Raw genomic sequence first — 56,344 nt, 5'->3', positions numbered from 1 at the left:
CATCGCCTGATTCGGGTGTGTCGCGCCAAGGCTCTTTCGGCACGCGACGGTCAGGACGCGGACGAGGCCGTCCGACAATGGGCCGGACGTCGCGCACTCGTACATCCGCCTGCGGAACCATCCCCCGAACCTCTCGTGGCTGAGACCGAGTTCGAGGGCCGCCACGGCTCGCGGGTCGCAGGTCGCACCGGTCGCGCTGTTCGCCCAGCGGACCACAAGGTCGAAGAGGTGGTCGGGCCGCCCGACGGCCAGGGACCGCTCGCCGAATCGGACGACGACGTTCACCCGGTCGTCGGCGGTCAGACCGCGGAGCCCGGCGACATGGCCGATCCAGTCCCTGAGGTCGTCGCGCGTCCCGGGGAAGTTCGCCCAGAAGTACGTCCGTACCGCGTCGGCGTAGGCCAGCCGCTCGAAGCGGAGCCGTCCGTCCGGATCTCGCTCGATCCCGAGCGCCGCCAATCGCTCCCCGAAATCCGTTCGTGCGAGCTCGGTCGTCGTTTCTTCCTCGTGCCTCACCGTCCTCATCAGGCCGTGCCACGCCTCGTAGACGGTGTCGGCGTGAGCCTCCTCGAACACCGCCGTCGCGAGCAGCAGGGCCCGCTCGGGCGCGGTGCGGACCGTGGCCACCTGTCGGCCCGCCTCACCGGCACGGTCGGTCACCGCGTGCAGCGCCTGGTCGAGCCATCCCGCGAAGTCGGCACCGAACCGGCCGCTGTCGCGAGCGGCCCTCACCAGCCCCGCGAGCCGCGCCAGTTCCCGCATGGGGGAGCGGTCGTACAGGCGCTGGAGGTCGGCGCTCCCCAGGTCCGCGGGGCGGAAGGTCATCCGGTCCATGCGGAGGTACCGGGTGACGACGGCGACGCCCCGGGGGCGCCCCAGCGTCACCGTGTGCGGTTCGAGGTCCGGCGTGTGGGCGTGCTCCATGCCCGACGGCAGGACGACGACCATGTGGGCCCCCGCCTCCTGGACCTGCGACCGGCGCACGGCCAGGTGATGCTGAACCTTGGCGTACGCCTCCTCGTCGGCGGTCCCGGAGAGGTCGAGGAGGAAGCGGTCCCCCTCACCTGGGGCGAGAGGGGCCTCGTCCTTGTCCGCGACGGCGGGAAGCTCCTCGAACCGGACCCCCTCATCGTTGGCGCCCCCGTCCTCACCGAGCTCGTGCAGCAGCATGATCGCCGCGGCGCGGCGGCCGCTGCCGGGCGGCGCCTCCAGCAGCACCACCGATCCGGGCTTCTCCAGGCGGTCGGCGGCGACGCGGTAGCCCACCGGCGGAACGAACCGGTCGGCCAGGCGCATCCGGTCCTCGCGGACGATCCGGAGAGACTCGACCCCTTTGCGGATCATCCAATCCGAGCCGGCGCCGTAAAAGATGTACTGGGGCCCCGTGCCGTTGTTCACCGGGCCACACGGATCGTTGACGGTGACGCGGTCCTGCTCGGTCATCGTTCGTCGTCCGAGCGCCGGGGCTCGCGCTCGAAGCGCTGGTGGACCGTACCGCTGTTGTCACCCGCGGTGAATTGGACCCCGGTGTTGTCGCCCTGGAAGTGGGGGGCGTTGTACTGGTGGCCCCGACCGGTGTTCACGGGCCCCTGCGGCTCGTTGACGAAGGTGCCGGACAGGTCTCCGTTGAGGTTTCCGATGCCGCCGCGCACGTGCTGCTCGACGTCGCGTGTCCGCATCCGGGTGTGCCCGTCATTCTGGGCCGACTTCTTGCGGGACTTCGCCTCCGCCCGCTCCCGCGCCGCACGGGCGTCGCGGTCCACTGCGCCCAGGTCGGGCAGCAGCCGGGCGAGGGCGTCGCCGAGCGCCGTCAGGTCCGACTCGGCGTTGCGGTGGTCGAACCGCCTGTACTGGCAGTCCGCCAGCTCCCGCAGGTCGTCCGGGAGGACGGCGCGGTCGATCCGCGTGGCCTTTCCGACGAGCACGGGGATCACCAGGATCCCGCGGTCGAGCGCGGTCTGGATCTCACGTCGGGTCCAGTCCTGCTCGGCTTCGAGGGCGGGGCGGCCGTCGGCCCCCCGCACCTCCGCCCAGCGTGGGCCGATCACGGCGAGGAGTGCCTCGCACTCCTCCACCGCCCTGACCAGTTCCACCGGGAAGCGGTGTCCGAGCTCGATCGAGTTGCTGGCGAAGAAGATCCGCTCGGCGCCGAACCGCCGGGCGAGCTCCCGAGCGATCATGGTCGCGGCGGATTCCTCGTCGCCTGTGCGGTAGTTGACGAAGACGTCGGGCATGAAGGTTCCCTTCGTGAGAGGAAGACGGAAGACGGGGGTGAATGGGTGCGAGCGCGGGGGACTGCGGGCCTGGGCTCCGAGGCCCCGGGCCATGAGGTCCCGACCGTGTGACGGCATGGCACGTCCACGGGAGGGCGTACGGATGGAGGTGCGCCGCCCGGCGCGTCACTGGTCGCGGGCAGCCCGAAGAAGCCGGGGGCGCGGTGCGACGCATCGGACGGGGATCAGAGAGTTCCGCCGGGGATCGTGGGATCCGGAGGGCTGGAGGGACCGGGTGGCCCGGCGAGCCGGGCGGCTCGAGCCGGTGCCGGTCGTGGAGCCGGTGTCAGTCGTGCGCGGGGGCGAGTACCCCTGCCAGCGCCGGCTGCAGATCGCGTACGGCCCGGCTGCTCCGGAACCGGGAGAGTTCCCGCGCGAGACGCCGGACGTCGCTGTTCACCGTCGCCGAGGGCACGGTCGGCATCACCGCCAGGAGCTCCCCGGCGATCGTGCACGCGTGCTCGACTTCTCCGGAGGCGGCGTGGGCCAAGGACCTGCGGAAGCCGTACCGAGCACGGGTGCGCAGCGCGTGCGGCGGGAGGCGGCGGTACTCCCGGTCGAGGACCTCGGCGGCGGCCTTGGGACGACCGAGGTCGTGCAGGCACCAGCCGGTCGTCATCGCCGCCGGATCGCTCACGTGGGTGGTGCCGATCACGGGCTCGGCGCCGCTGCGGGCGTCATCGCTGTCGAGCAGCTCCCGCGCCCTGTCGAGACTGCGGAGACAGTCGCGTTCGTCGCCGACGAGCGCGTGTCCCTGCGCCTCCCGCTGGGCCGCGAGTCCCCGGATGCGCGGCGGGAGCTCGTCGCTCTGGGCCCGGCGGGCCAGGGCGACGGTGCCCGCGGCGTCCCCGCCGTAGAGCGTGACCAGGGCGCGTCGCACGAGCGCGTAGGAACCGAGGTACGGATCGCCCCCGGCACGCGCCAGTTCGGCGGCCTCACCGGTCCAGCTGAGCGCCGCGCCGCTGTCCCCGGCCTCCTGGGCCATCCAGCCGGTGAACTCCGCGAACCGCGACGCGAGCAGGAGCGCGGGGGCCCGAGTGGCGGACGGGGTGTCGGCGGCCAGCCCGGCGACGGTGCGCGTTTGCGTCTCCAGCAGGGGAAGCAGGACCTTCGGCGCGGTGGACTGGCCGAGCTGTCGTAGCTGGTCGAACTGCATGCGGAAGGAGGGAAGGAGGGGATCGGCGGTAGAGGGCGCCTGACCGCCGAGTTTCAGGCCTAGCTTGATCAGCGACCCCGTCCCCGCCGCAAGGACCGCCCGACGTCCGACGAGCCAGAGGCTCGGGGTGGCGGGGGTTTCGGTGGTGTCCGAGTCGGCCTCGGGGCGGACTACCAGGCGCTGCAGCTCACCGTTCGCGCCGAGGAAGGCGTCGCACCGCCGGGCCAGTTCGGGGGACGCGGAACGCTCCCCGCGCTCGACCTTGCTGAGATGCCCCTTGTCGTAGTTGAGCGCCACGGAGAACTCGGTCAGAGTAAGCCCCGCTTCCTGTCGCAGACGGCGAAGTTCCGGGCCGAAACGTAATGTTGTACTCATCATTAACCTCCCCTTGAACAGCGACCGTGAGAGCCGTGCGCCCTCACGGGGAACTTTCGTTCGACGTTCACTGGCCGACACGAAGACCGACGCGAGCACTTATCGTGACGGTGTCGTTTCGCTTCGCATCCGAGAGTGAGTTTGGCACGAGGTGTGCCTCGAGAATCGGGGTTCGACGGGGTTGCCCGTTGCCTCTTCTGTTCTCCGTTGTTCTCCGTCCGATCCTTGCCGTGACCGGAGTCGACCATGATCGGGGCCAAGCGATCGAGAATGGCAGGGTCGACGGCCTCCGGCTGACTGGCGAGGGCGGGCCGCTTCAGCGGTTGATCGAGCGGCTGCTGGAGTCCGCGCTCCAGGGCGAGATCGCCGACCACCGCCTCGGCATCCACCTGGGCACCGAATGCGTGAATTTCCCCCAAGGCGCCGGCGTGGCCTTCGGTGGCGTCGCTTTCGTCTGGGATGCCGGCCTTCGCCCCCGCTTTGCGCGACCGGCCCGGTGCCGCGCGGTCCTTGAAGCGCAGGTCCATGACTCGTGATCGTGAGCGATAGCCGGCGAGGCTATTGACTAACGCCAATGTTAGTAACATCGCCGTTAGTGTCACGCGTGGAGGTCGGTGGACATGGCGGACTTTGTAGGCCGTCGCCAGGAGCTGGCGACGTTGGAGCGAGAGCTGCAGAAGGTGGCGGCGGGGGTTGGCGGGGAGCGGCCCGGTCGGTGCGTGATGTTGCGTGGGCGGCGCCGGGTGGGCAAGTCGCGACTGGTCGAGCGGTTTGCGGAGCGCTCCGGAGCCCCGTTCTTGTTCTACGCGGCGACCGGTGCGTCCCCCAGGGATGATCTGGCACGGCTGGCTCGGGACGCCCGAGCATCGACGCTGCCGTTGGCGGGGCTGGTGGCCGCCGCACGGCCGGAGAGCTGGGACGCCGCGTTCGACGTGCTGGCTGCGGCGCTGCCCGCCGACCGGGCGAGCGTGCTGATCATCGACGAGGTGCCGTACCTGATGGATGCCGATGGCGCCTTTGAGGGGATGCTGCAACGGGCCTGGGACCGGGTGCTGGAGACCAAGCCAGTGCTGCTGGTCCTCATCGGCTCCGATCTGTCGATGATGGAGGCTCTGAACAGCTACGGACGCCCCTTCCATCAGCGAGGCCGGGAGATGGTGCTGGGACCGCTGAACCCCGCCGAGGTGGGGCGGATGCTCGGGCTGGATCCGGCAGAAGCCTTCGACGCCTCGCTGGTCACCGGCGGGCTGCCGCTGATCTGCGCGGAGTGGCCGCGGGGTGCAGGGCTGTGGGATTTCCTCGGCGAGGTGCTGAGCGACCCGGTCTCGGCCCTGCTGGTGTCGGCCGAGCGCTCGCTGGCTGCCGAATTTCCACCGCAGGCTCAGGCGCGTACGGTGCTGGCGGCTATCGGCAGTGGCGAGCGGACCTTCACCAACATCGCCCGTGCAGCTGGCGGAATCGGGGCCACGCCGCTGCAGCGAGCGCTGGAGCTGCTCACGGACAAGCGGATCGTCGCTGCGGAGCTCCCCGTATCGCTGCGTCCGTCGAAGGATCGCCGCTACCGGGTGACAGATCCCTACCTGCGGTTTTGGCTGCACCTGCTCGGCCCGTCAATGGAGGAGATCGAGCGGGGGCGGGGCGATCTGACCTTGGCGCGGATCCGGGAGAACTGGACCAGCTGGCGCGGCCGTGCCGTCGAGCCCCTCGTCCGTGAGGCCCTGGCGCGGATACTGCCCGACGACCGGCTGCCCGCGGCCCCCGCAGTGGGCGGCTACTGGACCCGTACCAACGACGTCGAGATCGACATCGTCGGGGCGGACCGCGCCCCCATTGCCAAGGAGCTGCTCTTCGTAGGCTCCATCAAGTGGCTGGAGCAGTCGCCCTTCGACCGGCACGACCTGGCAGCTCTCCATCGACACCGGGCCGCCCTCACCCACGAGCCTGTTCCGATCGTGGCGGTCTCGCGCAGCGGAGTCGACTGCCCGGGGCTCGATGCTGCCTACGGCCCCGATGATTTGCTGACCGCTTGGCCGCTGTGAGTCGCGGGTTGCAGGCGAGGTATGGGAAATGGTGAGCGCGATCAGGCTGCAGACGTTGCCGTGAATTCCCTCAGACTTCGGCCGGTAGCCGGCGCTGCTGTGTAGCGCCGGCGATCCTGATCGCTCTCGTGCTTTGTAGCGGATCCCGTGCTGGGATGGCACTGGGATGCGCCTGTATTTCCGCAGGTCACGGCCTATGGTGGAGTTCCGGTTCAACGTGTAGCGCTCGCCGGGGCCTTATCCGGCCGGTTTGTGCAGAAGTAGTTAGGACAAGCGGGGTCGCGCCTTTCGGGGCGCGGCCCCGCTTCCGTGTTGTGTGGCGTTCTTGCTTTGGTGTGCCGTCCTCGATGGCCCGGCTCATTCATGTCGGCGAGCAAACGGGTGACCGCGCATCGGCTCCCGTGACCCTGCCGGGGGGAATTCTCGTTGCTCTCCGGGAGGGAGCAGCGAACGGGCCCGCGGTGGCCGCGCCCTCGGTGCTCCCTGAGGGAGTGTCGGATGAGTCTTCGGTGGACTGTGCCGGGATCGGGCGGCCTGTGCGGGCTGTTCGGCAGTCGCCCGCGCCTCGTCGGTAACGGCCGGCCGGGACCCTGCCCCGCCTCGGCCGGCGTCATGCGGCTCGCGCCGAGCGGGCCGCATCGCCGACCGCTTCCTTGCTCCATTTGGCCGTCGCGGGCTTGCGAAAGGCTTCCGTTGTGGTCCGACACGGGCGCAAAGGCGGCTAAATCCCAGAATGACTACTTTTAGTGTGTATATGCTCACATTAAGTAGTCGTCAGGGCTCCATGCACATGTAATGAAGGGTCAACGGTTCCATGCGCAAACTTCAGCAACTCGCGATCGTCGTCGGGGCGGTCGCAGGTCTGTCCAGCCTCGGTGCAGGCGTCGGCTTCGCCGACGCTCCCCTCCAGTACCAGGGTGCTTCGTACCATGGTCCGCAGGCCACTGCATGGGCTACTTCGCAGTCCGCTGCCGGAGCCTCTTCGCAGGGCGGCGACTCGTACGCCCCGCACGCCGCTCCGCAGGTCATGGCCCCGCAGCCGGCCCCGCAGGTGATGGCCCCGCAGCCCGCTCCCCAGCCGGCCCCGCAGGTCATGGCCCCGCAGCCGGCCCCGCAGGCCATCGCCCCCCAGCCGGCCCCGCAGGCCATTGCCCCGCAGCCCGCTCCCCAGCCGGCTCCGCAGGCCATCGCCCCGCAGCCGGCCCCGCAGGCCGCCGGCTCGTACGGACACGGGGGCGAGCGCAAGCGCATCGACCTCCGGCAGAACACCTCCTGCAAGTCGCACGACCTGAACGTCAACATCCTCGGCACGGTCGGGATCCTCAACGGCGCCCTGGGCAACGCGCTCAACGGCGAGGGCCACCCGGGCAAGCAGGGCACCCGTCAGGGCTCGAGCATGGGCTGCAACAACGCCGCCCTCAGCAAGTAACCAACGGAAATGGGGTCCCGGTGTCCTGGCCATGAGCCCGGCACCGGGGCCCGTTTTCGCCCTTCGCAAGGGCCCGGGCGCGCGCCGGTTCGCGGTGCATCGCGCCCGGGCATCGATCACAAAGGAACGCACCACATGTTCAGTCGGAAGAAGATCGCGGCCCTCTCGGGGCTTCTGGGCGGCCTCGCCATGACCTACGCCGGCGCCACCCAGGCGTACGCCGGAGGATCCGAGGGCGACTGCCACCGCTCAGCCCTGGGCAACCGCATCTGCGTCTACAAGGGCCAGAGCCTCTACAAGAGCAAGCACGGCAGGATCGTCATCAGGCAGGCGAAGGACTGCTCGGCGGCCTCCCGGCAGCGCGTGTTCTGGCCCGAGAGCGGTCTGCTGAACAGTGGGTTCGGGATCACCAGGATCGGGCCCGCCATGGAGTGCTCCAACAAGGTTCACCTGCCCAAGAAGTTCAAGCTCTCCCACCTGGGGGACTGAGGACCGCGAACCCAGACCCGCATCGTGGTGGCCGGACCGGGGTGTTCCCGAGTCCGGCTTCACGGTTTCCTGGGCCGTGGATCCCCCGCGCGCGCACCGGAAGCGGCATCGCGCCGGGCGGTGCGACGTAGCGATACCGCGCGCGACCTGGGGGGTGCGTCCCCACTCGTCACTCGGTGAAGGACATGTGGGACGTCAGGGGGACCGATCCCCGTCCCGTACCGGAGGTCGTCCCGTACGGGAGGTCGTCCCGTCATGGCGGACAGTCCCGTCATGGCGGACAGTCCCGTCATGGTGGCCCGTCGCAGGTCATCCGTGCGCGCTCGTCACTCTCCGAAGACCTTCGGCTCGTGTCCGAGGTCTCCCAACGCATCCCCGATCGGGGCGAGTTGGGGACCGGCGCGCCGTCCAGGTGTCATACCGCGCGGGCCCGCACATGCCGACGGGGCGACGGCGTGTGTCTCGCCGTCGCCCCGGAGATGGCAGTTCTCCCGTGCCCGTACCGTCCGGCCGGGCCGGCCTTTCAGCGCTGAACGGGCCTCCCCGAAAGGCCCGTTCAGCGGTCCTTCACCCCGGCTGCGGAGCGGGCGGATGCTCGCGCCGGCTCGCCGGAGGCCGGAAGGGCGGGCCCCGGTGCCCGAGTCTGTGGCGCGGGCACCGGGGCCGGTTTCCGTTACTTGTCGAAGGCGCTGTTGTTGCAGCCCATGCTCGAGCCCAGCGTGGTGGACTGGGCGCCCGGGGAGCCCTCGCCGCCGAGCAGGTTGCCGCCCAGGCCGTTCGCGATCCCGACCTCGCCGAGGATGTCGACGTTCGTGTCGTGCGAGCGGCAGGAGCTGCCCTGCTTGATGTCGAACTGGATGCCGCTCTTCCAGCTTTCCTTCCCGCCGTCGGCGTGGGCGGTGCCGGCACCGAGGAGGGCGACGCTGCCGAGGGCGGCGAGCACTACGGCAGCCTTGCGAAGCTTGCGCATTTCATCTCCGGTAGATTGAGCGGATGCGATCAGTCATCGATCGACTTCGTTCAGTTACTAAGGCTAATGCGAAATATCCTGCAATCACACGGTGACGCGCCGAATTCCCATGACTGTTGTGAATTGGCGCGCCAGTATGAGGAATCCCGCGCACCCGAACCGGTACGGAACGTCGACCGGCCGCGGTGGGCGCCGGCCTTCCGCCCCAACTCCCTTGTGCCGTACCGGCGAAAGGCCCCAGGTGCGGGTAACTGAGGCCCCAGGGCCCATGGGTGGCGAGCGGGTCGGCCGGCCCGTGTGTGCGCCGTAGGAATTCCGCATGGCGTCGCGGGCCGCACATGTCGGCCGCGGTCCGGAGGGGGCGGACGGCAGCTGAAGGCCGTCCCGCGACGAATAGATTCATCTCCACCGAATTCCGGTCTGATTTTCGTTTTGTGAGACATCGGACGCTCATTCGGAATGCGCAATTCTTGTTCGCCTCGCGGGCGCGGCCGACGCTTCCCGTGGTGTTGCGCCCCGCGGTGCTTCTGCGACTTTCCCCCGCCCTCCCGGTGCCTCCCGAATGAGGCCGGTTCCCCTCCCTGCACCCTTTGCCGCGACAAAAGCCCCGAGGCGGTCCCGTACGTCGTCCGGCGCAGCGGCGGACCGTGGTGCGCGCACGGGGGCTGTCGCTGCCGAGCCTGCGCACTTCGCCGGAGAGGGTGCTCGCCGGTCCGCTGCGAGGGGTCGCGGTCGGCGTCGACGGGCCGGGTGGTCGACCTCGATGGGCCGGGTGGTCGGCCTCGATGGGTCGGCGGCCGGAAGGGCTGTGACGGAACCTCGGGGGTGCCGGTGCCGCCGTCACGTCAACTGCTGAGCGGTCGCTGTCCCCTGCGTTCGTCACTCGGCGTCGGCACCGGAGGCGGAAGCGGGGCCATGGTCGGGAACGCGAATGGGTCCCGGCACCGAGCTTTGTGCTCGGTGCCGGGACCCATTGCGGCGACCTACATGCTGACGGGCGCTCAGAAGGCGCTGTTGTTGCAGCCCATGGACGAGCCCATCTTGGTGTCCTGCGCGCCCGGGGAGCCCTCGCCGTTGAGCGCGTTGCCCAGCAGGCCGTTGAGGATCCCGACCTCGCCGAGGACGTCGACGTTCAGGTCGTGCGAGCGGCAGGAGCTGCCCTGCTTGATGTCGAACTGGCCACCGTCCTTACCGCCGCCGTACTTGCCGCCTTCGGCGTGGGCGGTGCTGGCGCCGAGGAAGCCGACGCTGCCGAGGAGGGCGGCCACTACGGCAGCCTTGTGAAGCTTGCGCATTTCATCTCCGGTGGATTGAGCGGATGCGATCGGTGAGCGATCGACTTCGTACAGTTACAGGAGGTTAATAGGAAATTCCGGGCAACTCGCTCAGCGACGCGCGGATTTCTGTGATCGTCACGAACCCGCGCCTGCCCGGACTCCCCGCCCGAGCGGGGCGCTGCGCCGGCGGGCCGAGGACAGGCGCAGACGCTCCGTGGGGAGCCGTTCCTCCGGCCGCACCGCGCACGAACGGGCCCTTCGAGGAATCACCCTCGAAGGGCCCGCTGCGAGCATCGCGTGTGGCCGTCCCGGCGGTCCTACCTGGCGGTGGCGAAGGCGTTGGCCTGGGTGTTGGCCTGGGTGCAGGTGGTGCCACGGGTCTCGGCGGCGGCGAGCACGGCGACCGGGAGGTTGGCGTCGAGCAGGTTCTGCGGACTGCACTCCTGGTACGGACGGAAGAGGTTGTTCTGATCCTGCGGGGCGCCGCCCTGCGGGGCGGCCTGCGGGGTGATCTGCGGGGAGAGTTGTGGGTTGATCTGCGGGTTGAGCTGCGGATTGACCTGCGGAACGGTCTGCTGCGGGGCAGCGGCCTGCGGGCCGGCGGCCTGCTGCGGACCGTTCCCCGAACCGGCGGCGTGCGAAGTGGCCTGCGAAGCGGACCAGGCGGCGGTCTGGGGGGTGTCCGGCTGCGGAGCAGCGGGCGGGACGGCGCCGTTGTACCCGACGGGAGCGTCGGCATTGCCGATGCCGGCACCGATGGCGGACAGGCCGCCGGCCGCCGCGAAGATGAGCGCGACCTGGTGAAGCTTGCGCATGGAACCCTCGGCCCTTCATTACCTGTGCATGGAAATCTGAATTACTTGGTGCAGTCTTGTGCGCGCTGACAGTGGCAATCCCGGGGCTTCGTGCCCTGAGCACCCCCGAGTCGGGCCACGGTGCCCCAGCGCCGGACCACGACGGAAGCCCCTCGCGGAGCCCGCAACGGCATCCGCCGCGCCGTACTCCCGCGCCCCGCGAAGCCGACGGCGGATTCCATCGTCTCTCCTCTGCATTCGCGTCGGACAGTAATTCCGGTGTGGCCGCCGCGGGCCGCCCCTGGCGCCAGGGAGGAGGATTTCCCCGGCGGCACCCGACGGGCCCCTTCACTGTTCTCTCCCAGCGGGCAACGAGATTTCTCCTGGCCCGGTCACGGGAGATGCGGCGTCGTCACCCATTTGCCAGCTGGCGTAAATCATTTGGGGTGTTGGTGGACCGCGGTCCGTGCGCGGATGACGCCCACGATTTCGGCTGCGCCGGGCGGCCGGCGGAGATACCGAAACGGCTGGCGGCGGTGATCGTGCGACGGATTTCGGTGACCATGTCAAGGAAATCCGACGGGTCTTGAGAGAGCGTCAGAATGCCATGATCCGATGCCCGATCCCGATGTCCAATGCCCGATACCGATGGCGGCGTCTGCGGCGCGATGTGTGGCGTCGCGCGGTGAGCCTCGCCTACGTCGCCAGGATGCGTCGTCGGACGGGTAGTTGAGGGTCGGCGTCTCCTGCGGCGCCACCGAAGCCGGGGCCGGGGCAATCCGGGAGGGCGCATGAGTGTGGGGCCCGATCACCACCGGGCCCCACACTCATTCATGACGGAGCGACAGCCTCAGCCGGCCGTCGCCATCCGCGTTCAGTCGCGGGCGGCGGCGCGGCGGCCCCGGCGGTAGAGCAGGACGCCACCGAGCATCAGCCCGGCGCTGGCCGCGGACGCGAGGCCGAGCTTCTCCGCGGCACCGGTCTTTGCCAGCTCGGGGCGAACGGGCGACGCGACGTGGTGGCTACGGTGATGCCCGACGGCGGGCGTGATGACCGGAGCCGCCGGGTGGTGGACCGGAGCCGTCGACGGGCGGTGCTGGGGCGCCGGCCTGTCGCGGTGCTGCTGCGGCTTGTGGTGCATCTGCGAGTGGTGCCGGCCGTGGACCGGACGCTCGACGTTGGCGCAGCGGTTGCCGAAGGCGCCGTTGAGTACTCCGAGCACACTCGCGGTGTTGCCGCACACGTTCAACGGCAGGTCCACCGGGAGCTGCACCAGGTTCCCCGACAGCACTCCCGGGGAGTGCGCGGCCACGCCCTTGGCGCGGGACCCGCCGCCGTGGCCGTGGCGGGAGCCGCGGTTGACGCAGGTGTTGTCGAGGGAGGGGCTGAACAGTCCGACGGCGTCGACCGTGTTGCCGCAGACGTTGGTCGGGATGTGGACGGGTGCCTGGACCAGGTTGCCGGACAGGACGCCGGGAGAGCCGACGGCGGCCCCCCGGGCACCGCTGTCGGCGAGGGTCGTGCCCGCGCTCGCGAGCAGCAGGCCGCCGGCAGCGGCCGAAGCGGCGATGACCTTCTTGATCACGTTTCTCCTTCGTGGCAGTGCGGTCACGCCCGCGGACCGCGCAAGACACAACGAGCCCGAAGTAGGTAGGCCACGAATCCGGCATTTCGATCACTCTTTCAGCCTGGTGTGTACACCCACTTGGCCGAGGAGTGGCATCAATACCGATTTCATGAAGAGGTTTTCAGCGGTGATCGCTCCAGGCCCGGCCGAGGACGAGCCCTGCCCTGACGGTCCGGTCCCCGGCGCCCGCCCGACGCGACGGCCGCACCACCGCCCCGCCTCCCCCCCTCACCGGACGGCGTGCCGTCACGAACCGCTGTCCGGCACGGGAGTTGGAGGTGGGTGACGATCGGCGGCTCGCGTCCGGCGGATCAAATACGGCCTGGGGAAGGGGGCTTGGTCGGGATTCCGGTTGGCCCGAAGGCCGCCGGACGGCTGCCGCCGACCGGGCGGAGGAGCGCCCGCCGCGGGCCAGGGCCCGTCCGTCCTCGCTTTTGCGCCGCGGCCGGTGCGCGGCCGCGCTCAGTTGAACCGGGGGAGATCGAGCAGCGGCAGCTGCCCGACGTGCAGCGGACCGATGGTGGAGTTGGCCTTGAGGGGGATGCCGAGGACGCCGGCGACGGGGTCCGAGGTGGGACCGTCGGCGTGGGCGGGGAGCGAGAGGGTCCCGGTGAGAGCCAGGGCTCCCAGAAGGGTGGCGAGTACGCGGCGCATGGCGGCTCCTGCTTCCTGAGTGTCGTTGGCGCGTTGCTTGCACGCGCCACCCTTCCATCCGTGCGGTACAGGCCCCGGAGTCCACGCCAAGCGATCACCTGAACGCACGCCCCGGTTGCTACGCGTGGTGAAACGGATTCACCGGATTCACGACAAGCGCCTTCGCCGACACCGTCGAAGAATTCCTGCTCCATCGATCGGATCATATGGACAACGGCTGGGGAGAGGATTCTTCGCGCCTTTTTCGGCGGCGCCGCCACCGATATCCCGATAATCCGCACAACGGCAAATGGGTGACGGCGTCCCGGCTCCCGTGACCGGACCAGGGGAAATCTCGTTGCCCGCTGGGAGAGAACAGCGAATGGGCCCGTGGGCCGCCGCCGGGAAATGCTCCTCCCTGGTGCCGGGTGCGGCCCGTGGCGGCCACTGCGGCGACGTTGTCCGACGCGAATCGGAGGAGAGGCGATGGGATCCGCCGTCGGCTTCAAGGGGCGTATCAGGGCAGCGCCGCGGGTGCCGTCGCGGGTTTTCGGGGGGATTCCGCCGTGGTCCGACGCGGGGTACGCCGGGTGTGAGACCCCAGATTCCCACTGTTAGCGCGCACCAGACCGCAATAAGTATTCAGATTTCCATGTACAGGTAATGAAGGGCCGAGGGTTCCATGCGCAAGCTTCACCAGGCCATGCTCGTCGTCGCGGCGGCCGGCGGTCTGTCCGCCATCGGGGCCGGCGTCAGCCATGCCGACGCTCCCGTCGGCTACAACGGCGCCGCCCCGCCCGTTGCTCCGCAGCCGGTGGCCGCTCCGGTCGCGGCTCCCGCTCCTGCCCCGCAGCCGGTCGCGGCCCCGGCGCCGGCTCCACAGCCCGTGTACGCGCCGGCCCCGGCTCCGCAGCCCGTGTACGCTCCGGCGCCCGCGCCGCAGCCGGTGGCCCCGCAGGCCGCTCCGGCCCCCGCCCCGCAGCCGGTCGCCGCCCCGGCGCCCGCGCCGCAGCCCGTGTACGCTCCGGCACCGGCCCCCCAGCCGGTGGCCCCGCAGGCCGCGCCTCCTGCCCCGGCTCCGCAGCCCGTGTACGCTCCGGCGCCCGCGCCGCAGCCGGTGGCCCCGCAGGCCGCCGCTCCGCAGCAGCAGTCCGGCCCGCAGACCACCGCATGGGCCTCTTCGTCGGGCGCCGCGCACGCTTCCGCCTCGCAGGCCGGTCCGCAGCAGTCGGCTCCTCAGCAGGCGCCTGCCCCGCAGGTCTTCGCGCCGCAGCAGCCGGCGCCGGCGCCGGCCGCTCAGGTCGTCCCGCAGGTCGCCCCCCAGGCGGCCCCGGAGGTCACCCCGCGGGTCGCCCCGGAGGTCGTCGTCCCGCAGGTCGTCCAGCCGCAGTCCGTCCCGCAGGTCGGCCCCCAGGTGAACCCGCAGGTCAACCCGCAGGTGAACCCGCTGGTCAACCCGCTGGTCGCCCCGGGCGTCCCGCCGGTCTCCCCGCTCGGTCTCGGGCGGCTCGCGGCGGCTCCGGTGGGGCAGCTCGATCTGCCCCGACTTTCCTGACCGTTCACGGACGGTCAGGAGTGGCCCGGCCTCCTGGAGTGCACGAACGCGGGAGGCGGGGCCACTCCTGGCCGCCATCGAGACCGGCGTCCCGATCGGAATGCGCGGCGTCCCCGAGGCCCGGGGTGTCGCCTGTACCGGCCGCGGGGCGTCTTCGCAGGTATCGGCCGGTCGAAGCCGTGCCGAGCGGTGCAAGGCAGGTCCCGTCGGTTCCTGCCGGCCTCTCGTAACTGTAAGAACTCGATCTTCAACGGAGAAGAAATGCGCAAGCTTCAGAAGGCCGCCGTCCTGGGCGCCGTCCTCGGCAGCGTCGGCTCCCTCGCGGCCGGTACCGCCTACGCCCACGGTGAGGCGGGCGCCCACGACATCGGCGTCACGCAGAACACCTCGTGCCGGACGCACGACATGAACATCGACGTCCTCGGGAACGTGGGGGCGGTCAACGGCCTGGCGGGCAACCTGCTCAACGGCGAGGGCTCCCCGGGCTCGCAGCCCACCCGCATGGGCTCGAGCCTGGGCTGCAACAACGGGGCTCACTGAGCGCCGGGCAGCCGTGTAGGCAACGGAAAGGGGTCCCGGCACTTGGCCACAGGCCAGGTGCCGGGACCCCTTTCGACGTTCTTCAGGGTCCGGTCCCGGCGCCCGGCCCGTGGCCAGGACGCCGGGACCCATTTCCCTTACTTGCCGCCGCCACCGCCGACGCTGTCGTTGCAGCCCATGCTCGAGCCGATCGGGGTCGACTGCGCGCCCGCGGCGCCCTCGCCGTTGAGCGCGTTGCCCAGCACGCCGTTGAGGATCCCGACCTCGCCGAGGACGTCAACGTTCAGGTCGTGCGACCGGCACGAGTTGCCCTGCTTGACGTTCCACGAATCGCCGCCCTTCCCGCCGCCGTACTTGCCGCCATCGGCGGAGGCGGTGCCGGCGCCGAGGAGGCCGACGCTGCCGAGGACGGCCACCACAACGGCAGCCTTGCGAAGCTTGCGCATTTCATCTCCGGTAGATTGAGCGGATGCGATCTGTGACAGATCAACTTCGTACAGTTACGAAAGGTATTACGTACTATCCCGCAACCGCTGAGCGACGCGCCGGATCTCCCGGCCGTCGTGACCGGGGTGCCGGTCCGGAGTAGCCCTGCACCCTGATCGCCCTCCGCATCGATCCGTTCGCGTGGCGCCGCCGCGCGCGGCGGGTCAGGTGGTGCGCCGGATCTGCGGGAAGGTGGCGGCCGCAGCGAGGAACAGCCACGTGGTGATGATGAACGGCCAGCTGAGGGTGCGTCCGCCGAACGGCGCGAAGTAGGCGTTCAGGGCGGCCGTCAGCACCGTCGCGACCGCCGCGCCCACCAGGGTGTAGAGCGCGGCCGGCACCGTCCTGACCAGGAAGAGGGTGCCCAGGGCGATGCCCACGAGGACCGCGTTGTAGCCGTAGACACCGGTGGCGACCACCCCCGGCGGGGCGCCCAGGGCCCAGGCCAGAAGCACCGCAACGGCGCTGCCCAGGACGGCGGCCAGCCCGTGGCGGATCCCGCCGACGAAGAGCCCCACCAGCATGATCAGGCCGACGTACCAGTGTGCCGAGAGGCCGACCTGGGCGATGTTGGCGAAGAACCCGTGCCACAGGTCGGTCCAGGTGTACTCGACGCCGGGGACGGCCGCGACCGGCAGCGCCGAGGGACTGCCGCCGGGCCAGACCCGGGTGAAGGCCGGGGCCGCCGCCAGTACCACCCCGACGACCACACAGAACGGCGCCGTCAGCACCGGCAGTTCCCAGGGCGCCAGCATCCTCGTCAGCGCCGAGACGGCCAGTACGCAGACGACGGCGCCGCCGATGGTCAGCAGGTACGTCGAGGGGTGGGGGCCCAGGAAGATGTACAGGGCGATACCGGTCAGGCAACCGCTGAAGCCTTCCACTCCCAGGTCGATGGTGTTCCTGTCGACGCCCATGGCGTACGCGGTCGCGGTGGAGACCGCGGCGCCCAGCAGCCCGAAGACGCCCGTCTGCCAGTTGCCGACGAAGAGCGCGAGCATGAACAGGATGCCGGTCCAGACATTCGTCAGCAGGCTGAGCTGGCCGAAGCTGCGGACCAACTGCGCCGTGAGGCGGACCGGGCCGGGAAGCCCGGTGGCGACCTCGGTATCGGCCGTGGCCGACTTCGAGTTCAGTGTGTCGGGGGTGATCACGGTGTCTCCTAGGTGGTCCGGGTGCGCCGCTGCCCCGCCCGCTGCGGGAGGGGCAGCAGCGCACGGACGCGGCGCACAACCGTGTCCGGCCCTACGGCAGGACGCCTTGCGGCAGGCCGTGTGCGGGCGGCGGGCCGTTTGTCGGCAGCGGGGCGTGCAGCGGCAGGGCGTGCCGTGGCACCGGATGCGGTGACATCGAGGCGCGCGGCGGCGCCGAGGCGTCGGGGGCGATCTGCCACCGCCCTCCTTCCTCGCGGATGGCGAGGACGCGTCCGCTGCCCGTGTGCCCACCGGGCCCCGAGAACCAGCGGGCGTCGCTCGGGTCCCACCAGCGGTTCCCGACCCGGAGCACCTCGTGATGGACCGCCATCCGCCCGATCCACGCGTCGGCGACCTGCGCCTCGTTCCAGACGGCCCGCCAGTGCGCGGGGGCCAGCGGCGGGGTCAGCACGGCGGCGCGGGCACGCGAGTGCGGTACGGACTTCCGGGCCAGGAGCGTCGCCGCCACATCGGCGTGCACCCCGCAGTCGCCGATGAGGTCACCGTGGTCGACCAGGTCGCACCAGTGCGCCGGCCACTGCACGGGCCCCCATTGGAAGAGCCCGGGAATGGCGGCGAGCGCGGTCCCGGTGTCCCCGAAGTGTGTGAGCCGGGCGAACACGCCGTGTCTGACCATCCGGCAGCACGCCTTCGGGTGACTGGCCACCCGGGACAGGCCGATCCGGTCGAACCGCTTCAGATCGGTGATCAGGCCGCTCATGACTGCCCCAATTCCCGCGGCGCGGACCCGCGCCCGAAGTCGTAGGCCATCGAGGTGTCGTACCCGCCGCACATGCCGAAGGCGAGATGGTCGCCCTCCCGGACGTCGGCCAGGTCCAGCCGGACCGAGAGCACGTCGTGCTCCATGCAGGACCTGCCCAGAATCCAGTTCGGGCCGGGCCGCAGCGGCACCCAGCGGGAGCCGTCGAAGCGGGCCACGGGGTGCGGATGGAACGGCGCTTCGGGCATGTCGCCCTCGGCCGCGTCGACGACGATGTCGATGCCGCGGTGGGATTCCCGGCGCGCCAGGACCTGCGTCACGACGGCGGCCGACGGCTGGGTGAGGAGCTTGCCCGGCTCCATCACCAGCAGGGGATCCCCCTCGAGTGCGGCGGCGGGGCCCTGCGCGAGCACGTGCTCCACCGAGGCGCGCAGATACGGCAGGTCGTCGACGTGCCAGCCGCCGCCGATGTCCAGTACGTCCGGGGGCCCGCCCAGCTGGTCCGCCAGCGGGTCGGCCGCGCTGAGCGCCGTCACGCATTCGCGCTCCCAGCGCGCCGAGCCCAGGATGCTCTGCGCGAAGTGGAAGTGCAGCCCCCACCCGGCCCCGAGCCGCTCGGCGAGAGTGCGCAGCAGCCGGGCGGTGTCCGCCATGGTGTCGCGCTCGTGCAACGGGATGCCGAAGCGGCTGACGAGCCCGGCGGGCGCCACACGGACGCCGACGACCTCGGCCTCCAGCTGGAAGCCGTCGTCCAGCAGGGTGTGGAGTCTGCGCAGTTCCGCCACCGAGTCGACGAAGAAGGCGAAGCAGCGTACGCGGTCGGTGGCGGGCCACCACTTCGCCGGCCCGTTGAGGATCGCCCGTTCGGCCGCCAGGCCGTGACGGTCGGCCGCTTCGAGTTCGCCCAGGCTGATCGCCTCGGCGGCCAGGCCCAGCCGGGCGGCCTCGCGCAGCACGGCGGGCTGGGGGCAGGTTTTCACGCTGTGCGCGAGGAGTACCCGGCCGAGCCCCTCGACCTCCCGCTGCAGGGCCAGGACCTGGTCGGTGAACAGGGGCAGGAGGAGTTGTCTGCGGGGCGTGGCCGCGCTCCCGGGGGGATCGAGCAGTTCCTCGAAGCCGCTGGTGGCGGCGGCCGAACTCGTCGCGTGGGCGGTCGTTTCCGCCATGGGCGCGGCCGCTCCGCCCATGCGCGCGGCGGATGCCGGGCGGCTCACGACCGGCTCCTCGGTCACCTCGGCGTCGTCGGGCGGGACCAGACACCGCTGGCCCAGCGACGGCATCCCCGAATGCCGTTTGTCGCCCGGACGGGAGACCCCGCCCGCGACCCAGGCGATGGGGGTGATGCCCAGGTCCGGGTGGACCGGGATCTCCTCGACCACGCGGGTGAAGCCCGGCGTCAGGAGTCTGCCGGGGTCGGCGGCCCGTCCCGTCACCAGAGCGGCGGGCAGGTTGGCGCCGCACACCGAGGCGCCGTGGATCCAGGCCGGAAAGCGCGGGTTGATCTCCATGAGGGTGAGTTCGCCGCTCCAGCTGCGGATGAGTTCCAGCTCACCGCCACCGGTCCACTGGGCGTCGGCGACCAGGTCGGCCAGACGGGCGCGCAGCGCACCGTCCAGCTCGGAGACTTCGCCGGCCCAGGTCTTGCCCTCGGTCGTGACCATCGCCTTCGCGATGTACACCGCGTCGAGGAGCCGGCCGTCCAGGGCGCAGAACGTGATGCTGCACTCCTGGCCGGCCACGTGCGCCTCCATGTGCCAGGCGCCGCCCCACGTCCGCTGGACGACATCGCCCAGCGCCAGCGCGGCCCCGGCGGTGTAGGCCCGGTACGCGTCGTAGTGCTGGCCCTTCACCCACGCCCCGTAAGGGGACCGGCGGATGAACTGGTCGACGGCCGGCCAGCTGGTGTCCGTCTCGTACTCCGCGGTGCGCAGGCCGAGCCGTTCCGCCGCCTCGGCGGGGGGTTTGCACACCAGCTCCAGCGCCGTCTTCGGGGGCCCCAGGATCCGGTCGTGGGACCCGAGCTCACGCGCCAGCAGCCGCACTTCCAGATCCAGGCAGGGGATCAGGACCGCGTCGTCGGGCTCCAGAAGGCGGCCCATCTGGTCGATCCACGTGGCCAGATGCGCCTCACGCCACGCGGGGAGACAGACCAGGTCGTCGAGAAGGTCCGAGTGCAGTCCCGAACTCTCCCGCGAATAGTCCAGGCCGACGATCCGGAGATCGGGCCGGGCGAGACGCAGCGAACGGGCCACGCTCAACCCCGGCGAGGGGTTCGGGCCACTGTGCATACCGCTGACGAAGACCGTGCCGACCTCGGCCGCGGTACCGCGGGGGACCACCGCGTCCTCCGGGCACGGGGTCATCACCTGCGCTTCCTCGGGTCTGGTGCCGTCCCGGCCTGCGCCTACCGGCTCGCGTCTGGTGCGTGCTTGAAGCCCCATGCCGACATCATCAGCAGAGCTTCTCGCCGCGCGCACCCGGTGGGACCCGGCAGGGTGAGGCGCCGCGACGGGCCGCCGAAGCCGCGGCCGCGGCGCCCGGGCCGGCCGAAGGCCCGTGTCCCGCCGCCCAGGGGCGACCGGGGCCGGCCCGTGGTGGCGCGCCCATCGCCGTACGGACCGGGGCGGCGGCGTCGGTGTTCGCCGGACCTTCCTGCCGCCCGCCGCGCAGGGTGGCGACGCGCCTGGCCGTCGGCCGGGGAATGACGGGGGGAGGGCAACGCGCGCGAGGAGCCGGGCGTGGCGCCGGGCGGCACCGGGGCCGGCTGTGCGACGCCCCGATGGCTACCTGTCAGATATCACCCGTGGTGGCGCCGACGGGCCCGCTGCCGCCCCCGTGCCGCGCTCGTGCGGGCATGCAAACGGTGGATGGCCGGGCCGGAATCGATCCCGGCCCGGCCATCCACCGCTGGGGACGACCTTCTCTGCGCCTTCAGCCCTTTGCGGAGGAAGGGGGAAACGGCCGGCGATGCGGCCCGCTCGGCGCGAGCGGCATCACGCCGCCCCGGGCGCGGCGGGGCCTCGGCCGGCCGCGGCCGGCGGGCCGCCGCGGGAGTCCGCCGGGCCGGCCGCGCGGGCCGCCCGGCCCGGACGCCACCCGTGGCGGATCCCTCTCACCGGGTCTGGGGCTCGGCCGCCAGCGCGGGCGGCTCGAAGGCATCGGTCGACGGCGCCGCGTTGGAGCAGTTCACGGCGGGCCCGATGCGCGTCGACCCCTTGTTCAGCAGGCCGTCCGCGGGCCACGACAGGGGCTTCGTCGCCAGGCAGTCCTGCGCCTGGTGGACGACGTATTTGCCGTCGTCGCTGGTGTAGCCGTTGTTCCTCTGCATGCAGGTGATGTTGCCCTGGGTGTCGCGGATGCAGGTGCCCGCGGACCCTCCGGCGTACGCCTGGGTGGCGCCGGCGCAGATCATGACGAGGCCGCCCAGGAGCCCCGAGGCGGCTGCGATCTTCTTCCGACTGAACATGTGCTGTGTGTTCCTTTGCGATCGATGCCCGGGCGGCGTGCACCGCCAACCGGCCCGCGCCCAGGGCTCTGAGAAGGTCGAAAAACGGGCCCCGGCGCCCGGCCCGTGGCCAGGACGCCGGGACCCGCTGCCCCTTACTTGCCGAAGGCGCTGTTGTTGCAGCCCATGCTCGAGCCGATCGGGGTGGACTGCGCGCCCGCAGCGCCCTCGCCGTTGAGCGCGTTGCCCAGCACGCCGTTGAGGACACCGACCTCGCCGAGGACGTCGACGTTGAGGTCGTGCGACCGGCACGAGCTGCCCTGCCCGATGCCGAACTGACCGCCGCCGCCGCCGGCGAAGGCGGTGCCGGCGCCGAAGAAGCCGATACTGCCGAGGGCGACTGCCACGACCGCAGCCTTGTGAAGCTTGCGCATTTCATCTCCGGTGGATTGAGCGGATTCGATCTCTTAGCGATCGATTTCGTACAGTGAGGGCAAGTTAATACGAAATACCCGCAACCCCTCGGCGACGCGCCGGATTTCATTTGCGTCGCGGACGGGCCCGGCCCGAGGGCCGAACCGCGCGTTCGCCCGCACCGCTCGCGCCCTTTCGCTCGCGCCACATGCGAACGGGCCCTTCGGGGGAGATTCCCGAAGGGCCCGCGACGAGCGGCGCGTGCGGCTGCCCTCGCCGGTCTTATCCGTGGAAGGCGTGGTTGAACTGGCCGCAGGTGGTGTCCAGGGTCTCCGCGAAGCCGAGCGCGCTGATCGGGAAGTCGGTCGCGGCCACGGTCTGCGGGCTGCACTCCTGGTACGGACGGAAGACGTCTTTCACCCGCGGGGCGTGCCCGCCGTCGGCGAAGGCGGTGCCTGCGCCGGCACCGATGGCTGACAGACCGCCGGCTGCTGCGGCGACGATCACGACCTGCTGAAGCTTGCGCATGGAACCCTCGGTCCTTCATTGCCTGTACATAGAGGCCTGATTGCCTACTGTGACCGTATGCACACTAGCAGTAGTGATCCTGGGGGTTCCACACCGTTTTGCGCCCCGTGTCCGGCCGCGGCGGGTGAGGGCGGTGGGCGGATCGTCGCGGCCGGCCCGCTCCGCTGCACACGGCGGGAGAGGCCCGGGGGCTGTCGGCGCGCGCCCCGGATGCCGGATGTCCGGGGGTTTGCGGGGCCGTATCCCCGGACAAGAAATAGCCGGACATTATCCGGACACGCATTTCCCCTTTCCGGAATCACCGTCGAAATCATCTCCCGAACATTTCAACTGGCCCAGCGATCAGTAATTCCGAGTTGAAATCCGGATGCGTAAAAGGAAGGATCTGGTCACGAGGAAAACGCGTGGCCGCATCGGGTCATGCTTTCGCGGGTGAAGGGGAAATCGAATTGTCCAGGTCGCGTATGGCGGTCGTCGGTGGTGCGGTGCTCGCGGCCGGGCTGGTGGTCAGTGGCTGTAGTGCGGACGGGGACGGGGGCGGCGGGAAGGGCGATGCCGGGGCGGAGTCCGCGGCCGCCCAGGGGGCATTGCTCAACCAGGTGCCGATGGCCAAGGTCGGCGAGCTGACCGGCGCCATGGGGATGTGGACGACGAAGAAGAATTTCGTCAAGGCGGATCTGAAAAAGATTGTGGGTTATCCGCTGGACGGCGGAAAGGCTCGGTGGACGGTCCCGCTCGGCGGCGAGGTCTGCTGGTCGTCGCCGCGCCCCACCGACGACGGGCTGGTCGCCGTCGTGTTCAAGAACGACAAGGACGACCCCGCGGTCTGCACCGAGATAGGCCTGGTCGATCTGAACAAGGGCGCGATGCGCTGGCACAAGCAGGCGCTCGAGGACGGCAGCGCGCAGATGTTCGACGAGGTCGCCATCGGCGGGGGCACCGTCGCCGCGGGCGGTACCAGCGGTTCCGCGGCCTGGACGGTCGACGGCAAGCCGCTGTGGAAGTCCGACTCGGGCGAGAAGTGCCAGGACGACGGGTATGCGGGCAGCGGCGACAAGCTGATTGCCGTGCGGGACTGCAGCAGCGACCCCGAGCACCCCGAGCTCGCCGTCCAGACGGTCGACCCCAAGACGCGGGCGGTGACATCGAGTTACGCGCTGCCCGTCGGCACCGAGAACGCCCATGTGGTGTCCGTCGATCCGCTGGTCGTCGGGATCGACGACGGGACGGCGCAGGGCGGCTCCGCCGTCTCGCAGTTCCTGTCGATCGACGACAGCGCGGCGCGCGGCAAGCTGCTCACCACGATCGACACATCGGGCGGGAAGTACGGCAAGTACGAGATCGACTGCCCGGCCACCGAGGTCGACGGGTGCAGCCAGTTCGCGGTGAGCAAGAAGGCCGGCGCGCTGTATCTGGGGACGCGGGACCCGCTCGATGCGAGCTCCGACGCCGAGAACGACGTCGTGGCGCTCAGCCTGAAGACGGGGAAGCGGATCGGCACGGTCGCGGGGGCCGAAGAGGGCCGGCTGCTGCCGATCGGGCTGGACGAGGGCGGCCAGGTGATCGCCTACCAGGAGGCCGACGCGATCTCGGAGGACGCCGGCGCGGTCTGGCGGATCGACCCTGCCTCGTACAAGAAGACCAAGGTCCTGCAGAACCCCGCCGCCGAGGCCGAGGCCGAGGGGCGGTTCACCTCGGCCCGCGAGCTCCGCTACGCCGACGGCCGGCTCTATGTGGGGTCCGGCGAGGTCAGCGCGCCCGACTCCGCCGACAAGGACAGGCAGCCGCTGGTCATGGTCTTCGGGCCGAAGAAGTAGCCGATCCGGGCGCCCCTGGCGCCCCGCCGACCGGGCCGTGCCTCTCCTCCGGGGCACGGTCCTCGGCATTCTCGGGACCGTGGACGGCCGGGCAAGAAGCCGTACGGGAAAGGGGGTTGATTCATCATAGGCCGGAAAAGGCGGCGATTGCATCGGCTATGGAGACGAATTCGACGGCTTTTCGCGGGCCTAGCGTGGGCGCATGACCGAGAAATGGACAGAGGGCACGTGTGTGACGGGCGACGGTGCGGCATTGGCCGTACGGGATTTCGGGGGTGAGGGGCCCGCCGTCCTGCTGTTGCACGGGGCGGGGCGGACGCTGGTGGACTGGGAGTCGATCGCGCCGCTGCTGGCCGCGGGGCACCGGGTCGTGGCGATGGATCTGCGGGGGCACGGGCGGTCGGAGGACGGCGCCGTGCCGTGGACGTTCGAGGTGGCCGTCGAGGACGTGGCGACGGTGCTGCGCGCGTACGGAATACCGGATGCCGTGGTCGTGGGGCATTCGATGGGCGGGATGATCGCGGCGCTGTGCCTGGAGCGGGGGACTCCGGCGGCGGTGAATCTCGACGGTCACGGGATGGGGCGGGCCGAGCAGTACGCGGGGCTGGACGCCGGGTATGTGACGGAACGGCTCGCCGAGGCGCGGAAGTTCGCCGACGAGGCCGGCGGGCGGCCGTTCCCGGCCGAGGCATTGGCGGGGATGCTTGACCATCAGGCCACCATGGCAGGGGAGTTGGGGATTCCGTACGCGCTGCTGGAGGCGGGGGTGCGGCGGTCGCTGGGGGAGACCGCGGACGGGCAGCTGTTCCTGCGGCCGGGCCGCGAGCGGGCCCGGCAGGCGCAGGAGGCGATGGCGGGGCTCGATCTGTTCGCGCTGTACCGCAGGGTGACGCGGCCGCTGCTGATCGCCCGCGGGCTGCGGCCGAATCCGCCGGTACCGGGCGTACCGCCCTGGTTCGACGTGCTGATGGAGGCGTACCAGGAGGGGCTGCGGCGGGATCTCGACGAGCTGGCGGAGGCGTGCGAGCGGGTGACCGTCGCCGGGGTCGACGGCACGCACGCCATGCTGCTCGAACGGCCCGCGGAGATCGCCGGTCTGGTGTCGGGGTGGCTGGCGGCCGTGCACGGCGCCCGCTAGCCCCTGATCCACCAGGCCTAGTGCGGGAAGAGCTGGAAGAGGGTCGCCGGATGGCCCCGGTAGCGTTCGCCGCCCGCCCGGACCATCTGCTCGATGAAGGTGCGGGCGTAGGCGGCCGGGTCCTGGTCGGGGCCGCTCAGGCCCTTGATGTACGCCTCGTGGGCGGCCAGTGAGGCGATCGCCCGCTCGATGCCGGGGCCGACCTCCGCGGCATGTGTGGGGTAGGGGGAGCCCGCCACGGCCACCCAGCGGACGCCCGTCCAGGGGGCGAGCCCCTGGGCGTCCTTGAGCTCGGGAAAGATCCAGCGGTTGCCGGCGTCGCCCGCCGCGTCCAGGACGGCGCGGCCGACGGCCCGGTGGTCGGGGGAGTTCCACTGGACGCCGCCCCAGGTGTCGTGGTGGTTGAGGGTGAGCAGCAGCTCGGGGCGGTGGCGGCGGATGGCCGCGGACAGATCGCGGCGCAGTGCCGTACCGGCCTCGATGACGCCGTCGCGGTGGCCGTCGAGGAATTCGACGGTGTGGACGCCGACGAGCGCGGCCCCGGCCCGCTGTTCGGCCTCCCGGATCACGGCGCACTCCCTCGGGGGCAGCCCGTCGATACCGGCCTCGCCGCGGGTGACCAGGACATAGGTGACCTCGCGCCCGGCGGCGGTCCATTCGGCGACGGCGGCCGCGGCCCCGTACTCGAGGTCGTCGGGGTGGGCGGCGATGGCGAGCGCGCGCTGCCAGGTGTCGGGGAGGGGGGAGAGGCGGCGCTCGTCGCCCGTACGGGAGGGAGTCGACGTCGGCGAGGGCGGTGAGCCGGGCTCGTCGGGCATGGGCTTCCCTTTGTTCTCTTTGTCTGGATTCGTGCGGTTCGATGGTGTCACGCCGTGGCCAGGAGCGCCGGGTGGTCGGGTTGCGTGGTGGGGGTGCGGGGGCGGGGGCGCATGGGGGCGCGTACGGGGCGTGTGGGGTGTGTGGAACGCGGGGGGCGCGGCGTGGCGCGGCCCGATTTCCCGGCGGTGCGGGCGCGCGTATGCCGGTTGAGCTGGGACGCCTCGCTTCCGGTCAAGCTTTGGCCCAAGGTTGCGGTCATGAACGCGTGGTTGCCACGCTGTTGCTGACTGTCAAGCTGTTGGGAGGGGCACGTGCCTTTCGGTGAGCAGCCCGCGTACCTCCGCGTCGCAGGCGACCTGCGCCAGAAGATCGTCGACGGATTGCTGCCGCCGCATACCCGCCTCCCCTCCCAGGCCAGGATCCGCGAGGAGTACGGCGTCTCGGACACCGTCGCCCTGGAGGCGCGCAAGGTCCTGATGGCCGAGGGGCTGGTCGAGGGCCGTTCGGGGTCGGGCACCTATGTGCGCGAGCAGCCCGTACCGCGCCGTATCGCCCGCGCCGGCTATCGGTCGGGCACGTGCTCCACCCCGTTCCGGCAGGAGCAGACCGACGAGCGGGTGAAGGGGACCTGGGAGTCCAGCAGCCGCCAGGAAGGGGCCGGTGCGGTGGTCGCGGCGCGGCTGCGCATCCCGGCCGGCGCGAGGGTGATGCGCACGCGCTATCTCTTCCGGGCGGAGGGCGAGCCCGCGATGCTCTCCACCTCCTGGGAGCCGCTCGAGGTGACCGGGCGGACGCCCGTGATGCTGCCGGAGGAGGGGCCGCTGGCCGGGCGCGGCGTGGTCGAGCGGATGGCGGCCATCGACGTGGTGGTCGACAACGTCGTGGAGGAGGTCGGGGCGCGGCCCGGGCTGGCCGAGGAGGCGATGGCGCTGGGCGGGGTGCCGGGGCATGCCGTGCTGGTCATCTCGCGGACGTACTTCGCGGGCGGCCGCCCGGTGGAGACGGCCGATGTCGTCACGCTCGCCGACCGCCACCGGGTCAGTTACCACCTGCCGGTCAAATAGCCGGCGGGGCCGCCCCGCCGTCTCCTGCGGTGCGGCCCCCGGCGGGTCCCGTAGGTCCGCACAACGGATCCCGCACGGCCCGCAATCCGATATCCACGTGTCCCATTTGCTCGCATTTTTCCGCGAATGGGGTCCGTATATCGGTGTTGGAAACGTCACACCGCCTCAACTGGGCGGGTCTTTTTCCTGCGTTCGGGAACCCGATCTTCGGATTCGCTCTTACGATGGCGAAGTTTGTGCACGGACCGGGGAAGACCAGGAGACCAGCACGTGAGCACGACGAAAACGCAGGGTGCGGAGCAGGGATCGCATTCGAATTACCGTCGGTCCCTCGGGACCATCGCCCTGACCGCCACTGGTCTCGGGTCCATCATCGGTTCCGGCTGGCTCTTCGGGGCCGAGCGGGCCGCCGCCATCGCCGGACCGGCCGCGATCGTGGCCTGGATCATCGGGGCGCTGGTCGCCCTCACGATCGCGCTCACCTACTCCGAGCTCGGCGCGATGTTCCCGAAGGCCGGCGGCATGGTCCGCTACGGCCAGTACTCGCACGGCTCGCTCGCCGGATACCTCGCGGCCTGGGCGAACTGGATCGCCATCGTCTCGGTCATCCCGGGCGAGGCGACCGCCTCCGTCCAGTACATGAGCTCGTGGGACTTCGGCTGGGCGCACGCCCTGTACGACGGCAAGGAGCTGACCGGCACCGGCGTCGGGCTCGCCAGCATCCTGCTGGTCTTCTACTTCTTCATGAACTGGTTCGCGATCTCGCTGTTCGCCAAGACCAACACCGCCATCACGGTGTTCAAGGTCGTGGTGCCGGTGCTGACCGCGAGCGCGCTGATGGCCGCGCACTTCGACACGGGCAACATCGCCCAGCACGGCGGCTTCACCCCCAACGGCTGGAGCTCGGTCTTCACCGCCGTCGCCGTCTCCGGCATCGTCTGGGCCTACAACGGCTTCCAGTCCCCGCTCAACCTCGCCGGTGAGGCCCGCAACCCGGGCAAGTCCCTGCCCAAGGCCGTCATCTCCTCGATCATCATCGCGCTGGTCATCTACGTCGCCCTCCAGGTGGCGTTCCTGATGGCGGTGCCGGGCGACAAGCTGGCCTCCGGTGGCGGCTGGGCCGGGCTGAACTTCAACTCCCCGCTCGCCGACCTCGCCGTGGCCTGGGGCCTGAACTGGCTGGCGCTGCTGCTGTACGCGGACGCGTTCGTCTCGCCGTCCGGTACGGGCATGATCTACGCCGCCACCACCTCGCGCATGATCCACGGCGTGCAGGAGAACGGCCACCTGCCCGGCGTCTTCGGCAAGGTCGACAAGAAGACCGGTGTGCCGCGCCCGGCGCTGCTGCTCAACCTCGTGATCGCCTTCCTCTTCCTCGCGGTCTTCCGCGGCTGGGGCTCGCTCGCCGAGATCGTCTCGATCGCCACGGTCATCTCCTACATCACCGGCCCGGTCGCCGTGATGTCGCTGCGCCGCATCTCGCCGGACCTCACGCGCCCCGTCAAGCTGCGCGCGATGCCCGTCATCGCGCCGGTCGCCATGGTCTTCGGCTCGCTGGTGCTGTACTGGGGCCGCTGGCCGCTGACCGGCAAGGTCATCCTGATCATGGCCGTCGGACTGCCGGTGTGGGCCTGGTACGAGATCGGCAAGCCGCTGACCCAGGGCCGCAAGCCGTGGGCCGAGCTGCGCCCGCACCTCAAGGCCGGCGCCTGGATGGTGGCCTATCTGCTGATCATGGCCGCCGTGTCGTACGCGGGCGGCAAGGAGTTCGGCGGCAAGGGCTACATCCCGGAGGGTGCCGACCTCGCGCTGGTCGTGGCGCTGGGCCTGGCGTTCTACTTCTGGGGCGTGCGCAGCTCCTGGCGCAACCCGTCGCTGGTGCAGGCCGAGGCGGAGCTCGAGGCCGTCGCCGAGGCGGACCGGCAGGCCCAGGAGGCCGAGGAAAAGGCCCCCGTGGGCGCCTGAGTCCCCGTACTCGCACCGTTTCTCACCGGCCACTCGCGGGCCGCTCCCGGTTCCCGGGGGCCCGCGGGTGGCCGGTTCGGTATCTCTTTGTGCAAATTCGTATGCGGTGCGTGAAGGTCGGGCGTACGCTCGGGCATATGCGGATTGCGATTTCGGCATCAGCACAGGAGGGGCGCATGACGGCGCACTGCACGGCGGACGGAGCGGCGCAATGACCGACACTGGGGCCGTACTGCCCTGGCTCGTCATCCGCCAGGACGAAGGCGGCAACCGCTATCGCGTCGGCCGTTATGCCACCCGGGCGGAGGCGGAGCGGGTGGCCGACCGGCTGGACACCCGGGGTCACCAGCAGCTTTACGTGGTGGAGAGGGTGGGTCGGGCGATGACCTGAGGGCGGCCGAGGGGGAGCGGGACGACGGCGGGGGACGTAGGCTGCGGCGCATGACGACCGTGCGCGTAGTGGTGGGTGCGGCGGTGTGCGACCGGGGACGGCTGCTGGCCGCCCGGCGCAGTGCGCCGCCCGCCCTGGCAGGCCGCTGGGAGCTGCCCGGCGGCAAGGTGGAGGACGGCGAGACACCCGAGCAGGCGCTGGTACGCGAGCTGCGCGAGGAGCTGGGTGTCGAGGCCGCGCCCCTGGAGCGGATCCCGGGCGAATGGGTGCTGCGGCCCGGCTTCGTGCTCCAGGTGTGGACGGCCCGGCTGCTGTCCGGCGAGCCGCGCCCGCTCCAGGATCACGACGAGCTGCGCTGGCTGCGGCCCTCCGAGGAGCAACAGGTCGACTGGCTCGACCAGGACCGCCCGGCCGTCGCCGAGGCGATGCGCCGGCTGTCGGCGACGCCCGTACGGCAGCGCACCGCGTCGTGAGCGTCATCGCGGCGGCCGCGGCGTCATCGGCCGCGTCGTAACGGAACGCGCTGCCCTGGTCAGCGTGCACGCCCGCAAACAAGGCGCACGGCCGCGGCGGCGCGCGTGCGGCGGCCGCAGCGCGCGGCGATACCCACCCGGTCCGCTCGCCGCGCCAAGATGCGCCATTTGTGCCACAGTGCACGGTTGAAGGCGATACTTGGGCCCTGATACCGGGTATGTCGTGATTAACCCCGGCAGAGCAGGCGAATGACGCAGGCGAATCTGCGGGGATCCCCTCGGGCTGGGAAGTGATCGGCGTGAGCGACAGCGCAGCGGCAGGGGTCCCGGAGTCGGCCTCCCCGAGCGTCCGCAGGCGCGGCATGGTCTCCGGCTCACCCATCGCCGAATGGAGCTTCCCGGCCGATCCCGGCGCGGTGCGCACCGCCCGCTCCAAGGTCCGCCAGACACTCGCCGACTGGGGCCTGGACGGCGCCGTCGACGTGGCCGTCCTGCTCGTCAGCGAACTCGTCACCAACTCCCTGCGCCACGCCACCGGCCCGATCGGCGTCCGCATGGTGCTGCTCAGCAGCGGCGCGCTCCTCGTCGAGGTCTCCGATCCCCTGCCCGATCCCCCGCAGGAACGCACCGCCACCCCCGACGACGAAGGCGGGCGCGGATTGCAGCTGGTGGCGTGCAGTTCGCGACGCTGGGGCACCCGGAGGGGAAAGAGTGGCAAGACAGTGTGGTTCGAGCTGTCGGTGGCTGGTTAGGAGACATGTGGAGTCCTGATCGTTGCCATTTCATCGACATTTTGTAGATGGGCTGCGATCGAGACTGTGCTGTGATCGTGAAGACCGTGTTCCGGATAGCCGAGGTGCTGGATACTCAGGCTGGTCCGGTCCGGGCACGATGAGCTGGAGGGGACGGGGCTCGTGAGCGAGATGTCATGTGGCGGGGCTATGCCCGCGCAGACCGAGGACCAGGGCGGTGCGGACGGCCCGGGGCACCCAGGCGGACTACGGCCTGCGCACGGACCGCAGGGCCCGCCCGTCTGGCAGAGCAGCCAGCCCGGATCGATCTATGACTACATCCGCGTCGCCTCCTTCTCACTGGGGCCCGACGGACGCATCGACCAGTGGAGCGAGCGCGCCGCGCAGATGCTCGGCATCCCGGCCCGCTACGCCGTCGGCAAGGACCCCGTCGAGGCGTTCGTCCCCCGCGAACTGCGCGAGACCGGCCGCCGCAAGGTCACCGAGATCCTCGACGGCCGCGAGTGGACCGGCCTGGTGCCCTACCGCAGGGATCCCGACGGCGACACCGACGGCCTCGCCGAGATCTATGTGATGCCCTCCGAGACGGAGAACGGCGAACGCGCCGCGGTCTGTCTCGTCGTCGACGTACGGGCGCTGCGCGGCATCGAGACCGACCTCGCCGCCTCGCAGGCCGTTTTCGGTCAATCTCCCATGGGCTTCACCCTGTTCGGCACGGATCTGAAGCTGCTGCGCGTCAACGAACGCTTCGCCACCGTCTTCGGCGGCCCGGCCGGCAAGTACCGCGGCCGCACCCCGCACGACTTCCTGCCGCGCCCCGAGGCGGAGCGGATGGCCGCCGCGCTGCGCCGCGTCCTGGACACCGGCGAACCGGTCACCGAGATGCAACTGGTCGGCACGGTGCCGGGCGAGGAGGACCGCCGCCGCTGGTCGGTCTCGCTCTACCGGCTGCACGGCGCCAGCGGCCGCCCCATCGGCGTCGCCGCCCTCGCCGCCGACGTCACAGGCCGCCGCCGCGCCGAACGCGAGGCCGCCAACGCCCGCCGCAACCTCGCGCTGCTGAACGAAGCGGGCGCCCGGATAGGCAATTCGCTCGACCTGGAGACCACCGCCCGCACCCTCCTGGACGTCGCCGTCCCGCAGTTCTGCGATCTGGCATCGGTGGACCTCTACCAAGGCCTGCTGGCCGGTGACGAGGCCCCTCCGGGGATGAGCGACGGCAGCGCGGAGCTGCGCCGGGTCGCCTTCGCCAGCGCGGTCTCCGACGCCCCGCTGGCCACCTCCCCCTGCTGCGTCCCCGAGGGCGGCTCCCCGGACGGCGCGGTCCCGGTCGGCGCCGTCCACCGCTACCCCTTCAACTCGCCCTGCGCGGGCGCCCTGCGCACCGGCCAGGCACAGATCATCCCCGGCCGGGAGAGCGACGACCGCCAGGAACTGGGCGCGGTGGTGCACTCCACCCTCGCCGTTCCGATGGTCGCCCGGGACACCGTCGTCGGACTGGTGCAGTTCTCCCGTACGAAGGGCAGCGAGCCGTTCGGCGAGCGCGATACGGCCCTCGCCGTCGAGCTGGCCGCGCGCGCCGCGGTCTGCATCGACAACGCCCGCCTCTACCGCCGCGAGCACGAGCGCGCCCTGATCCTCCAGCGCAGCCTGCTCCCGCCGGGCGACCCGGAGGCGGCCGGCCTCGACATCGCCTGCCGCTATCTGCCCGGCAACACCGCCACCGAGGTCGGCGGCGACTGGTTCGACGTCATCGAACTCCCCGGGCACCGCACCGCGCTGGTCGTCGGCGACGTCATGGGCCGCGGCCTGCGCGCCGCCGTCGCGATGGGCGAACTGCGCACCGCCGTACGCACGTTGGCGCTGCTGGACCTGGAGCCCGCCGAGGTCCTCTCGGCCCTGGACGAGATCGCCCGCGGGCTCGGCGGCAGCGGCGACGGCCGGTCCACCGCACGCGCGCCGCGCAGCCTCACCGGTGCGGCCGCCAAGGTCACCGAGCACCGCGCCCCGGCCCATGCCGCCGATCTCTCCGAGGTCTACCTCGCCACCTGCGTCTACGCCGTCTACGACCCGGTCACCCGGCGCTGCACGTTCGCCAACGCCGGGCATCTGCCGCCGCTGCTGGTCGAGGAGGGCGAGGACGCGCTGCTGCTCGACGTGCCGCCGGGGATGCCGCTGGGCGTCGGCGGCGAGCCCTTCGAGGAGATCGAGGTCGATCTGCCGGACGGCGCGCTGCTCGCGCTCTACACCGACGGCCTGGTGGAGTCCCGCGACCATCCCCTCGAGGAGGGGCTGCGGGCCTTCCGGCAGGCCCTCTCGGACGCCGACCGGCCGCTGGAGGACGCCTGCGACCACGTCCTGAGCGCCCTGGACACCTCGCACGGCGAGGACGACATCGCGCTGCTGATGGCCCGGGTGCACGGCCTGCCCAAGGACGCGGTGGGCGACTGGAGCCTGGCGCCGGAGGCGCGTTCGGTGGCCCGCGCCCGTGAGCTGGCCCGCGACCAGCTCACGGACTGGGGCCTGCAGGAGCTGGTCGACACGACGGAGCTGCTGGTCAGCGAGCTGGTGACCAACGCGCTGCGGCACGGCCACGGCGAGATCCGGCTGCGGCTGCTGCTGGACCGCACCCTGGTGTGCGAGGTGTGGGACGCCGATCTCGCCCAGCCGCGCCGCCGCCGCGCCCGGGACACCGACGAGGGTGGCCGCGGCCTCCAGCTCGTCGGTCTGCTCAGCACCGGCTGGGGCAGCCGCCGCACCCCCCGCGGCAAGACCGTCTGGTTCGAACTCGCCCTGCCCGACGGCGAGTCGGCGGCGACGGACCCGACGGAGGCCCTGCTGAGCCTGTTCTGAGGGCGTCCGCGTCCACAGGCCCTGCCGCGGCGAGTGGCCCCCGCCTACCCTGGGAGACAGGGGGCCCGTCCGTCCCGTAGGGGATATCCCGTACGGGACGCCTCGCCGCGCATCCCCGGTGCGGCCTGCCCGGTACGGCGCCCCCGGTACGGCGCCCCCCGTGCGGCCCGCCCGGTACGGCGCCCCCCGTGCGGCGCCCGGTACGGCATCCCCTGTGCGGCGCCCGGTACGGCCTGCCCCGTGCGGCATCCCCTGTGCGGCGCCCCGGTACGGCGTCCCCCGCGAGCCCGCCCCCTCCCGGCCGACGGCTCAGGCCTCGCGGAGGTGTTTCGCGGCCCGTTCCGCCTCCCGGACCACCTTCTCGGTGTCGACGTGCACGAGTTCGCCGTGCGCCTTGCGCAGATGGCCGTCGACGAAGACATGGCTCACGTTCGGCGGCTGGCCGTTGAGCACGATCTGGCTGGTCCAGTCGAAGCGCGGGGCGAAGTTGAGGGTGCCGGGGTCCAGGACCAGGACGTCGGCGCGCTTGCCCGGGGTCAGCGAGCCGACCCGGTCGGCCATCCCGATGCACTCCGCGCCGCCCAGCGTCGCCATCCGCAGCACGGCCGGAATCGTCGGATGGATCCCGGCGTCCTCGTGGCGGGCCCGCTGCAGCCCGACGGCCGCCTTCATCACATTGAACATGTCGGAGGTGTCGTTGGTCCCGCCGTCGTGCCCGAGCCCCGCCCGGACGCCGCGCCGGTGCATCGCGGGCAGCGGCATGATGCCGGACGCCAGCCGCATATTGCTGAGCGGGCAGTGCGCGACCCGTACGTCCCGCTCGCCGGTCAGCGCGATCTCCTCGTCGGTGAGATGGATCGCGTGGTTCATCAGCAGGTCCGGGCCGAACGCGCCGATCTCGCGCAACGAGCGGATCGGGTCGTCCTTGCGGTCGTCGCGGTGCTCGAGGACATGGGAGTTGAGCATCACGCCGAGGTCCCGGGCCACCTCGTGGAACTGCCGGAGCTCCTCGAGCGCGGACATTCCCGCATGCACCGACACCTGGGCGGAGGCCAGCGGCAGCGGGTCGAGGAAGTCCTTCTTGATCTTCGGGATGAGGTGGATGTCGGGCGCGCCCTGCGTCGAGGCGTAGACGAATCGCAGCCCCGCGTCGTCCAGCGCGCGGATGTAGCGCTCGCTGGTGTCGTACGGGATCGGATGCACCCAGTCGACGACGGTGGTGACGCCGGCCTGGAGGGCGTCGAGGGCGGCCAGATGGACGAAGCGGTACATGTCGTCGGCGTCGATCTTGGGCAGGGTGACGCGGTTGCAGCCGGCCAGCCAGCCGTAGAGGTCCTGCGTGGAGCAGCCGCCGCGGATGCTGGACTGCCACAGGTGGTTGTGCAGATCGACGAAGCCGGGGAGGACGATCCGCCCGCTCGCGTCCACCACCTGGGCATCCTGCGGCACCCGGATGCCCTTGCCGACGGCGGCGATCCTGCCGTTCCGCATCAGGACGTCGGTGCCGCCCTTGAGCTCGCCCAACGAGCCCTCGCCCACCTCGGGATCCATGGTGAGCACCAGGTCCGCGCCGCGCAGCACGGTGGTGTGCCGCCCGGCCCGTATCTCCTGTGGTGCGCCCGGTCTCCGCGGCCGTTCCCGGCGGGCCGCGGGCACACCCGCGGCGGCCGCCAGGGGAACGCCGCCCATGCCCGCCAGGACCCTGCGCCGGCTCATTTTCGGAAGGTTCATTCCGTTCTTATATCGCGGCGGTGAGCCGGCGCCGTGAGATCACTTCCAGCCAAGTGATGTGCCGTCAGAAACTCATGAGTGAGGCGAACTTGAGGGGGTTCGGGGCCGCCCGGCGCGGGGCTTTCGCGCACTCCTCGCATGGTTTCCGCTCACTCGCCGCGCCGCCGGATCTTGTTCCCGAGCCACACCAGCGGGTCGTACTTGCGATCCGCCGCGCGCTCCTTGAGCGGGATCAGCGCATTGTCGGTGATCTTGATGTTCTCCGGGCAGACCTCCGTGCAGCACTTGGTGATGTTGCAGTAGCCCAGGCCGTGGTCGTCCTGCGCGGTGCGCCTGCGGTCCAGTCCGGACTCCGGGGCGGCGTCCAGCGGATGCATGTCCAGCTCGGCGATCCGCATCAGGAAGCGCGGTCCGGCGAAGGCGGGCTTGTTCTCCTCGTGGTCGCGCACCACATGGCAGGTGTCCTGGCACAGGAAGCACTCGATGCACTTACGGAACTCCTGCGAGCGGTTCACATCCTCCTGCTGCATGCGGTACTCGCCGGGCCCGAGTTCCTGCGGCGGGACGAACGACGGGACCTCGCGCGCCTTGGTGTAGTTGAACGAGACGTCGGTGACCAGGTCGCGGATGACCGGAAAGGCCCGCATCGGGGTGACCGTGATCGTCTCCGTACGGTCGAACACCGACATCCGCGTCATGCACATCAGCCGCGGCCGCCCGTTGATCTCCGCGCTGCACGAACCGCACTTGCCCGCCTTGCAGTTCCAGCGCACCGCGAGATCGGAGGCCTGGGTCGCCTGGAGGCGGTGGATGATGTCCAGCACCACCTCGCCCTCGTGCACCTCGACCCGGAAGTCCTCCAGGGCGCCGCCGTCCGCGTCGCCCCGCCACACCCGGAAGTGCGCCTGGTACGCGCCGGACTGCCCGTTGGGCGGCCGGCCGTCGGGCCCCGGCCCGTTCGCCTGCTGAACTTCCGTCCGCTGCCCGTTCGCCTGCTGCCCGCTCACCGGCTCAGCTCCTCGTCCGTCAGATACTTCACCAGCTCCTCCTTCTCGAAGAGTTCGAGGAGATCGGGGCGGATCGGCGGGGTCTCCCGGCGGGACAGCCGGATCTGGCCCAGCCCCGGGTCCGTATCCGCCCCGGCGGTCCGGTAGTCGGCCAGCTCGCAGACCAGATTGATGTTGCGCCAGTTGCGGTCCATCGCCGGATGGTCGTCGCGGGTGTGCCCGCCGCGGCTCTCGTCGCGCTCCAGCGCCGCCCGCGCCACACACTCGCTGACCAGCAGCATGTTCCGCAGATCGATCGCCAGATGCCAGCCGGGGTTGTACTGCCGGTGCCCCTCCACGCCGGCCCGCCGGGCCCGGGCCCGCAGCCCCGCCAGCCGCTGCAGGGCCTCGGCCATCTCGCCCTCCCGGCGGATGATGCCGACCAGGTCGTTCATCGCCTGCTGGAGTTCCTGGTGCAGGGTGTAGGGATTCTCGGCCGGGGCCGTGCCGGCCACCGCACCGCCGGCGGCCTCCCGCTCTTCGTCCTCGGCGCTGAAGGGGCGCAGCGCCTCCGCCTCGGCCGCGTCGATCCCCCGCTCGTCGGGGACCGGCCGGCCGGTGACCGCCGCGGCGTACTCGGCGGCGTGCAGCCCGGCCCGGCAGCCGAAGACCAGCAGGTCGGACAGGGAATTGCCGCCCAGCCGGTTGGAGCCGTGCATACCGCCGGCCACCTCGCCGGCCGCGAACAGGCCGGGCACGCCGGTGGCCGCGGCGGTGTCCGGGTCCACCTCCACCCCGCCCATCACGTAGTGACAGGTCGGCCCGACCTCCATCGGCTCCGCCGTGATGTCCACATCCGCCAGCTCCTTGAACTGGTGGTGCATGGACGGCAGCCGCCGTTTGATCACCTCGGCCGGCATACGGGTGGAGACGTCCAGGAACACCCCGCCGTGCGGGGAGCCGCGGCCCGCCTTGACCTCGGAGTTGATGGCGCGCGCGACCTCGTCGCGGGGCAGCAGCTCGGGCGGTCGGCGGTTGTTGTCGGGGTCTTCGTACCAGCGGTCGCCCTCGTCCTCGGACTGGGCGTACTTCTCCTTGAAGACGTCCGGGATGTAGTCGAACATGAAGCGCTTGCCCTCGCTGTTGCGCAGCACCCCGCCGTCCCCGCGGACGGATTCGGTGACGAGGATCCCCTTCACCGACGGCGGCCAGACCATCCCGGTCGGATGGAACTGCACGAACTCCATGTTGATCAGCGGCGCCCCGGCCAGCAGCGCCAGCGCGTGCCCGTCGCCCGTGTACTCCCACGAATTCGAGGTCACCTTGAAGGACTTGCCGATCCCGCCGGTGGCCAGCACCACGGCCGGCGCCTCGAGGACGAAGAAGCGGCCGGACTCGCGCTCGTAGCAGAAGGCGCCCGCGACCTTCTCGCCCTCCTTCAGGACCCGGGTGACGGTGCACTCCTGGAACACCTTCAGCCGGGCGTCGGGGGAGCCGAATTCCCGCTCGTCCTCCTGCTGCAGCGAGACGATCTTCTGCTGGAGGGTGCGGATCAGCTCCAGGCCCGTACGGTCCCCGACGTGCGCCAGCCGCGGGTACTCGTGGCCGCCGAAGTTGCGCTGCGAGATCCGGCCGTCCGCGGTGCGGTCGAAGAGCGCGCCCCAGGTCTCCAGCTCCCAGACCCGGTCGGGGGCCTCCCGGGCGTGCAGCTCGGCCATCCGCCAGTGGTTGAGGAACTTCCCGCCGCGCATGGTGTCCCGGAAGTGCACCTGCCAGTTGTCGCCCTCGTTGACGTTGCCCATGCTGGCCGCGATGCCGCCCTCGGCCATCACCGTATGGGCCTTGCCGAACAGGGACTTGCAGATCACGGCCGTCCGCATGCCCGCCTCGCGGGCCTCGATCGCGGCGCGCAGCCCGGCCCCGCCGGCGCCCACCACGACCACGTCCCATGCCTGCCGGTCCACATGCGCCATCAGAAGACACACCTTTCCTTCGATGAATGGGGAAACAGCGCGCTCAGAAGAAGCGCGGATCGGCGAAGGCCCCGGTGGCCAGCAGATAGACGTACAGATCCGTGACCGCGACGCTGATCAGCGACGACCAGGCGAGCAGCATGTGCCGCTCGTTGAGCTTGCCGACCCAGCCCCACAGCCGGTAGCGCACCGGGTGCTTGGAGAAGTGCCGCAGCCGGCCGCCGACGATGTGCCGGCAGGAGTGGCACGAGAGGGTGTACGCCCAGATCAGCCCGATGTTGGCGAGGAAGACCAGGGTGCCCAGGCCCATATGCCCCCAGGCGTAGTGCCCGTCGCGGAAGGTCAGCGCGGTGTCGTACGTCAGGACGCAGGCCACCAGCACCGCGAAGTAGAAGAAGTAGCGGTGGATGTTCTGCAGGATCAGCGGGAAGCGGGTCTCGCCCGTGTACTTCTTGTGCGGCTCGGCGACCGCGCAGGCCGGCGGCGAGGCCCAGAAGCCGCGGTAGTAGGCCTTGCGGTAGTAGTAGCAGGTCAGCCGGAAGCCCAGCGGGAAGATCAGGATCAGCAGGGCGGGGGACAGGCCCCACCAGGGGCCGAAGATCTCCCAGTTGGGGCCGCCGTGCATGGTCTGGCAGTTCTGTGCCAGACACGGCGAGTAGAACGGCGACACATAGGGCGCGTGGTAGTAGTCGGCGTTCGCGAAGGCCCGCCACGTCGAATAGGCGATGAAGGCGAGCAGGCCGGCGGCGGTGCAGGCCGGGGCCAGCCACCAGCGGTCGGTCCGCAGATGGCGGGCGGGGATGGCGGCACGCGAGGCGGCATGCACGCCGGTCGCGCCCGCTTGCGGTGAGGGTTCGATGCCAGTGGCCAACGTCGGTCTCCGTGAAGGGCGCTCCGTGAAGATCGCTGCGCGAGGGGTGCTCCGCGAGGGATGTTCCGTGAGGCGTGTTCCGCGAGGCATGTTCCGCGAGGGATGCTCCGCCGGGGCGGTAACGGGGTAGGGGTCTGAGTGGGGCGAGGGCACCCCTTGAGGGATCTCAGCCAGGGGTCCTTGCCGGGGATCTCCGCCAAAGGCCTCCTCTCTAAGGCGCGTGCCGGTCCTTGGCGCCGAGCCCCTCGTCCTCGGCGTCCGTCCACAGCGCGGCGTCGTACGGGGCGTCGGAGACGGGCACCATCTCGTCGTCGGTGGCGCCGGACCGGGCCGGCTTCGTGCCCGTGGCGCTCTCCTTCAACAGGCCGAGGCTCTCGCGCAGATGGTTGGTGTCGCTGAGCACCCGGCGCATGTCCAGCCCGGGCCCGATCTGCTTCTCCAGCCGCGACACGGACCGGACCAACTCGGTCAGGTTGCTTTCAACCGCCGTCATTTCGTCCTGAAGGGACATAACGTGCCCTCACCTCCGAAGGCGTGGTGGGCGATCTCATGCGCCCGCGAGTGTCGCGCGTCACAGTAGGCGTTGGGAAGGGGTCCGGCGCGACTACGACTCGAACCGGTGCGTTTCGGCAAACATGCGCCGCGGCGGAGGTCGAACGGAAGTGCGGGGGCGGCGCGTACGGACCGCCCCCGCAACGCCGTCCGGGGCGCGTTCCGCGGGCCTTCCGGTCCCGGTATTGGGCCGGCCGGGTGACCTTGGCGGGGTGGTCGACGTGTCGCACGGCCGCGCCGGGACCGGTCGCCTTCAGTGGGGGAGCCATAGATGTGATGAGCCGCAAAGTCGGCCGAACGTGTTGGTGCGGCGCGGGCGAGCCTCGGAGGTAACTGCCATGACCGACCCAGTCAGCTCAGCGTGCCGCAGGCGCCGCTGTGCCGCGCTGATCGCGGCGGGGGTGCTGCTCCCGCTGCCTGTTCTGGCCGGATGCAGTGGCGACGACTCGGACGCGGCCGCCGCGTCCCAGGACATCGCGCCGGCCGCCCGGGAACGGCTGAAGGACGGCGGCACGATCCGCTGGGCCGTTGACAGCATGCCCGGCACCCTCAACGCCTTTCAGGCCGACGCCGACGCCACCACCACGCGGATCACCGGCGCGGTGCTGCCCACCCTGTTCACCCTCGACGACCGCGGCAGACCGCAGCGCAACGCCGACTACCTCGTCGCCGCCGACGTCACCGCCCGCGACCCGAAGCAGGTCGTCACGTACAAGATCAACCCCAAGGCGCGGTGGAGCGACGGCCGCAAGATCGGTGCCGCGGACTTCATCGCGCAGTGGAAGGCGCTGCGCGGCAAGGACAACGCCTTCTGGACGGCCCGCAACGCCGGCTACGACCGGATCGCCAAGGTCGCCCAGGGGGCGAACAAGCGCGAGGTCAAGGTCACCTTCAGCAAGCCGTATGCCGACTGGCGGTCCCTGTTCACGCCGCTGTACCCGCAGAGCGTGATGGGCGACGCCGACGCCTTCAACGACGGCACCCGCGAGCGGCTGGCGATCGCGGCCGGGCCGTTCATGATGAGCGAGCGGGAGAAGGACAGCGACCGCGTCACCCTGGTCCGCAACCCCAAGTGGTGGGGTGCCCGCGCCAAGCTCGACCGGATCGTCTTCACGGAGCTGCCGCGGGACAAACGGGCCGCCGCCCTGGCCGCCGGGGCCGTCGATGTCGCCGAGATCGACCAGGGCGCCGCCAGGAAGGTCGCCTCGGCCGGCCACCCCGCGGGCTCCGGCGCCAAGGCCGGTACGGACGCCAAGCCCGCGGCGCCCGCCAAGCTGCGCGGCTACACCGTTCGCAAGGCCCTCGAGCCCGCCTACACCCAGCTTGCGCTCAACGGCAGCACCGGCCCGCTCACCGACGAGCGGGTCCGCCGCGCGGTGGCCCGCGCCATCGACCGGCAGGCGCTCGCCGACACCGTCCTCAAGCCGCTCAGCCTGCCCGCGCAGCCCCTCGGCAGCCATCTGCTGCTGGCCGGGCAGGACGGATACGAGGACCACAGCGACGCGATCGGCGGGCAGGACGCCGGCGCCGCCAAGGCGCTGCTCGCGGACGCGGGCTGGAAGCCGGGCGGGACCACCGAGCAGGCCAAGCAGAAGCCCGGTGCGGCCGCGCCCAGCGCCTCGGACGCCGCCGCCGAAGCGTCCCCCAAGGGCGGCTCCTCGGACGGCCGCAACCCGGAGCGGCCGGGCCGGGCCGCTGCGGGCGCCCGGGCCGACGTACGGGGCCCCGGTGCCCGGCCCGCGGCCGCCGAGGCCCCGCTGTCCGCCGCGGGCGCGGTGGGCTCCGAGGTCCAGCAGTCCGCGCTGCTGCGGCAGAGCGCCACCCTCTACAAGGCGGAGGCCGCGGACCGGAGGGAGGCCGACGGCAGCGACACCACCGCCTCCCGGCACTACCAGCTGCGCGCGGCGCGGGCGATGGGCGAGGCCGAGCGGGTCGAGACCGGACAGGATTCCGCGACCGGCGAGGCGCACCCGATGAGCGCCGAGCAGGCGCGCGAGGCGCGGGCCGACGAGGAGCGGGCGCACCCGGTGGCCGCCGCCCAGGTCGCCGCGGGCAAGGACCCGGAGGCCAAGGGCGCGCCGGAGCGGAAGGGAAGGCCCGCGACGCTCGCCGCGATGCGCAAGGACGGCAAGCCGCTGACCCTGCGCTTCGTCCTTCCCGACGGCGCGGGTTCGGAGCAGCTGCGCACCGTGGGGGAGCGGATCTCGGCGATGCTCGGCAAGGTGGGCATCCAGACCTCCGTCCAGCGGGTCGCCGACGCCAGCTATTTCCAGGACCACATCGCCGCCGGCGACTACGACCTGGCGCTGTACTCCTGGCCGGGTACCGCCTACCCCGCGACCGACGCCCGCCCGATCTACGCCAAGCCCGAGCCCGCCGCCGACGGCTCGCTCACCGTCGAGCAGAACTACACCCGGGTGGGCACCGACCACATCGACCAGCTCTTCGACCAGGCGACCTCGGAGCTGGACGAGGACGAGGCCGGCAAGCTCATGGCGCAGGCCGACGCCCGCATCTGGGCCGCGGCGGGCTCCATCCCGCTCTACCAGCGCCCGGAACTGGTGGCGACCAAGAAGTCCCTCGCCAACATCGGCGCCTTCGGGTTCGCCTCGCCCCGCTTCCAGGACATCGGCTACACGAAGTCAGGGTGGAGCCAGAGCTAACATCGGGTAAGAAATCGCAGGTCAGAGGGTATGTGCACGGGCTGTGGCGGCCGAAGTCGCCGCAGCCCCGTACCATGGGGTGAGGTCGTGGCGTATGCAAGCCCGGCCGAGAGGCACACGTACCGGACCGTACGTGCCGCCACCCACGATCCGGGAGAAGCGCCGCCAGTATGCCCACCCGCCACGACATTCGTAACGTAGCCATCGTCGCCCACGTCGACCACGGCAAGACGACCCTCGTCGATGCCATGCTCAAGCAGGCCGGCTCCTTCGCCGAGCACGCCGCCGAGAAGCTCGACGACCGGATGATGGACTCGAACGACCTGGAGCGTGAGAAGGGCATCACGATCCTGGCGAAGAACACCGCCGTCAAGTACCACCCCAAGGACGGCGGGGACCCGATCACCATCAACATCATCGACACCCCCGGCCACGCCGACTTCGGTGGTGAGGTCGAGCGCGGCCTGTCGATGGTCGACGCGGTCGTCCTGCTCGTGGACGCCTCCGAGGGCCCGCTGCCGCAGACCCGATTCGTCCTCCGCAAGGCCCTCGCGGCCCGGATGCCGGTCATCCTGTGCATCAACAAGACGGACCGCCCCGACTCCCGGATCGACGAGGTCGTCAACGAGACCTACGACCTGTTCCTGGACCTGGACGCGGACGAGGAGCAGATCGAGTTCCCGATCGTCTACGCCTGCGCCCGTGACGGCGTGGCCTCGCTGACCAAGCCGGAGGACGGCACGGTCCCGGCCGACAGCACGAACCTCGAGCCGTTCTTCAGCACCCTGCTGTCGCACATCCCGGCCCCCGAGTACGACGAGTCGGCCCCCCTCCAGGCGCACGTCACCAACCTCGACGCGGACAACTTCCTCGGCCGTATCGCGCTGCTCCGCGTCGAGCAGGGCGAGCTGAAGAAGGGCCAGTCCGTCGCGTGGATCAAGCGTGACGGCACGGTCGCGAACGTCCGCATCAGCGAGCTGATGATGACCGAGGCGCTCACCCGCAAGCCGGCCGAGAAGGCGGGCCCCGGTGACATCTGTGCGGTCGCGGGTATCCCCGACATCATGATCGGCGAGACCCTGGCCGACCCGGAGAACCCGATCGCCCTCCCCCTGATCACGGTGGACGAGCCGGCCATCTCGATGACCATCGGCACCAACACCTCCCCCCTGGTCGGCCGCGGAGGCACGGGCAAGGGCGCGGATGCCAAGGCGGCGATAAAGGACCGCAAGGTCACCGCCCGCCAGGTCAAGGACCGCCTGGACCGCGAGCTGATCGGTAACGTCTCGCTCCGCGTCCTGGACACCGAGCGCCCCGACGCCTGGGAGGTCCAGGGCCGCGGTGAGCTGGCGCTCGCCATCCTGGTCGAGCAGATGCGCCGCGAGGGCTTCGAGATGACCATCGGCAAGCCGCAGGTGGTCACCAAGCAGGTCGAGGGCAAGACCTACGAGCCCGTCGAGCGCATGACGATCGACGTGCCCGAGGAGCACATGGGCGCCGTCACGCAGCTCATGGGCGTCCGCAAGGGCCGCATGGACAACATGTCGAACCACGGCTCCGGCTGGGTGCGCCTGGAGTTCGTCGTCCCGTCCCGCGGCCTCATCGGCTTCCGTACGGAGTTCCTGACGCAGACCCGTGGCACGGGCATCGCGCACTCCATCCACGAGGGCCACGAGCCGTGGTTCGGCGAGCTGAAGACCCGTAACAACGGCTCCCTGGTCGCCGACCGCGCCGGCGCCGTCACCGCCTTCGCGATGACGAACCTCCAGGAGCGCGGCGTGCTGTTCACCGACCCCGGCACCGAGGTGTACGAGGGCATGATCGTCGGCGAGAACTCGCGCGCCGACGACATGGACGTGAACATCACCAAGGAGAAGAAGCTCACCAACATGCGCTCGGCCTCGGCCGACTCCTTCGAGGCGATCGTCCCGCCGCGGAAGCTGTCCCTGGAGCAGTCCCTGGAGTTCTGCCGCGACGACGAGTGCGTCGAGGTGACCCCGGAGGCCGTCCGCATCCGCAAGGTCGTCCTGGACCAGAAGGAGCGCGGCCGCACCGCCTCGCGCGCCAAGCACGGCTGAGCCGTCGACTGTGTGAGACGGGGCGCCCCCTTCCGGGGGGCGCCCCGTCTGCTGTGGGCGGTCGGGCGAGGGGACGAAGGGAGCTGATGCGGCGGCATGGCCATCGCCTACGACCTCCAGATGGCGACCGCGGCGCCGGTGGGGGAATGCGCCCGGGAGCTGTGCGACGTCGCCCGGTCCGCCGGGCTGCTCGACGCGTCGGTCACTGCCGGGCACCTCATCGGCGAGGGGGCCGTGACCGGCGCCGGGACATGGATGCGCGTGGGGGAGGAGAGGCCGCCGCCGTGGGGCTGCCCCGTTACCGAGGACCTCGGGTTCGCGCCGACGGTGTACGCGCTGTTCCGGCTCGGCAAGTCGAGCGACCCCTCCCTTCAGCAGGACGACATGATCCGGCTGGCGTCCGGCCTGCTGACCCGGATCCCGGGTGACGCGGTGCTCCATTTCCAGTACGAGGTCATCTGGCTGCTGCGCCGCAGGGGCGAGCTGAGCCTGAACGCGAGGGACGACCTGTGGCGCCCGCACCGCCTGGCCGCCGTCGCCCCGCCCTACCGTCGCGCCACGTACGCCTTCGCCGAGGAGTGACCGGCCGTCCCTGCGTGCGGCCTCCCCTTGTGCACCGTCGCCCCCGTGACCGCCGTGGGTCTCGCCGGCGCGGCTCCGCTGACGTGTTCGGCACCATGGCCGCCGATGTGGTCCCCGTCGGTCCGGGAATCCCCTACCTGAGCCGCGGTGGGACGGGCGAGACGCGGGCTCATCGCAGCCGCGTTGCCGCGGGCGGCCGGAGGGCGGGTCGCGCACGGGCCCAGATCTCGCGGGGATCGCAGCGGTCGGCCGTCCAGGTGGCCGAGGTCAGGGACCCGCGGCCCCGGTAGCGCCGCATGATCGCGACATGCGGCGGCCAGGCGACGAAGCCGTGCAGGGCGGCCTCGTCGCGCCAGACGGCGACCGCACCGCAGCGACGGGCGAGCGGGGCCGCCCACAGCCACACGCCGACCGCCCCCTCGAGGTCCGTCCAGCCGGCGGTGAGACGGCGGGCCGCGCGGTGGACGCCCGGCAGGTCGGTGATCCGGACGAGCGTGAAGTCGGTGACGCTGACCAGGGCCGGGCCGTGGTGGGCGCCGGCCGGACCGGGCGTCCAGGAGGACCTCAGCACGATGCCGGTGCGGCCCAGGACGGTGCGCGCCCCAGGGTCGTCAGGATCTCGTCCAGCAAGTCCGCGTGACCTTCCGCCGGGAGCCCCGGGCGGAAGGCGCTCCCCGGGGCCAGCCGGGAGGCGTCGTCGGGGACGGCCCGCGCGATCGGGAGGGCGGCCCGCAGGAGCGCCGGGTCCGGGTCGTACGGCAGGCCCAGCGCCCTGGCGACGTCCCAGCCGTGGACGACGTAGTCGATGAAGTGGAAGCCGATCGCGAGGGTGGCCGGGAAGGTTCGGGCGGCGGTGAATTCCGGGAGGGCGAAGGGGCGGTCGGGGTCGTCGACCTCCGCGAAGGCGGCGATGACGTCGTCGGCCGCGTCGGCGTACCGCGCCACCGGGTCCCCGCTCGGCGGGTCGGCCCTCCAGTGCGCCAGGTCCCGGCCGTCCCCGCGTGCGGCCGCCGCGAAGCCCCGGTGCTGGGCGGTCATATGGGCGAGCAGATCCGCCAGGGTCCAGTCCGAGCAGGGGGTGGGGCGGGACGGATCCGCGGGCGTCATCCGTCCTACGACGGCCACGCTGTGCCGTACGGCGCGGGCGTTGAGGTCCCTGAGGTGAGTCAGGCGTTGCCGGTCCGGGGAGGGGCTCTCCGAGGTCGTATGCATGTGCTTACGATGTGCTCAAGCTTATGGTCTGTCAAGGGGTATTTTCTTGGCATGGGTGAGCGTGCGGGCGGCAAGGGAGCGGCGGCCGAGGGGGCCGGGGAGCGGGCCGCCCGGCCCGATCTGGCGGCGATGATCGTGCCGCTGGGCCGCGCCCTGATGGCGGCCGAGCAGCCGATCCTGGATGCGCACGGGCTGGCCATGTGGGCGTATGCCGTGCTGCTGCGGCTCGATACGACCCCGATCCGCTCCCAGGCGGCGCTGGCCGAGGCCATCGGGGCGGACAAGACCCGGATCATCGCGGTCCTCGACGATCTGGACGCGCGCGGGCTGATCCACCGCCGCCCCGATCCGGACGACCGGCGGGTGCGGCTGCTGTCGCTCACTCCCGAGGGGCGCCGGCTGCGGGACGCGGTGCAGGCGGACATCCAGCGGGGCGAGGAGGAGCTGCTGGCGCAGTTCCCGGCCGCGGAGCGGGACGGATTCGTGCGGGTGCTGCGGGCGCTGTCGGCCGGTGCGTCGGCTACGCCGAGGGGAACAGCCAGCGGATGACGGAGCCCAGCAGCATCAGCCCCGGCACCGCGAGCCACCAGCGGCTGCGCAGCCATTGGGTCGCCAGGACGAACAGCGTCAGCAGGGTGACGGCGAGGGCCAGCGCGCCGGACAGCAGCGACACCGCCTGGACGGTGCCGGCCGACCCGGATTCGTCCCAGGGGCCGTCGGGCGAGGCGACGACCGCGAGGACGAGCAGGTAGCAGGTGACCAGGTTCGACGGCAGCAGTATCGCGGCGCCGGCGATCGACCCGGCGAGGTCTCCGTGGCCCCGGCGGGTCTTCTCTGGGTGACTCATTGCAGGGCGGGCCTTGATTCGTCGCGTCATGGGGGCGGGTGCAGGCGTGTGCCGGGCCGGCGCTTCGGGGCGGGGGGCGTCGCGGGTGGTCACATCCCCGTGGATACGGCCGTCCTGGAGCGAACCGGCGGTCGCCGCCCGGAAAGGTGCACCGCTGTCGATGGATACGGGATCCGTCCCGTCGCCGTCATCCGTCCTCCCCCGATCGGTTCCCCGGAAAGGATGGTCAGCGGGAGGACGGGGCGTCAAGCCGGCCCAAGGGCGGCCCTGTCCGGCCGGACCGATCCGCCGGACCGATCCGCCGGGACGGCTCCGTACGGGCCGTCGGCCGTGACCGCGGGGGCGACGGCCGGACGGGCTCCCTTGTGGCAGGCGCCCCGCCCCGGTGCCGAGTACCGGATCGGGCATACGAGGGTTTTCTCGGGTTTTCGGAGCGCTGACGGTCAGCGCTGGGTGCATTATGTCTAATTTTGCGCTCTTATATGGCCAAAGCGTGTTCGGGAAACCTGAGGAGGCATCACCCCATGCGTGGAGCCACGCGCGCGAAGTGGGCCGTATGTGCCGTCGCCGTCGCCCTCGCGGCCACGGCCTGCGGGGGTGGGGGCGGCGGCTCGGACAGCGCCGGGGTGGTCAGCTCGTCCTGGGGGGATCCGCAGAATCCGCTGGAGCCCGCGAACACCAATGAGGTGCAGGGCGGCAAGGTCATGGAGATGCTCTTCCGGGGGCTCAAGCGCTACAACCCCAAGACCGGCGCCGCCGAGAACGTCATCGCGGAATCGATCGAGACGCCGGACTCGCAGAATTTCACCGTGAAGCTGAAGGGCGGCTGGACCTTCAGCAATGGGGAACCGGTCACCGCCAAGTCCTTTGTGGACGCCTGGAATTACGGCGCACTGCTCGACAACAAGCAGAAGAACGCGTCCTTCTTCCAGTACATCGACGGGTTCGACAAGGTGCATCCGGCCAGTGGCACGCCGACGGCCAAGACGCTGTCGGGCCTTGCGGTGAAGGACGACAAGACCTTTACCGTCAAGCTGAACCAGAAGTTCTCCAGCTGGCCCGACACCCTCGGCTATTCGGCCTTCATGCCGCTGCCGCAGGCCTTCTACAAGGATCACGACGCCTGGCTGAAGAAGCCGGTCGGCAACGGCCCCTACACGGTGGACTCGTACACCAAGGGCTCCGCGATGAAGATGCGCAAGTGGGACAAGTACCCGGGATCGGATCCGGCGCAGAACGGCGGCATCGATCTGCGGGTGTACACCGACAACAACACCGCGTACACGGACCTCCAGGCGGGGAATCTGGATCTCGTCGACGATGTGCCGGCCGCGCAGCTCAAGAACGTCAAGCGGGATCTCGGGAACCGGTACATCAATCAGCCGGCCGGGATCATTCAGACCCTCACCTTCCCCATGTACGACAAGGACTGGGGCGGCGAGGGGGAGAAGGCGAAGCTGCGGCGGGGCATCTCGATGGCCATCGACCGCAAGCAGATCACCGATGAGATCTTCCAGAAGACGCGGACGCCCGCCACGGACTGGACCTCGCCGGTGCTGGGGGCGAAGGGGGGATACAAGGCGGGACTGTGCGGCGACGCCTGCGAATTCAATGCGGCAAAGGCCAAGCAGCTGATCGAAGAGGGCGGCGGACTGCCCGGCGGGAAGATGACGATCGCCTACAACGCGGACACCGGGTCGCACAAGGACTGGATCGACGCGATCTGCAACAGCATCAACAACTCGCTGGGCAGCGACAAGGCGTGTGTCGGCGCCCCGGTCGGCACGTTCGCGGACTTCCGTAACAAGATCCAGGCGAAGCAGATGACCGGGCCGTTCCGGGCCGGCTGGCAGATGGACTATCCGCTGATCCAGAACTTCCTGCAGCCGCTGTACTACACGGATGCGGCGTCCAACGACGGCAAGTTCAGCAACGCCGACTTCGACAATCTGATCGACGAGGCGAATGCGCAGACCGACACCGGCAAGGCCGTCGCGAAATTCCAGGACGCGGAGAAGATCCTCGCCGAGCAGATGCCCGCCATTCCGCTGTGGTACCAGAACGGCAGCGGCGGCTATTCCGACCGGATCAGCAATGTGTCGCTGAATCCGTTCAGCGTCCCCGTCTACAACGAGATCAAGGTGGTGTGAGGCCCTCCGGGCCCCGCTCATGGGACGCTATGTGATCCGGCGGCTGCTCCAGATGATCCCGGTGTTCATCGGCAGCACCTTCCTGATCTTCTTCATGGTGTACGCGCTCGGTGACCCGGTTGCCGCACTCTTCGGTGACCGGGCACCGGACCCCGCCACCGCTGCCCAGATCCGTGCCGATCTCTACCTCGACCAGCCGTTGTGGAAGCAGTATCTGCACTACATGGGGCAGATCTTCCAGGGGAATTTCGGCACCGCCTTCAACGGCCAGTCGGTCACCGAACTGATGGCGGACGCCTTTCCCGTCACGTTGCGGCTGACGCTCGTCGCCATTGTCATCGAAATGATCGTGGGCGTGGTGCTGGGAGTGTTCAGCGGGCTGCGGCGCGGGCGGAGCGTGGACACCTCCGTGCTGCTGCTCACCCTCGTCGTGGTGTCCATCCCCACCTTCGTCAGCGGCTATGTGCTGCAGTTCCTGTTCGGTGTGCAATGGGGCTGGGCCGCGCCGACCGTTTCCACCGACGCCCCGCTGAACGAACTCCTGCTGCCGGGGCTGGTGCTGGCGCTGGTGTCGCTCGCCTATGTCACCCGGCTGACCCGCACGTCGATCGCGGAGAACGCCCGCGCGGACTATGTCCGTACGGCCGTGGCGAAAGGCCTGCCCGGACACCGGGTCATCACCCGCCATCTGCTGCGCAATTCGCTGATCCCCGTCGTCACCTTCATCGGCACCGATATCGGTGCGCTGATGGGCGGCGCCATCGTCACCGAGCGCATCTTCAATATCCACGGCGTGGGATTCCAGCTCTATCAGGGCATTCTGCGGCAGAATTCGCCGACCGTGGTCGGCTTCGTCACGATTCTGGTGCTGGTCTTCCTGATCGCGAATCTGCTCGTCGATCTGCTGTACGCCGTCCTCGACCCGAGGATCCGCTATGCCTGAGTCCTACGAGCCGTATGAGTCCTACGTCCCGAAGGAGGCCATCGGCCACGGGGACGGCGGCTCCGCCGCGCTGGCCATCGGCGAGGCCGAATCGCTGGAGCGGGTCCCGGGGGCCGGCCCACCGGGCGGCGAGCCCACCGGCAAGCCGCGCAGCCTGTGGAGCGACGCCTGGCACGATCTGCGCCGTAACCCCGTCTTCGTGATCTCCGCGCTGGTCATCGTTTTTCTGGTGATCATCGCGATCTGGCCGCAGCTGATCGCCACCGGCAACCCGTACCGCGGCGATCTGGCCAAGGCGCAGCAGGGTGCCCAGCCCGGCCACCCCTTCGGCTTCGACACCCAGGGCCGGGACGTCTACACCCGGGTGGTCTACGGCGCCCGCGCCTCCATCACCGTCGGCGTCTGCGCCACCGCGGGCGCCGCCCTGCTGGGCAGCCTGATGGGCGGCCTGGCCGGGTTCTTCGGCCGCTGGTGGGACACCCTGCTGTCGCGGCTGGCGGACATCTTCTTCGGCATCCCGGTGATCCTCGGGGGGCTGGTCTTCCTCTCCGTCATCACCAGCAGCACCGTCTGGCCGGTGGTCGGCTTCATCGTGCTGCTGGGCTGGCCGCAGATCTCCCGCATCGCCCGCGGCGCCGTGGTCACCGCCAAACAGAACGACTACGTCCAGGCGGCGCGGGCGCTGGGCGCCGGAAACGGACGGCTGCTGCTGCGGCACATCGCCCCGAACGCCGTCGCGCCGGTCATCGTCGTCGCCACCATCGCGCTCGGCACGTACATCTCCCTGGAGGCGACCCTGTCCTACCTGGGCGCCGGTCTGAAGCCGCCGACCGTCTCCTGGGGCATCGACATCTCCGCGGCCTCGACCTACATCCGCAATGCGCCGCACATGCTGCTGTGGCCCGCGGGCGCGCTGAGCATCACGGTGCTGGCGTTCATCATGCTCGGCGACGCGGTGCGCGACGCCCTCGACCCCAAGTTGCGCTGAGGAGCGGGCAGATGACCAACCCGAGCGATGACGCGGCCCCGTCGGCGGACGGTGACGTCCTGCTCGACGTGCGCGATCTGCGGGTGGAGTTCCGTACCCGGGACGGCATCGCCCAGGCCGTCAACGGCGTGAGCTACCGGGTGGCGGCGGGGCAGACGCTGGCGGTGCTGGGGGAGTCCGGCTCCGGCAAGTCCGTCACCGCGCAGGCCGTGATGGGCATTCTCGACTCGCCGCCGGGGTTCGTCACCGGCGGCGAGGTCGTCTTCCAGGGGCGCGATCTGCTCCGGCTGAGCAAGGAGGAGCGGCGCAAGGTCCGCGGCGCGAAGATGGCGATGATCTTCCAGGACGCGCTGTCCTCCCTGAACCCGGTGCTGAGCGTCGGGGTGCAGCTGGGGGAGATGTTCCGGGTCCATGAGGGGATGTCCCGTAAGGGAGCGCGGGACAAGGCCGTCGAGCTGATGGAGCGGGTGGGGATCCCCGCGGCCAGGGAGCGGGTGGGGGACTATCCGCACCAGTTCTCCGGCGGGATGCGCCAGCGCATCATGATCGCGATGGCGCTCGCGCTCGCCCCCGAACTGATCATCGCCGACGAGCCGACCACGGCCCTCGACGTCACCGTCCAGGCGCAGGTGATGGACCTGCTCGCGGAGCTGCGGCGCGAGTACCACATGGGGCTCATTCTGATCACCCACGACCTGGGCGTGGTCGCGGACGTCGCCGACACGATCGCCGTGATGTACGCGGGGCGGATCGTCGAGACCGCCCCCGTCCACCAGCTCTACAAGGCGCCCGCGCACCCGTACACCCGCGGCCTGCTGGAATCCATTCCGCGGCTCGACCGCAAGGGCCGGGAGCTGTACGCGATCAAGGGCCTGCCGCCCAATCTCACCGCCATCCCGCCGGGCTGCCCCTTCAACCCGCGCTGCCCGCTCGCCCAGGACATCTGTCTGACGGACCGTCCGCCGCTGTACGACGTGGGCCCCGGCCGGGCCAGCGCCTGCCATTTCTGGAAGGAGACCCTCGATGGCGCACGGTGACGGCCCCCGGGCGCGGGCGGCGCTCGGCGAACCCATCCTGGAGATCCGCGACCTGGTCAAGCACTACCCGCTCACCCAGGGCGTGCTCGTCAAGAAGCAGATCGGCGCGGTGAAGGCCGTCGACGGGGTCTCGTTCGATCTGCGGAAGGGCGAAACGCTCGGCATCGTCGGCGAATCGGGCTGCGGGAAGTCCACGCTCGCCAAGATGCTGGTGGGGCTGGAGCGGCCGACGTCCGGTCGGATCAGCTATCAGGGGCAGGACATCACCATGCTGTCCGGGCGCGCGATGAAGGCCGTACGGCGCAACATCCAGATGGTCTTCCAGGACCCCTACACCTCCCTGAACCCCCGGATGACGGTCGGCGACATCGTCGGCGAGCCGTACGAGATCCACCCCGAGGTGGCCCCCAAGGGGGACCGCCGCAAGAAGGTTCAGGAACTCCTGGACGTGGTGGGGCTCAACCCGGAATACATCAACCGCTATCCGCATCAGTTCTCCGGCGGGCAGCGGCAGCGGATCGGCATCGCACGGGGGCTGGCGCTGCGGCCGGAGATCATCGTCGCCGACGAGCCGGTCTCCGCGCTGGATGTCTCCGTCCAGGCCCAAGTGATCAATCTTCTGGACCAGTTGCAGGACGAGTTCGACCTCTCCTACGTCTTCATCGCGCACGATCTGTCCGTCGTCCGGCACATCTCCGACCGGGTCGCGGTGATGTACCTCGGCCGCCTCGCCGAGACCGGCACCGACGAGCAGATCTACGAGCATCCCACCCACCCGTACACCCAGGCGCTGCTGTCCGCCGTGCCCGTACCCGACCCGGACGCCCGCGAGCACCGCGAACGCATCCTGCTGGCCGGTGACGTCCCCTCGCCCGCCAACCCGCCCTCCGGCTGCCGCTTCCGTACGCGGTGCTGGAAGGCGCAGCCGCTGTGCGCGGAGGTCGTCCCGCCGCTGGAGGTACCCGCCCCGTTCCGGGACACCGAGGGCCCGGCCGGGCACGCATCGGCCTGCCACTTCGCGGAGGAGCGGAAGGTGGTACCGAGCGAATAGCGCCGTGGGGGTGCCCGGCCTCCGCGGCCGGGCACCCCCACGTAGGACGGCTCGTCACAGGCTCTTGCCGGTCGCGCCCTTCTCGTCGGAGCCGGCCGGACCGTTGCCCGCCGCCTCCTCGATGGCCGCAAGCGCCGGGTCCAGGACGATGTCCTCGCCCCGCGCCGCCGTCGTCGGCTCCTCCGGGAAGTGGCAGGCGGTCAGATGTCCCGCCTCGTTCCCCGAGATCTGGACCAGCGGCGGCTGCTCGGTCGCGCACTTGTCCTGGGCCTTCCAGCACCGGGTGCGGAAGCGGCAGCCCGAGGGCGGGTTGATGGGGGAGGGGACGTCGCCGGCGAGGCGGATGCGCTCGCGGCCCTCCTCGTCGTCCTCCACCAGCTTGGCCTCCGGTACGGCGGAGAGCAGGGCGTGGGTGTACGGGTGCCGCGGGCGGTGGTAGATCTCCTCGCGGGAGCCCACCTCGACGATCTTGCCGAGGTACATCACCGCGACCCGCTCGCTGAAGTGCCGGACGATCGCCAGGTCGTGGGCGATGAACAGGAACGCGATGCCCAGCTCGCGCTGGAGCTTCTGGAGCAGGTTGACGACCTGCGCCTGGATCGAGACGTCGAGGGCCGAGACCGGCTCGTCGGCGACGATCAGCTTCGGTTCCAGGGCGAGCGCGCGGGCGACGCCGATGCGCTGGCGCTGGCCGCCGGAGAACTCGTGCGGGAAGCGGTTGTAGTGCTCCGGATTGAGACCCACGGTCTCCAGGAGCTCGCGGATCCGCTTCTCCCGGCCGCCGGGCGGATTGATCCCGTTGATCTCCATCGGGCCGCCGATGATGGTGCCGACCGTCTGCCGCGGGTTCAGCGAGGCATACGGGTCCTGGAAGATCATCTGGATCTCGGAGCGGACCGGCGCCAGTTGCTTGCGGTTGGCGCGCGTGATGTCCCGGCCCGCGTACGTGATCTTGCCGGAGGTCGGCTCCATCAGACGGGTCAGCAGCCGTCCGGTGGTGGACTTTCCGCAGCCCGACTCGCCGACCAGGCCGAAGCTCTCGCCGGCGTGCACGGTCAGGTCCAGGCCGTCGACGGCCTGGACCGCGCCGACCTTCCGCCGGAACGGGAAGCCGCCGTAGATCGGGAAGTGCTTGGTCAGCGCCTCGGCGGTGAGCAGCGGCTCGCCCAGGGCGGGCGCCGTATCGCGGGGCGTGGGGAGAGTGACGTTGTCGGTCATGGTGATGGCTCCCTAGCCCAGCCGGGGCTTGATCTGCTCGGTGAAGAAGGTCTGCTTCTGCTCGGCGGTCAGATGGCACGCGGCGGCGCGGCCGAGCGCCAGCGGCGGCCGGTCGTCGGCGCAGCGCGCACCGCTGACCTGGTCGACGAAGCCGCAGCGCGGGTTGAAGGCGCAGCCGGTGGGCGGGTTGAGCAGGCTCGGCGGGGCGCCGGGGATCGGGTACAGCGCCTCGTTGACGTCCGAGGACAGCCGCGGCATCGAGCTCAGCAGGCCCCAGGTGTACGGGTGCTGGGGCTGCGTGAGGATCTCCTTGACCGAGCCGCGCTCCACCGCCCGGCCGGCGTACATCACCAGCAGGTCGTCCGCGGTGTTGGCGACCACGCCCAGGTCATGGGTGATCAGGATGATCGCGGAGCCGAACTCCTGCTGGAGGTCCTTGAGCAGGTCCAGGATCTGGGCCTGCACGGTGACGTCCAGCGCGGTGGTCGGCTCGTCCGCGATCAGCAGCTCGGGGTTGCACACCAGCGCCATGGCGATCATGGCGCGCTGGCGCATACCGCCGGAGAACTGGTGCGGATAGTCGTCCACCCGCAGATTCGGCTGCGGAATACCGACCTTGGTCAGCATCTCGATCGCCCGCTGCCGGCCCTCGCGCTTGCTGGCGCCGGTGTGCTTGATGAACGGCTCCGCGATCTGCCGGCCGACCGTGTAGTACGGCGAGAGCGCGGTCAGCGCGTCCTGGAAGATCATGGCCATCTTGTCGCCGCGGAGCTTTTCCAGGGTCTTCTCCCGGGCCCCGGTCAGCTCCTGGCCGTCCAGGGTGATCTCCCCCGTGATCTCGGTCGACCTGGGGCTGTGCAGGCCCAGGACGGCGAGGTTGGTGACGGACTTGCCGGAGCCGGACTCGCCGACGATGCCGAGCGTCTGGCCGCGTTCGAGGTCGAAGGAGAGGCCGTCGACCGCCTTGACGATGCCGTCCTCGGTGGAGAACCGCACATGCAGGTCACGGACGGAGAGGAAGGGGTCCGATCCGGTCGGGACCGGCGCGTCCTCGGTCTTGGTGAGGGATGTGGTCACTTCAGGCTCTCCTAGGACAGGCGCACGCGCGGGTCGATGAGCGCATACGTCGCATCCACGATGATGTTGAACAGGATGATGAACGCGGCCGCGAAGAGCATCACGCCCATGACCGTGGGCAGGTCGGTGTTGAGCACCGACTGCATCGACAGGGTGCCCAGGCCCGGCAGCGCGAACGTCACCTCGGTGATCATGGCGCCGCCGAAGAGGGTGCCCAGGTCGATGCCGAAGATGGTGACGATGGGGATCAGCGAGCCCCGCCAGGCGTAGCGGAAGAAGACCGTCCGGGCCGACATGCCCTTGGCACGGGCCGCGCGGACGTGCTCCTCCTGGAGCTGTTCGATCATCGCGGAGCGCGCCATACGGGTGTACTGGGCGGTGAAGATGATCGACAGCACGCACCACGGGATCAGCAGGCCCATGAACCAGCCGGCGGGATCCTCCGTGATGGGCACGTACTTCGGCTGTCCCAGGAGATTGGTGTTGTAGACGAGCAGCGCCAGCACGATCGGGCCGATGAAATAGATCTGCATCGAGCTGAGCACCAGCGAGACCGAGCTGAAGATCTTGTCGATCAGCGTGCCCTGCTTCCAGGCGGCCAGCATGCCGGTGGCCAGGCCGACGAACAGGAAGACCGCGGCGCCGCCGATGGTCAGCGACAGGGTGATCGGGAAGCGATCGACGATGGTGCTCCACACCGCGTCGCCGGTGGCGAAGGAGTAGCCGAAGCACGGGGCGGGGCACGGCCCTTGGGCGAAGTCGCGGCCGGTGATGATGCCGGACATGAAGTGCCAGTACTGCACCGGGACGGGCTGGTCGAGCCCCAGGTTCTTGTGGATGATCGCGAGTGCGTCGGGGCCGCAGTTCCGTCCGCAGGCCAGCAGCGCGGGATCCCTTGGGGCGGCGAAGAAGAGGAAGAACGTGAACGCGCTGATGAGCAGCAGGATCACGAGCGCGCCGAGAGACCGGCGGACGAGGAATCGAAGCATGGCAGATCGCAGCTCTCGTGGGGCAGCGGAAGTGTGGAGGGTGGGGGCGGGCGCGGGGGGGGGGGGGGGGGGGGGGGGGGCCCCCCCCCCCCGGGGCCCCGGGTTTGGGTGGGGGGTGTAGATTTGAGAAAAAATGTTGTGGTGGGTTGGGGGGGTTTTTTACTGTTTTTGTAAAAACGC

At 70.8% G+C, this 56,344-nt stretch carries 50 protein-coding genes (1 of these 50 running past the window's edge); 23 read left to right on the top strand and 27 right to left on the bottom strand.

The annotated features are described in order from the left end of the window. The 3 genes from ACIGWZ_RS12180 to ACIGWZ_RS12170 form a co-directional block, all read right to left on the bottom strand. Positions 1–1,443: the 5' portion of a hypothetical protein gene (locus tag ACIGWZ_RS12180; protein WP_400063471.1), read on the bottom strand. It extends 549 nt beyond the left edge of the window; the window shows 1,443 of its 1,992 coding nt (coding positions 1–1,443); the start codon lies at positions 1,441–1,443; its stop codon lies off the left edge, out of view. Beyond that, positions 1,440–2,234 (bottom strand): toll/interleukin-1 receptor domain-containing protein, encoded by a 795-nt coding sequence (locus ACIGWZ_RS12175; RefSeq protein WP_400063469.1) that lies wholly within the window; start codon positions 2,232–2,234, stop codon positions 1,440–1,442. The genes ACIGWZ_RS12180 and ACIGWZ_RS12175 overlap by 4 nt, the downstream gene beginning before the upstream one ends. Before the next feature lie 325 nt (positions 2,235–2,559). Beyond that, positions 2,560–3,804, bottom strand: coding sequence for a helix-turn-helix domain-containing protein (locus ACIGWZ_RS12170; RefSeq protein WP_400063468.1), 1,245 nt, complete (start codon positions 3,802–3,804; stop codon positions 2,560–2,562). A 230-nt stretch (positions 3,805–4,034) separates the two neighbouring features. Here ACIGWZ_RS12170 and ACIGWZ_RS12165 point away from each other — a divergent pair, with 230 nt between their 5' ends. From ACIGWZ_RS12165 to ACIGWZ_RS12150, 4 genes are all read left to right on the top strand, one after another. Then, complete coding sequence (locus ACIGWZ_RS12165; protein ID WP_400064481.1) at positions 4,035–4,340, top strand: hypothetical protein; 306 nt, start codon at positions 4,035–4,037, stop codon at positions 4,338–4,340. An 84-nt stretch (positions 4,341–4,424) separates the two neighbouring features. Continuing rightward, on the top strand, positions 4,425–5,843 hold the full coding sequence (locus ACIGWZ_RS12160; protein ID WP_400064403.1) for an ATP-binding protein: 1,419 nt from the start codon (positions 4,425–4,427) through the stop codon (positions 5,841–5,843). Positions 5,844–6,657: 814 nt separating this feature from the next. After that, complete coding sequence (locus ACIGWZ_RS12155; RefSeq protein ID WP_400063466.1) at positions 6,658–7,272, top strand: hypothetical protein; 615 nt, start codon at positions 6,658–6,660, stop codon at positions 7,270–7,272. 135 nt (positions 7,273–7,407) lie between these two features. Further along, positions 7,408–7,761 carry a hypothetical protein gene (locus ACIGWZ_RS12150; protein ID WP_400063464.1) on the top strand — a complete coding sequence of 118 codons (354 nt, stop codon included), beginning with the start codon at positions 7,408–7,410 and terminating at the stop codon, positions 7,759–7,761. 673 nt (positions 7,762–8,434) lie between these two features. Here ACIGWZ_RS12150 and ACIGWZ_RS12145 read toward each other — a convergent pair. The 5 genes from ACIGWZ_RS12145 to ACIGWZ_RS12125 form a co-directional block, all read right to left on the bottom strand. Beyond that, positions 8,435–8,731, bottom strand: a complete 297-nt coding sequence (locus ACIGWZ_RS12145) for a hypothetical protein (RefSeq protein ID WP_400063462.1) — start codon at positions 8,729–8,731, stop codon at positions 8,435–8,437. A 1,001-nt stretch (positions 8,732–9,732) separates the two neighbouring features. Further along, positions 9,733–10,026, bottom strand: a complete 294-nt coding sequence (locus tag ACIGWZ_RS12140; RefSeq protein WP_400063460.1) for a hypothetical protein — start codon at positions 10,024–10,026, stop codon at positions 9,733–9,735. 299 nt (positions 10,027–10,325) lie between these two features. Beyond that, positions 10,326–10,823 (bottom strand): hypothetical protein, encoded by a 498-nt coding sequence (locus tag ACIGWZ_RS12135; protein ID WP_400063458.1) that lies wholly within the window; start codon positions 10,821–10,823, stop codon positions 10,326–10,328. An 853-nt stretch (positions 10,824–11,676) separates the two neighbouring features. Beyond that, entirely contained in the window at positions 11,677–12,387 is a 711-nt protein-coding gene (locus ACIGWZ_RS12130; protein WP_400063456.1) for a chaplin, read from the bottom strand. Between the two features lie 504 nt (positions 12,388–12,891). Continuing rightward, entirely contained in the window at positions 12,892–13,083 is a 192-nt protein-coding gene (locus ACIGWZ_RS12125; protein ID WP_400063455.1) for a hypothetical protein, read from the bottom strand. A 661-nt stretch (positions 13,084–13,744) separates the two neighbouring features. Between ACIGWZ_RS12125 and ACIGWZ_RS12120 the strand changes: the two genes are divergently transcribed. Both ACIGWZ_RS12120 and ACIGWZ_RS12115 read left to right on the top strand, forming a co-directional pair. Then, the gene (locus ACIGWZ_RS12120; RefSeq protein WP_400063453.1) at positions 13,745–14,617 is read left to right on the top strand and encodes a hypothetical protein; all 873 of its coding nucleotides are present in this window, start codon (positions 13,745–13,747) and stop codon (positions 14,615–14,617) included. Between the two features lie 261 nt (positions 14,618–14,878). Continuing rightward, positions 14,879–15,157 carry a hypothetical protein gene (locus ACIGWZ_RS12115; RefSeq protein ID WP_400063452.1) on the top strand — a complete coding sequence of 93 codons (279 nt, stop codon included), beginning with the start codon at positions 14,879–14,881 and terminating at the stop codon, positions 15,155–15,157. Between the two features lie 137 nt (positions 15,158–15,294). On the opposite strand, the gene ACIGWZ_RS12110 is transcribed toward ACIGWZ_RS12115, so the two are convergent. The 7 genes from ACIGWZ_RS12110 to ACIGWZ_RS12080 form a co-directional block, all read right to left on the bottom strand. Beyond that, positions 15,295–15,603, bottom strand: coding sequence for a hypothetical protein (locus ACIGWZ_RS12110; RefSeq protein WP_400063450.1), 309 nt, complete (start codon positions 15,601–15,603; stop codon positions 15,295–15,297). 204 nt (positions 15,604–15,807) lie between these two features. Then, on the bottom strand, positions 15,808–16,797 hold the full coding sequence (locus tag ACIGWZ_RS12105; protein ID WP_400063448.1) for an urea transporter: 990 nt from the start codon (positions 16,795–16,797) through the stop codon (positions 15,808–15,810). 91 nt (positions 16,798–16,888) lie between these two features. Beyond that, positions 16,889–17,557, bottom strand: coding sequence for a hypothetical protein (locus ACIGWZ_RS12100; RefSeq protein WP_400063445.1), 669 nt, complete (start codon positions 17,555–17,557; stop codon positions 16,889–16,891). Beyond that, a complete protein-coding gene (locus ACIGWZ_RS12095) occupies positions 17,554–19,920 on the bottom strand; it encodes a hypothetical protein (RefSeq protein WP_400063443.1) in 2,367 nt (788 codons plus the stop codon). The genes ACIGWZ_RS12100 and ACIGWZ_RS12095 overlap by 4 nt, the downstream gene beginning before the upstream one ends. Positions 19,921–20,669: 749 nt before the next feature. Then, a complete protein-coding gene (locus tag ACIGWZ_RS12090; RefSeq protein ID WP_400063441.1) occupies positions 20,670–21,023 on the bottom strand; it encodes a hypothetical protein in 354 nt (117 codons plus the stop codon). A gap of 134 nt (positions 21,024–21,157) precedes the next feature. Beyond that, on the bottom strand, positions 21,158–21,436 hold the full coding sequence (locus ACIGWZ_RS12085; RefSeq protein WP_400063439.1) for a hypothetical protein: 279 nt from the start codon (positions 21,434–21,436) through the stop codon (positions 21,158–21,160). Positions 21,437–21,698: 262 nt separating this feature from the next. Beyond that, positions 21,699–21,944, bottom strand: a complete 246-nt coding sequence (locus tag ACIGWZ_RS12080; protein ID WP_400063438.1) for a hypothetical protein — start codon at positions 21,942–21,944, stop codon at positions 21,699–21,701. Positions 21,945–22,393: 449 nt separating this feature from the next. Here ACIGWZ_RS12080 and ACIGWZ_RS12075 point away from each other — a divergent pair, with 449 nt between their 5' ends. Further along, positions 22,394–23,761 (top strand): hypothetical protein, encoded by a 1,368-nt coding sequence (locus ACIGWZ_RS12075; protein ID WP_400063436.1) that lies wholly within the window; start codon positions 22,394–22,396, stop codon positions 23,759–23,761. Between the two features lie 202 nt (positions 23,762–23,963). Further along, positions 23,964–24,899: an alpha/beta fold hydrolase gene (locus ACIGWZ_RS12070; RefSeq protein ID WP_400063434.1), complete on the top strand. Its 936-nt coding sequence runs from the start codon at positions 23,964–23,966 to the stop codon at positions 24,897–24,899. Positions 24,900–24,916: 17 nt separating this feature from the next. Here the strand turns inward: ACIGWZ_RS12070 and ACIGWZ_RS12065 are convergent, their stop codons facing one another. Further along, complete coding sequence (locus tag ACIGWZ_RS12065) at positions 24,917–25,717, bottom strand: PIG-L deacetylase family protein (protein ID WP_400063433.1); 801 nt, start codon at positions 25,715–25,717, stop codon at positions 24,917–24,919. 312 nt (positions 25,718–26,029) lie between these two features. On the opposite strand from ACIGWZ_RS12065, the gene ACIGWZ_RS12060 reads away from it, so the two are divergent. The 6 genes from ACIGWZ_RS12060 to ACIGWZ_RS12035 all read left to right on the top strand — a co-directional run bounded on the left by ACIGWZ_RS12060 (position 26,030) and on the right by ACIGWZ_RS12035 (position 33,216). After that, positions 26,030–26,782 carry a GntR family transcriptional regulator gene (locus ACIGWZ_RS12060; protein ID WP_400063431.1) on the top strand — a complete coding sequence of 251 codons (753 nt, stop codon included), beginning with the start codon at positions 26,030–26,032 and terminating at the stop codon, positions 26,780–26,782. Between the two features lie 270 nt (positions 26,783–27,052). Further along, positions 27,053–28,747: an APC family permease gene (locus tag ACIGWZ_RS12055; RefSeq protein WP_400063430.1), complete on the top strand. Its 1,695-nt coding sequence runs from the start codon at positions 27,053–27,055 to the stop codon at positions 28,745–28,747. A 211-nt stretch (positions 28,748–28,958) separates the two neighbouring features. Then, the gene (locus ACIGWZ_RS12050; protein WP_400063428.1) at positions 28,959–29,138 is read left to right on the top strand and encodes an SPOR domain-containing protein; all 180 of its coding nucleotides are present in this window, start codon (positions 28,959–28,961) and stop codon (positions 29,136–29,138) included. A 50-nt stretch (positions 29,139–29,188) separates the two neighbouring features. Further along, positions 29,189–29,611 (top strand): (deoxy)nucleoside triphosphate pyrophosphohydrolase, encoded by a 423-nt coding sequence (locus tag ACIGWZ_RS12045; RefSeq protein ID WP_400063426.1) that lies wholly within the window; start codon positions 29,189–29,191, stop codon positions 29,609–29,611. 362 nt (positions 29,612–29,973) lie between these two features. Continuing rightward, positions 29,974–30,363, top strand: a complete 390-nt coding sequence (locus ACIGWZ_RS12040; RefSeq protein WP_400064401.1) for an ATP-binding protein — start codon at positions 29,974–29,976, stop codon at positions 30,361–30,363. Between the two features lie 189 nt (positions 30,364–30,552). Next, positions 30,553–33,216, top strand: coding sequence for a SpoIIE family protein phosphatase (locus ACIGWZ_RS12035; RefSeq protein WP_400063425.1), 2,664 nt, complete (start codon positions 30,553–30,555; stop codon positions 33,214–33,216). Between the two features lie 309 nt (positions 33,217–33,525). Here the strand turns inward: ACIGWZ_RS12035 and ACIGWZ_RS12030 are convergent, their stop codons facing one another. The 5 genes from ACIGWZ_RS12030 to ACIGWZ_RS12010 all read right to left on the bottom strand — a co-directional run bounded on the left by ACIGWZ_RS12030 (position 33,526) and on the right by ACIGWZ_RS12010 (position 39,288). Further along, positions 33,526–34,932: an amidohydrolase family protein gene (locus ACIGWZ_RS12030; RefSeq protein ID WP_400063423.1), complete on the bottom strand. Its 1,407-nt coding sequence runs from the start codon at positions 34,930–34,932 to the stop codon at positions 33,526–33,528. Between the two features lie 164 nt (positions 34,933–35,096). Further along, entirely contained in the window at positions 35,097–35,954 is an 858-nt protein-coding gene (locus ACIGWZ_RS12025) for a succinate dehydrogenase/fumarate reductase iron-sulfur subunit (protein WP_400063421.1), read from the bottom strand. Beyond that, the gene (locus tag ACIGWZ_RS12020) at positions 35,951–37,906 is read right to left on the bottom strand and encodes a fumarate reductase/succinate dehydrogenase flavoprotein subunit (protein ID WP_400063419.1); all 1,956 of its coding nucleotides are present in this window, start codon (positions 37,904–37,906) and stop codon (positions 35,951–35,953) included. Before ACIGWZ_RS12020 ends, ACIGWZ_RS12025 begins: the two co-directional genes overlap by 4 nt. A 43-nt stretch (positions 37,907–37,949) precedes the next feature. After that, the gene (locus tag ACIGWZ_RS12015) at positions 37,950–38,777 is read right to left on the bottom strand and encodes a hypothetical protein (RefSeq protein ID WP_400063417.1); all 828 of its coding nucleotides are present in this window, start codon (positions 38,775–38,777) and stop codon (positions 37,950–37,952) included. A 211-nt stretch (positions 38,778–38,988) separates the two neighbouring features. After that, the gene (locus ACIGWZ_RS12010; protein WP_400063416.1) at positions 38,989–39,288 is read right to left on the bottom strand and encodes a hypothetical protein; all 300 of its coding nucleotides are present in this window, start codon (positions 39,286–39,288) and stop codon (positions 38,989–38,991) included. A gap of 379 nt (positions 39,289–39,667) precedes the next feature. Between ACIGWZ_RS12010 and ACIGWZ_RS12005 the strand changes: the two genes are divergently transcribed. The 3 genes from ACIGWZ_RS12005 to ACIGWZ_RS11995 all read left to right on the top strand — a co-directional run bounded on the left by ACIGWZ_RS12005 (position 39,668) and on the right by ACIGWZ_RS11995 (position 44,652). Continuing rightward, positions 39,668–41,992 (top strand): ABC transporter family substrate-binding protein, encoded by a 2,325-nt coding sequence (locus ACIGWZ_RS12005; RefSeq protein WP_400063414.1) that lies wholly within the window; start codon positions 39,668–39,670, stop codon positions 41,990–41,992. 170 nt (positions 41,993–42,162) lie between these two features. After that, complete coding sequence (typA, locus tag ACIGWZ_RS12000; RefSeq protein ID WP_400063412.1) at positions 42,163–44,070, top strand: translational GTPase TypA; 1,908 nt, start codon at positions 42,163–42,165, stop codon at positions 44,068–44,070. 96 nt (positions 44,071–44,166) lie between these two features. After that, entirely contained in the window at positions 44,167–44,652 is a 486-nt protein-coding gene (locus ACIGWZ_RS11995) for a SitI3 family protein (protein WP_400063410.1), read from the top strand. Positions 44,653–44,821: 169 nt separating this feature from the next. On the opposite strand, the gene ACIGWZ_RS11990 is transcribed toward ACIGWZ_RS11995, so the two are convergent. Together ACIGWZ_RS11990 and ACIGWZ_RS11985 are read right to left on the bottom strand one after the other, a co-directional pair. After that, positions 44,822–45,223 carry a hypothetical protein gene (locus ACIGWZ_RS11990; protein WP_400063409.1) on the bottom strand — a complete coding sequence of 134 codons (402 nt, stop codon included), beginning with the start codon at positions 45,221–45,223 and terminating at the stop codon, positions 44,822–44,824. Next, entirely contained in the window at positions 45,217–45,864 is a 648-nt protein-coding gene (locus ACIGWZ_RS11985) for a TIGR03086 family metal-binding protein (RefSeq protein WP_400063407.1), read from the bottom strand. The genes ACIGWZ_RS11990 and ACIGWZ_RS11985 overlap by 7 nt, the downstream gene beginning before the upstream one ends. Positions 45,865–45,915: 51 nt before the next feature. Between ACIGWZ_RS11985 and ACIGWZ_RS11980 the strand changes: the two genes are divergently transcribed. Further along, positions 45,916–46,413 carry a MarR family winged helix-turn-helix transcriptional regulator gene (locus ACIGWZ_RS11980; RefSeq protein ID WP_400063405.1) on the top strand — a complete coding sequence of 166 codons (498 nt, stop codon included), beginning with the start codon at positions 45,916–45,918 and terminating at the stop codon, positions 46,411–46,413. On the opposite strand, the gene ACIGWZ_RS11975 is transcribed toward ACIGWZ_RS11980, so the two are convergent. After that, positions 46,385–46,711, bottom strand: coding sequence for a hypothetical protein (locus ACIGWZ_RS11975; RefSeq protein WP_400063404.1), 327 nt, complete (start codon positions 46,709–46,711; stop codon positions 46,385–46,387). The two genes, ACIGWZ_RS11980 and ACIGWZ_RS11975, sit on opposite strands and share 29 nt — an antisense overlap. A 524-nt stretch (positions 46,712–47,235) precedes the next feature. Here ACIGWZ_RS11975 and ACIGWZ_RS11970 point away from each other — a divergent pair. The 5 genes from ACIGWZ_RS11970 to ACIGWZ_RS11950 are packed head-to-tail and all read left to right on the top strand — an operon-like array spanning position 47,236 to position 52,880. Next, complete coding sequence (locus ACIGWZ_RS11970; protein WP_400063402.1) at positions 47,236–48,861, top strand: ABC transporter substrate-binding protein; 1,626 nt, start codon at positions 47,236–47,238, stop codon at positions 48,859–48,861. A 19-nt stretch (positions 48,862–48,880) separates the two neighbouring features. Continuing rightward, the gene (locus tag ACIGWZ_RS11965; RefSeq protein WP_400063401.1) at positions 48,881–49,804 is read left to right on the top strand and encodes an ABC transporter permease; all 924 of its coding nucleotides are present in this window, start codon (positions 48,881–48,883) and stop codon (positions 49,802–49,804) included. Next, positions 49,797–50,792, top strand: a complete 996-nt coding sequence (locus tag ACIGWZ_RS11960; RefSeq protein WP_400063399.1) for an ABC transporter permease — start codon at positions 49,797–49,799, stop codon at positions 50,790–50,792. The genes ACIGWZ_RS11965 and ACIGWZ_RS11960 overlap by 8 nt, the downstream gene beginning before the upstream one ends. 11 nt (positions 50,793–50,803) lie before the next feature. After that, a complete protein-coding gene (locus tag ACIGWZ_RS11955) occupies positions 50,804–51,829 on the top strand; it encodes an ABC transporter ATP-binding protein (RefSeq protein ID WP_400063398.1) in 1,026 nt (341 codons plus the stop codon). Beyond that, on the top strand, positions 51,816–52,880 hold the full coding sequence (locus ACIGWZ_RS11950; RefSeq protein WP_400063396.1) for an ABC transporter ATP-binding protein: 1,065 nt from the start codon (positions 51,816–51,818) through the stop codon (positions 52,878–52,880). The genes ACIGWZ_RS11955 and ACIGWZ_RS11950 overlap by 14 nt, the downstream gene beginning before the upstream one ends. Before the next feature lie 54 nt (positions 52,881–52,934). Here ACIGWZ_RS11950 and ACIGWZ_RS11945 read toward each other — a convergent pair whose 3' ends face one another. The 3 genes from ACIGWZ_RS11945 to ACIGWZ_RS11935 are packed head-to-tail and all read right to left on the bottom strand — an operon-like array spanning position 52,935 to position 56,164. Continuing rightward, positions 52,935–54,098, bottom strand: a complete 1,164-nt coding sequence (locus tag ACIGWZ_RS11945; protein ID WP_400063394.1) for an ABC transporter ATP-binding protein — start codon at positions 54,096–54,098, stop codon at positions 52,935–52,937. A gap of 12 nt (positions 54,099–54,110) precedes the next feature. Then, positions 54,111–55,175 (bottom strand): ABC transporter ATP-binding protein, encoded by a 1,065-nt coding sequence (locus tag ACIGWZ_RS11940; protein ID WP_400063392.1) that lies wholly within the window; start codon positions 55,173–55,175, stop codon positions 54,111–54,113. An 11-nt stretch (positions 55,176–55,186) separates the two neighbouring features. Then, positions 55,187–56,164 (bottom strand): ABC transporter permease, encoded by a 978-nt coding sequence (locus ACIGWZ_RS11935; protein WP_400063389.1) that lies wholly within the window; start codon positions 56,162–56,164, stop codon positions 55,187–55,189. Between the last annotated feature and the right edge of the window lie 180 nt (positions 56,165–56,344).

This window comes from Streptomyces sp. NPDC053427, from assembly GCF_044544985.1.
Classification (GTDB): Bacteria; Actinomycetota; Actinomycetes; order Streptomycetales; family Streptomycetaceae; genus Streptomyces.
Note: the sequence above shows the minus strand (reverse complement) of the source record. Positions and strands in the feature narration are given on the sequence as shown.

Bases quoted from the DNA above. Each gene is read 5' to 3' on its own strand.
- ACIGWZ_RS12175 (WP_400063469.1), bottom strand. From the start codon at position 2,234: ATGCCCGACGTCTTCGTCAACTACCGCACAGGCGACGAGGAATCCGCC.
- ACIGWZ_RS12170 (WP_400063468.1), bottom strand. From the start codon at position 3,804: ATGAGTACAACATTACGTTTCGGCCCGGAACTTCGCCGTCTGCGACAG.
- ACIGWZ_RS12160 (WP_400064403.1), top strand. From the start codon at position 4,425: ATGGCGGACTTTGTAGGCCGTCGCCAGGAGCTGGCGACGTTGGAGCGA.
- ACIGWZ_RS12155 (WP_400063466.1), top strand. From the start codon at position 6,658: ATGCGCAAACTTCAGCAACTCGCGATCGTCGTCGGGGCGGTCGCAGGT.
- ACIGWZ_RS12150 (WP_400063464.1), top strand. From the start codon at position 7,408: ATGTTCAGTCGGAAGAAGATCGCGGCCCTCTCGGGGCTTCTGGGCGGC.
- ACIGWZ_RS12145 (WP_400063462.1), bottom strand. From the start codon at position 8,731: ATGCGCAAGCTTCGCAAGGCTGCCGTAGTGCTCGCCGCCCTCGGCAGC.
- ACIGWZ_RS12140 (WP_400063460.1), bottom strand. From the start codon at position 10,026: ATGCGCAAGCTTCACAAGGCTGCCGTAGTGGCCGCCCTCCTCGGCAGC.
- ACIGWZ_RS12135 (WP_400063458.1), bottom strand. From the start codon at position 10,823: ATGCGCAAGCTTCACCAGGTCGCGCTCATCTTCGCGGCGGCCGGCGGC.
- ACIGWZ_RS12125 (WP_400063455.1), bottom strand. From the start codon at position 13,083: ATGCGCCGCGTACTCGCCACCCTTCTGGGAGCCCTGGCTCTCACCGGG.
- ACIGWZ_RS12120 (WP_400063453.1), top strand. From the start codon at position 13,745: ATGCGCAAGCTTCACCAGGCCATGCTCGTCGTCGCGGCGGCCGGCGGT.
- ACIGWZ_RS12115 (WP_400063452.1), top strand. From the start codon at position 14,879: ATGCGCAAGCTTCAGAAGGCCGCCGTCCTGGGCGCCGTCCTCGGCAGC.
- ACIGWZ_RS12110 (WP_400063450.1), bottom strand. From the start codon at position 15,603: ATGCGCAAGCTTCGCAAGGCTGCCGTTGTGGTGGCCGTCCTCGGCAGC.
- ACIGWZ_RS12100 (WP_400063445.1), bottom strand. From the start codon at position 17,557: ATGAGCGGCCTGATCACCGATCTGAAGCGGTTCGACCGGATCGGCCTG.
- ACIGWZ_RS12095 (WP_400063443.1), bottom strand. From the start codon at position 19,920: ATGACCCCGTGCCCGGAGGACGCGGTGGTCCCCCGCGGTACCGCGGCC.
- ACIGWZ_RS12090 (WP_400063441.1), bottom strand. From the start codon at position 21,023: ATGTTCAGTCGGAAGAAGATCGCAGCCGCCTCGGGGCTCCTGGGCGGC.
- ACIGWZ_RS12085 (WP_400063439.1), bottom strand. From the start codon at position 21,436: ATGCGCAAGCTTCACAAGGCTGCGGTCGTGGCAGTCGCCCTCGGCAGT.
- ACIGWZ_RS12080 (WP_400063438.1), bottom strand. From the start codon at position 21,944: ATGCGCAAGCTTCAGCAGGTCGTGATCGTCGCCGCAGCAGCCGGCGGT.
- ACIGWZ_RS12070 (WP_400063434.1), top strand. From the start codon at position 23,964: ATGACCGAGAAATGGACAGAGGGCACGTGTGTGACGGGCGACGGTGCG.
- ACIGWZ_RS12065 (WP_400063433.1), bottom strand. From the start codon at position 25,717: ATGCCCGACGAGCCCGGCTCACCGCCCTCGCCGACGTCGACTCCCTCC.
- ACIGWZ_RS12050 (WP_400063428.1), top strand. From the start codon at position 28,959: ATGACCGACACTGGGGCCGTACTGCCCTGGCTCGTCATCCGCCAGGAC.
- ACIGWZ_RS12045 (WP_400063426.1), top strand. From the start codon at position 29,189: ATGACGACCGTGCGCGTAGTGGTGGGTGCGGCGGTGTGCGACCGGGGA.
- ACIGWZ_RS12040 (WP_400064401.1), top strand. From the start codon at position 29,974: ATGGTCTCCGGCTCACCCATCGCCGAATGGAGCTTCCCGGCCGATCCC.
- ACIGWZ_RS12035 (WP_400063425.1), top strand. From the start codon at position 30,553: ATGCCCGCGCAGACCGAGGACCAGGGCGGTGCGGACGGCCCGGGGCAC.
- ACIGWZ_RS12030 (WP_400063423.1), bottom strand. From the start codon at position 34,932: ATGAGCCGGCGCAGGGTCCTGGCGGGCATGGGCGGCGTTCCCCTGGCG.
- ACIGWZ_RS12020 (WP_400063419.1), bottom strand. From the start codon at position 37,906: ATGGCGCATGTGGACCGGCAGGCATGGGACGTGGTCGTGGTGGGCGCC.
- ACIGWZ_RS12010 (WP_400063416.1), bottom strand. From the start codon at position 39,288: ATGTCCCTTCAGGACGAAATGACGGCGGTTGAAAGCAACCTGACCGAG.
- ACIGWZ_RS12005 (WP_400063414.1), top strand. From the start codon at position 39,668: ATGACCGACCCAGTCAGCTCAGCGTGCCGCAGGCGCCGCTGTGCCGCG.
- typA (WP_400063412.1), top strand. From the start codon at position 42,163: ATGCCCACCCGCCACGACATTCGTAACGTAGCCATCGTCGCCCACGTC.
- ACIGWZ_RS11995 (WP_400063410.1), top strand. From the start codon at position 44,167: ATGGCCATCGCCTACGACCTCCAGATGGCGACCGCGGCGCCGGTGGGG.
- ACIGWZ_RS11985 (WP_400063407.1), bottom strand. From the start codon at position 45,864: ATGCATACGACCTCGGAGAGCCCCTCCCCGGACCGGCAACGCCTGACT.
- ACIGWZ_RS11980 (WP_400063405.1), top strand. From the start codon at position 45,916: ATGGGTGAGCGTGCGGGCGGCAAGGGAGCGGCGGCCGAGGGGGCCGGG.
- ACIGWZ_RS11975 (WP_400063404.1), bottom strand. From the start codon at position 46,711: ATGAGTCACCCAGAGAAGACCCGCCGGGGCCACGGAGACCTCGCCGGG.
- ACIGWZ_RS11970 (WP_400063402.1), top strand. From the start codon at position 47,236: ATGCGTGGAGCCACGCGCGCGAAGTGGGCCGTATGTGCCGTCGCCGTC.
- ACIGWZ_RS11965 (WP_400063401.1), top strand. From the start codon at position 48,881: ATGGGACGCTATGTGATCCGGCGGCTGCTCCAGATGATCCCGGTGTTC.
- ACIGWZ_RS11960 (WP_400063399.1), top strand. From the start codon at position 49,797: ATGCCTGAGTCCTACGAGCCGTATGAGTCCTACGTCCCGAAGGAGGCC.
- ACIGWZ_RS11955 (WP_400063398.1), top strand. From the start codon at position 50,804: ATGACCAACCCGAGCGATGACGCGGCCCCGTCGGCGGACGGTGACGTC.
- ACIGWZ_RS11950 (WP_400063396.1), top strand. From the start codon at position 51,816: ATGGCGCACGGTGACGGCCCCCGGGCGCGGGCGGCGCTCGGCGAACCC.
- ACIGWZ_RS11945 (WP_400063394.1), bottom strand. From the start codon at position 54,098: ATGACCGACAACGTCACTCTCCCCACGCCCCGCGATACGGCGCCCGCC.
- ACIGWZ_RS11935 (WP_400063389.1), bottom strand. From the start codon at position 56,164: ATGCTTCGATTCCTCGTCCGCCGGTCTCTCGGCGCGCTCGTGATCCTG.